Below are 57,671 nucleotides of genomic sequence, written 5' to 3' on the forward strand. Positions count from 1 at the left end.
GCAGGTTGTCTCGGGCATTGGCCGAGCAGATGGGAGTCAGTGCCATCCATTGTGACATGCTGGAGATCGCCGGTTTGTTGCACGATTTGGGCAAGCTCAGGGTGCCGGACGAGATCCTCGACAAGCCTGCCAGCCTGACGAAAGCGGAGCGGGCCATCATCAATACCCACAGCTTCGAGACTTACCAGATCCTGCGCCACATCGAAGGGTTTGAGGAGATTGCCTGCTGGGCGGCCTATCACCATGAGGAGCCTGACGGGGAGGGCTATCCGTTCCATCTGCCGGCATCCGCCATGGCGCTCGAAGCGCGGATCCTGCGAGTTGCCGATATTTTTCAGGCAATGGTGCAGGACAGACCTTATCGGCGCGGTCTGCCTGCCCGTGACGCATTGACCTTTATGCAGCAACTGGCGGATCAGGGGCGGGTCGAGCCCGCTGTAGTGGCGGTGCTGGCCGATCACCTGCCGCAGATGATGATGGCAGCCATTCCGGATCGCGAGCCGGATCATGCCATCAATTGAGGGAGAGGCTGGCCGCTGACTCATACTGCCGCGAGCAAGCTATGATTGGAACAAGCCGAGCATGGTGCCGGTACCGGCGCACAAGACGCCAGCTTGATGGACTACCGTAGGGGAGCAGATATGGAATCGCTAAAAGCCAAGGATTATATGCAGAGCAGACCCATCACCTTCACTGCCGACATGATGGTGCAAGCTGCGGTCGAGAAATTTCTGAACAGTCATCAGCTCGGTGGCCCGGTGGTGGATGGGCAGGGCCATCTGATTGGCTGGATCTCCGAGCAGGATTGCATCGCAGTGCTGCTTAAGGAGGCCTATCACTGCGAACAGGTGGCGCAGGTCAAGGACGTGATGCGCAAGGAGGTGTTGTCGGTGGGACCCGATACCAGCATTTTGAGCCTGGCGGAGATGATGATGGGGCAAAAGCCGAAGATCTATCCGGTAGTGGAGGAGGGGCGTCTGCTCGGTGTCATCAATCGCCACAACGTCATGCAGGCCATTCACGCCCAGCTCACCACCTGTTTTGTCCATCACACCCACGGTTAACCCTGTTTTCCTCTCTCCCAAGGCAAGCTTCGGCTTGCCTTGGCTATTTCAAATGCTGCCATTTATTCATGTTATGCCATCTTACAATGATTGTTTTGTCATGTTTGAGGATCGGCCAATCTCTCAGTCTTCCCATACATAACGCTACGTTAAGGCTTGCACCGCCCCCGCTCGCTCTTTAGGATCGCTCCCAGCTTATCGATATGGCCCCTTTGGGCACCTATTTAAGGAATTCGTACCTTGTCTCTCTCTATCGAGGCGCTGCGCCGCCGTCTCTCTGCCTGCATGAACCTCGACGCCCGCCGCCTTTCCAGCCGTCTGCACGGGGTCAAGAAGCTGCCTGAAGGCAAACAGGCCGCCGTGCTGGAGACCATCGCTGCCGATCTGGATGCCGCGCAAGCGCGTTATCAAACCCGTCTGGCCGGAGTGCCCAAGGTCACCTATCCGGACAATCTGCCGGTCAGTCAGAAACAGGCTGAGATCGCTAAAGCCATTGCAGAGCATCAAGTAGTGATCATCGCCGGGGAAACCGGCTCGGGCAAGACCACCCAGATCCCCAAGATCTGTCTGGCGCTCGGGCGTGGGGTGAAGGGCTTTATCGGCCACACCCAGCCACGCCGTCTGGCGGCCCGCACTGTCGCGGCCCGTATTGCCGAGGAGATGGAGTCCGAACTCGGTCACTACGTGGGTTACAAGGTGCGCTTTACCGATCAGGTGAGCGAGCAGACCCACATCAAGCTGATGACTGACGGTATTCTGCTGGCGGAGATCCAGAACGACCGGATGCTCACCCAGTACGACACCATCATCATCGATGAGGCCCACGAGCGCAGCCTCAATATCGACTTCATTCTGGGTTATCTCAAGCAGCTGTTGCCCAAGCGCCCCGATCTCAAGGTGATCATCACCTCGGCCACTATCGACCCGCAACGTTTCTCCCGCCATTACAACAAGGCGCCGGTGATCGAGGTCTCCGGCCGCACTTATCCGGTGGAGGTGCGCTACCGTCCACTCACGAGTGACAAGAGCGAAGGGCTGGAAGAGCGCGACGAACTGCAGGGGATCTTCGATGCGGTGGAAGAGTTGGCCCGAGAAGGGCTGGGGGACATCCTTATCTTCATGAACGGCGAGCGGGAGATCCGCGATACCGCCGATGCCCTGCGCAAACTCAACCTGCGCGACACCGAGGTGCTGCCGCTCTACGCCCGCCTCTCCAACGCCGAGCAAAACAAGGTGTTCCAGCAGCATGCAGGGCGGCGTATCGTGCTTGCCACCAACGTGGCGGAGACTTCGCTGACGGTGCCGGGCATTCGCTACGTCATCGACCCGGGTACGGCCCGCATCAGCCGCTACTCCTGGCGCACCAAGGTGCAGCGCCTGCCCATCGAGCCGGTCTCCCAGGCCAGTGCTAACCAGCGTAAAGGGCGTTGCGGCCGGGTGGCAGACGGTATCTGTATCCGTCTCTACTCGGAGGAGGATTTCAACAGCCGTCCCACCTTTACCGACCCCGAGATCCTGCGCACCAACCTGGCATCGGTCATCCTGCAGATGCTGGCGCTCGGCCTTGGCAACATGGAGGCGTTCCCGTTCGTCGAGCCGCCTGAGTCACGCCATATCAAGGACGGTCTGACTCTCTTGAAAGAGCTGGAGGCGGTGAGGGAATTGCCCGCCACGGGCGATCGCGAAGCCAAGCTGCAGCTGACCGAAACCGGTCGCCAGCTCTCGCGCATCCCCCTTGATCCGCGTCTGGCGAAGATGGTGATCAGCGCGGCGCAAACTGGCTGCCTGAGCGAGGTGATGGTGATTACCGCGGCCCTCAGCATTCAGGATCCCCGCGAGCGGCCCATGGAGAAGAAGCAGGCCGCCGACGAGCAGCACAGACGCTTTGAAGACAAGGATTCCGACTTCCTCGCTTTTGTTAACCTCTGGAACTATCTGAAAGAGCAGCAGGATGCCCTGGGCAGCAATCCGTTCCGCCGAATGTGCCAGAAGGAGTTTCTCTCCTACCTGCGGGTGCGCGAGTGGCAGGACATCCATTTCCAGCTTCGTCAGACGGTCAAGGAGCTTGGTTTTAAAGCCAACCATGAGCCGGCGGATTTCAAGACGGTGCACTGCGCCCTGCTGACCGGCCTTTTGAGCCATATCGGCAACAAGGATCTGGAAAAGCCCGAGTTCCTTGGCGCCCGCAACGGCCGTTTCCACCTGTTCCCGGCCTCGGGTCTGTTCAAGAAGCCGCCCAAGTGGGTGATGGCCGCAGAATTGGTGGAAACCTCGCGTCTCTACGCTCGCATTAACGCCAAGATTGAACCCGAGTGGGTGGAACCGTTGGCTGGCCACCTCATCAAGCTGCACCACAGCGACCCCCACTGGTCGAAGAAAAATGGCGCTGTGATGGCCAAGGAGAAGGTGACCCTCTATGGTCTGACTCTGGTCAATGAGCGCACCATCAACTTCAGCCGTATCGATCCGGCGCTGTGCCGCGAGTTGTTTATCCGCCGCGCCCTGGTGGAGGGGGATTTCGAGACCCGTCACCGTTTCTTCAGCGACAATCGCAAGCTCCTGGCCGAGGTGGAGGCGCTGGAACACAAATCCCGTCGTCGCGACATTCTGGTGGATGATGAGGACTTGTTCCGCTTCTACGATGCCCGCTTGCCGGAGGAGGTGATCTCCGCTCGCCATTTCGACAAGTGGTGGAAAGAGGCGCAAAAGCGGGATGCCGAGCTGCTCAACTTCGAAAAAGAGATGTTGATGAAGGGGGATGCTGCCCACATCAGCGATCTCGACTACCCCAACTTCTGGCTGCAGGGGCGCCTCAAGCTCAAGCTGACCTATCAGTTCGAGCCAGGGGAAGCCGCCGATGGCGTGACCCTGCATATTCCGCTGCCGCTCTTGAATCAGGTAGAGGTGAAGGGGTTCGAGTGGTTGATCCCGGGGCTACGTCACGAGCTGTTGGTTGCCCTCATCAAGTCGATGCCAAAGCCGATGCGCAAGAACTTTGTGCCAGCGCCGAACTACGCCGATGCGCTGCTCGCCAGTATCAACCCCGAACAGGGGCCGCTACTGGACGAGATGGAGCGCCAGCTGCGGCGGATGACTGGCGTGACCGTGCCCCGTGAATCCTGGGACTGGAATGCGGTACCCGATCACCTGAAACTCACCTTCCGGGTGGTTGACGAGAAGCACAAGAAGGTAGCGGAAGGCAAAGATCTGGAGGCATTGAAAGAGTCGCTGCGTGGCAAGGTGCAGGAGACCCTGTCGCAAGTAGCGGACGATGATATCGAGCAGTCCGGTCTCACCCTGTGGAGCTTTGGCGAGCTGCCGCAAGAGTACAGTCAGAAGCGGGGCGGGTTCGAGGTGAAGGCCTATCCGGCCTTGGTGGATCAGAAGGATTCGGTCGCCATCCAGCTTGTGGAGAGCCCGATGGTGCAGCAGCAGCTGATGTGGGCCGGTCAGCGTCGGCTGGTACTGCTCAACGTACCATCACCCATCAAGTACCTGCAGGAGAAGCTGCCCAACAAGGCCAAGCTGGGGCTCTATTTCAACCCGTTTGGCAAGGTGGCCGAGCTTATCGATGACTGCATTGCCTGCGGCTGTGACAAGCTCATCGAGCAGCACGGCGGCATGGCGTGGGATGAGGCCGGTTTCGAGGCGCTCAAGGAGTATGTCCGTGCCGAGCTCAACGATGCGGTAGTGGAGGTGGCCAAGCAGGTGGAAGCCGTGCTGACCCTCTCCCATGAGATCAAGAAACGGCTCAAGGGCAAGATGCAGCTCGACACCGCTTTTGCCATGTCGGACATCCAGCAGCAGTTGGGTAACCTCATTCACAAGGGCTTTGTCACCGAGACCGGCTGGCAGCGGTTGCCAGACTTGCTGCGCTATCTGCGCGCCATCGAGCGTCGCCTGGAGAAGCTGGCTATCGATCCCAACCGAGATCGGGTCTACATGCTTAAAGTGCACAGCGTGGAGTCGGAGTACAAGGCGCTGCTGGCCAAGATCCCCAAATCCCAGCTTATTCCCACTGAGGTGGCTAATATCCGCTGGATGATTGAGGAGCTGCGGGTGTCGTTCTTCGCTCAGAATCTGGGGACCCCTTATCCGGTCTCCGATAAACGGGTGCTTAACGCCATCGCTCAGTGCTAAGCTGCTATCTAACTGTTTTAACAGCATGATAGCGGGTGATGAGAAGGGGTTGCCGGTCAGGTAGCCCTTTTAAACCGCAAATCAGGGAGGCAAGGATGCTGGGGATCTGGTTGAGTGTGGCGCAGGTGGTGATCAGCGGTTATCAACCCATCGCGGAACAAACCTGGGTGCAGTTGAACCCGGAATATTACCCGCTGGCGCGCACGCCGCCTGCGATGTTTGTGGCCTGGCGTGGCAATCAGTTTCCGCCGCTGGCCCAAAAGCAGAAGCACGGTCGCTGGCAGATCCTCTTTCCAGCCAGGTTGGTGCCCCCCTTCGATCTGTTCGAGGGGGAGGCGCAGCTCTCCAAAACCTATCTGGCAAGGCTGCGGCGCATCGACGAGATGGCTTACGGGGTTGTCCCCGGGCAGGCTGTTGCGGCTGGTGCAATCGTGCAGCAGGGGAGTGGATCCCCTGATTATCAGGCGCAACCTGTCGCGCCCTTTATCGCCGAGTTTCGCACACATCAAGAGGCGTTCGGTGGTGTTGATATGCCCAGCGACCCCGACGAGAGCGAACCTCTGCTCGCTCAGCTGGGGGCGACGTTTCGCACTGCAGGGATGAGTGGTGCCAAAGGAGATGAGGGAGTAGCGAGCGCCGATATGGCGCTCGCCAGCCACACGGCTAGCTTATCCGCAGGCAGTGACGTCATGCTTACCCTCTCGGCTCCTGCAGCCGGCGGTCCACAAACTGTGTGTCATCAGGTCGCCGCAGGGGAGACCCTGTGGCGCATTGCCAACCAGTTATCCAGTGCCCGGGGAGCCGATACCTACAGCTATTTGCTGGCGCTGGTGGCAGAGAATCAGCCGCGGCTTGGCAAGAGCATTCGGGTCAGAACGGGGAGGGACTCTACTGCCCGCGCGCCGAGACCCTGGCGAAGTTTGATGCCCTGAGCCCGGCCCAGCGTCAGCAGCAATTCGCCCGGTTGGAGCAGGGGCGCTAAATGCAGAGTCGGTACCTTGTATCCGAATTTGGCCCGTGGTAGTATTCGCGCTCGTTTTGCGAGGTGCTGACCGGTCGCAGTTAGCACCATAAATTCATCCAAAAGAGATACATACTATGTCTTTCGTATTCCAAGCTGAAGTCCGTTCTGACCTGGGGAAAGGTGCGAGCCGCCGCCTGCGTCAAGCTGACCAAGTTCCTGCCATCGTTTACGGTGCAGGCAAAGAAGCCCTGTCCATCACTGTTGACCACAAGAAAATGATCCTGGCTCAAGAGAAGCCGGAATTCTATGAGTCTGTACTGACTCTGGTTATCAACGGTGAAGAAGTTAACGTAAAAGTGAAAGCTATCCAGCGTCACCCGGTACGTTACAAGCTGATCCACCTGGACTTCGTTCGCGTTTAATAGCGAACCGTCAGGTTGAAAAAAGCCACTCTCAGGAGTGGCTTTTTGCTATCTGGCATCTTGTGAAAGGGCTGCCTGATCAGCCACCGCAAGCCGGTTATCCCAGCTGGCTAAGGGCCTGTTGACAGCGCTGCTCGGCGGCATCCAGCTCCAGCAGCACCATCCTGATATCTTCCATCTGCTGTTGCAGTGTTTCCCGTTTCTCCTCAACCAGTCCCAGCATGGTCTGTAACTGGGTACGGCTGCTCTTGTCGGCATCATAGAGATCAAATAGCTCGCGGATCTCGGCAAGGCTGAAGCCGAGCCGCTTGCCGCGCAGGGTGAGCTTGAGGCGAACCCGATCTTGCTTGCTGTAAATGCGGGTCTGCCCCTCTCTGGCGGGATTGAGCAATCCCTGATCCTCGTAGAAACGGATACTGCGCGTCGTAATATCAAATTCCCGGGCCAGCTCACTGATGCTGAAGCGCCGTCCTTCATCCTTGTTGTTCATACAGACTTCTTGGCGAACTAAATCCTGTCTGCACCTTACCTAAACGTAAACTGCACTGCAACTCTTGTTCCATTGCGTCAGAACCCCTATGTTATGGTCATGTAACAAACAGAGGCAGGCAAATGGATATTGCAATTGTGGCGGCAAAACGGACTCCGATGGGGGCGTTTCAGGGGGCATTGGCTGAGGTAACGGCGCCTGAGTTGGGAGCCTGTGCCATCGAGGCGGCACTGCAGCAAAGCGGGCTGCGTCCGGAGCAGGTCGATGAAGTGTTTATGGGCAATGTGCTGGCGGCGGGCGTAGGGCAAGCGCCCGCCAGGCAGGCGCTGTTGAAAGCGGGGCTGCCAGATAGTGTGCCCGCTACTACGGTCAACAAGGTGTGCGGATCCGGCATGAAAGCAGTGATGCTGGCGGCGGATACCATTCGGCTGGGCGATAACCGGGTGGTGGTCGCGGGGGGGATGGAGAGCATGAGCCGTGCCCCCTATCTGCTGGATAATGCCCGCAACGGCTTTCGGATGGGGCATCAAAAGGTGCTGGACCACCTCTTCCTCGACGGTTTGCAAGATGCCTATGATGGCCAGCTGATGGGGATACATGCCCAGCTCAGCGCCGATCAGGCCGGTTTGACCCGCACTGCCATGGATGAGTTTGCCCTGGCATCGTTGCAGCGTGCCCGGGATGCGCAGCAAGCCGGTGCGTTTGTGTCCGAGCTGACAAGGGTCTATCGCGGTGAGCGCGTGTTGCTGGCCGAGGACGAACAGCCCGGCAAGGGCAGACCGGAGAAGATCCCGACCCTGAAGCCTGCGTTTGGTAAAGATGGCACCATTACGGCGGCCAATTCGAGCTCCATCTCGGACGGTGCGGCGGCGCTGATATTGATGGATGGCGCCACGGCGCAAGCCTGGCAGGTACCTGTGCTGGCACGGATTGTCGGTTATCAGAGCCACGCGGCATTGCCCGCCGAATTTACATCTGCGCCAATTGGCGCCATTTCACGCTTGCTGGCGCGTCTTGCATGGTCGGTGGAAGAGGTGGATCTCTTTGAGATCAACGAGGCCTTTGCCATGGTCACCATGCTGGCCATGAGCGGGGTCGGCATCCCTTATCACAAGGTCAATGTGCATGGAGGGGCTTGTGCACTCGGTCATCCACTGGGGGCGAGTGGCGCACGCATTTTGGTGACGCTGATTGCCGCGCTGCGGCAACGGGGTTTGCGGCGAGGCGTGGCCGCGCTCTGTATCGGGGGCGGGGAGGCGACCGCTATCGCGGTTGAAGTGAATGACGAAACGAATTAATTGGTGGCTTCCATCGCCAGAAGTTGTTCCGTGACCCAGGTGGTGGCGGCCAGATAGAGGTGACTCACCTTATCCTCGCTCAGCCCCAGGCGGGCTGTTCTGGCCGTTACCCGTGACCAGTTGGCGCTTTCGTAATCTTCACAAAACGCGAGGTAGAAACCCAGATTGCCTTTGCGCTCCAGCAGCGCCAGCCGAATATCGTCGATGAGAGGGATGGTGCCGAGCAGCTTGTCCATCGGTTGCTCCATCAGTACATCCAACAGGGAGAAGAGACCGGTGATAAAGGCCTGTTGTGCCTGCTGGCTAGGGGCGTGGGCATGGGCCAGCAGTTCACAGAAGCGGGCACGGATCATCGACATCTGGTAGAGCTCGGCGCTCTTGCCCTTGCCCGCACTGGTCGCGGCCACCAGCGAGACAAAGCGCTTTAGTTGGGTGTTGCCCAGATAGATGGCAGCCTGACGAAATGACGAAATAGGGTTGGTGTGGCCTTTGAGATGGTTGACATAGCGCAGCAGCTTGAGGGAGAGGGAGATATCCTGACCAAGTAGCTGCTCAATCTTGTTGATATCAGGCTCTGCCTCGTTGACCACGTTGAGCAACTGCATCACCACGACTTGCGCCGGCTCCATGGTGGCTTGCTTGACCATCTCGGGTCGACTGAAGAAAAAGCCCTGGAACAGCTGGATCCCCAGCTGTTTGACCCGCTCGAACTCCGCCTTGTCCTCTACTTTTTCCGCCAGATAGGTGAGCCCCAGCGTCTGATGCCGCTGAATAAACACCTTGATCTGCATCAGGGGTGTGGCACGAAGATCAAACTTGATGATGTGGATAAAGGGGAGGAAGCGTTCCCAATCCGGTGACATGGTGAAGTCATCGAGTGCCAGTTGATATCCCAGCTTGTGCAGCTGTTTCACCTTTTCCAGCAGGGCATCATCCGGTGGGGAATCTTCCAGAATTTCAATCACCACTTTTTCGGGCGGCAGGCACTCTGCCAATCCTTCCAGCAGCAGTGAGTGGGGGAAATTGATAAAGCAGGGGCGGCCCCCCAACAGCTGATCGATATTTTGTTGCAGGAACTGTTCTACCACCAGGCGTGACGTCGCCTGTTGGGATGAGATGCTCGGGAAGACATTATTCAGACTATCGCGAAAGAGCAGCTCATAGGCATGAGTTTTGAGGTCTCTGTCGAGGATCGGCTGTCTTGCTACGTAGGAATACATGCCTTGCTCCAGTAAAGGTACTGGGTTGATTTTATGGTGTTGCAGAACACTATGCCAGTGTTCACCTTATTGAGTAAGGCAATAATTGGCATAGCGTTTTTTTTGCAGGGAAGGAATTTAGAAGAGATAGCTCAATTGTGCACCAGCCAGCCAGGCATCCCCTTCGGAAGTGCCCTGGAAGGTGGAGGTCGTCATCGGATTACCCGGTTGCAGCTCCATTTTTTCAGTGACATCCACCTTTTTGCCATCGATCAGGGTCAGCCCCAGATCCACGGTCAGGTTGGGCGTGAACTGATAACCCATCCCCAGGCTATACCAGAGGCGATCGGCATCCGGGATGGAGATGGTACGACGATCGGCTGGCACCGGGCTGGCGTCATAGGCCACACCGGAGCGCAGTTGCCACTTGGGAGTGACCTGATAGGTCATACCGATGGCGTAGCGCCAGCTATCTTCCCAGTGCTCGTCCTTGATGTGCATGTTCTGCAAATTGTTGAGATCAGCTTCCAATTGAACGAATTTGCTCCAGTTGGTCCAGTTCAGGCTGCCGTGGAGAGCCAGCTTGTCAGTCAGCTGATGGAATGCAGCCAGTTCTGCGGTGGCGGGTAATGGCAGATCCAGACTGCCAGTATCTCTGATCTCGGTAACGGAGCCATCTGCATTGGGTCGGCCCACGATAGCATCTCCCGAGAGGGTCAAAGTGACATCGTGACGGTAGGAGAGGCCAATTCGGGTTTGCTCGGACAACTCCAGCAATGTGCCGACATTCCAGCCCCATGCCCAGCCATCCCCTTGCAAATGTTTTGCGATCAGGTTGCGAGAGGGGAAGGTGCCGCCGACTTCGCCTTCGCCCTGAATAGCAGAGAGCCCTGCACCAATTGACCACATCTCATTGATGCGATAGGCGAGTGAGGTACCCAGATCCATGGTCTTGATATCGGAGACATTGCCAAAGTGTCCAGCGCTGTAGTTATCCGGCATCTTGACGCCAAGACCGTAGTAAGAGGTTGCCGAGAAGCCGAGGCGCCACTGCTCATTGAGTGGAATGATGAGATAGGCGTTGGGAACCCAGGCTGCGGCGGCGATATCGTGTGCACTGGCATCGGAGGTGACGATGCCGGCTTTGGTCGGCAAGCGGGTGTTACCTTCAATATTGACGTCAGGACTGACATAGATGACACCGCCAGACAGCGCCATCTGATCGAAGCGGGTCATGGCTGCTGCATTGCGGGAGAGCACACTGGCGTTATCTGCGATGGCGGCCTCACCGGCAAAGGCGCGCCCCAGGCCTGTAGCTGACTGTTCAGCCAGCTGGAACCCGGCGGCATGGGTCTGACCCGCGATCACCAGCAGGGCGATGGCGGACGGTTTGATGATGGGATGCATGACAAAATCCTTGCTGTTACCCGAAGGTTCAATAGGTCATATGAATGGAGGCAGGATTTTATATGGTATGACCAGTAAGGCAACGGTAATGGTCAGTATCTGGATAAAACAAGATTAAATGCTGGGATGATGCACTCTAATAGATTGATTAGAAAAGAAAAATAAACACGTGTGTGCTACATGTGTGCGCTGAGTTGGTTTTTTCGGATAAAAAAAGAGCGCCTGACGGCGCTCTTTCAATTCTATCAATAATCAGAACTTCATGTTGAACTGGGCAGAGGCCAGGAAGGCGTTGCCGTGGGAAGTACCTTTCCAACGCAGGCTGTCGGAGTGGCTACGCAGACCTTCGTTGACGTCAACTTCTTTACCGTCCAGATAAGCCATACCAAAGTCAACACTCATATCGGTGTTGATATGGTAGGTGGCACCAGCGCTGTACCAGATACGGTCTGAGTCGGGAATGCTCAGGCTGCGGTAGTCAGCTTCGATCGGGGTGTTGTCATAGGCAAAGCCCATGCGTGCTTCCCATGCCGGGTTGATATACCAGGTACCGCCGATCGAGTAGCGAGTAGAATCTTTGAACTTCTCATCTTTTTGCAGACATACGCCGCCAGCACATTGACTGCTGGTTGCTTTCAGCTCCTGGAAGGCGCTCCAGTCAGTCCAGTTTACGGAGTAATGAACAGCAAACTGCGGGCTCAGGCGATGGTAACCGGCAAACTCGGCTTGTGCTGGCAGATCCAGCTTCAGGTTGCCATCCACGGTGCGATTCCGAGAGCTCGCGCCTTGGAAGTCACCGTCAAAGCTCATATCGACTTGTGAACGGTAGGTCAGTGCGAAACGATGGTTTTCATTGACTTCATACAGGGTACCAACGTTCCAGCCAAAGCCCCAAGTGTCGCCTTTCAGGTGAGCCAGACGAGTATCTGTCGGCAGCGGGCCACCTTGGCTAGGTGGGTTCAGTGGGCCCAGCAGACCAGCATAGCGGTTGAGTTCGGCGGCACCATAAACGGCGTTGATACCGGCACCGACACTGAAGTGTTCGTTGACACGATAGGCAATGTTCGGGTTGATATTGAAGGTCATCAACTCGGTATTACCTGCGCCAGCACCGGCTGGGAAGGTTTCTGAGTACTCGGTGGAGAGACCGTAGTTGGAGAAGAGGCCAATACCCCAAGCCCACTGGTCATTCAGCGGCTGAATAAAGTAGGAGGCGGGAACGAAGGCTGCCGGAGCAATGCCACTTTCGCTGGCTGGAGCCATTTTGTTCGCGCCAGCGTAAACAGCACCATCCACATCCACATCCGGTTTGATGTAGGTGCCGGAGACAGAAACTGCCATCTTGTCGAAGGTGGTCATGGCAGCCGGGTTACGGGCCAGAACGGAGGCATTGTCGGCGATAGCCGCTTCACCGGCATAGGCGCGACCCAGACCGGAGGCCGAGTGCTCGTTCAACTGGAATGCCGCAGCATGGACTTGACCGGTGGCCAGCGCGATGGTGGCGGCAATCAGGCTCTTCTTGAAAATAGTTGTCGTCATGGTGTTCTCTCTTGTAGGCAGATTTTTTTGCCGATGTTGGCTGCACGTTCAATGCAAACCTCGACAAAATCCGTTTTTATTTCAGCTTCTTCCCAATCAATTCTGGCGTGATTCTATGGATCTGGTAGGAGGTAAGAAATCAGACCAGTGACAGCAGAATACATAAAAGTGATCGATGTGTTAATCATTTGTTTTAACTTGCTGTTTAATTCATCATTTCCAGGGGTTAAAGGTGGATTATTGACCTGGATTGCCGATCTCCGTCACAAAAATAATTTTGTCAATTTTTCGAAATCTTGAGGCAAATGAGCGACAAAGGGGAGTAAACAGGGAGGAAACAGGCAGCGGCTCGTGACCGCCGCCTGCAATTGAGGATGGTTCTGAGGTTGTTAACGGGCGATGTTAAATGTCCCACTGCAGACGTGACTGCAGGGCGTTGGCAACGGGGGCAAGTGGCTCTTTCATCTCGCCAATCAGTACCATATTGGCGCCTTTAAGCTGGACTATCTCTCCTTTGAGGGTGCCATCTTCAAAGGTGGCCTGTTGCAGGGTTAATGGAACATGTTTGGGCACTAAAAAGAGAGTGACTGGCCCCATCTTTCCCTGGATCACCATGTGCAAGGCCGGCCCCTGATAGAACGAGCAGTGATTGACATAGGTCACCTTGAGCCCATCCATCCCGCTTAAAGTTGCGCCATACTTCTCCATCTTGGCATTGATGTTATGCAGATTGACCTGCTCATCGACACCTTCAATAAAGGGTTCTTCGCCATAGACATGAGCCATCGCCACCTGTGCGAGGGAGAGGGCCGCAGGAGCCGTTTCTGGCAGCGTGATCCAGCGGGTGCTCATTCCCAGCAGGAAGGCGACCGATGCAGCGAGGGCGATCTGGCGCCAGGATGTCGATGTCCGGAGCTTGACTGGCGACGTGCCAAGGGGACTGGATGGCGACATCTCATCTTGCGCGTCACTGTCTTGCAGCATGGCTTGCCTGAGCAGGATCCGCTCGGCCAGTCCGGCGGGAACCTCAACCTGCATGGCGTGCTTGAGAGTTCTGTCGAACTGCTTCATCTCGTCGAGGTAGTTCCGATTGGCCTGGCTGGCTTCAGCGGCTTTGAGAAAATCCGGCAGTTGATCGTTGGGCTGGATCATGGCGTTGCGGCGAAATTCGAGTTCATCCATGTCCGTGTCCTCTTGCTTGGTTCTTCCGCTCCATCGCCTCCTTGATCTGGTTGCGGGCGCGAAACAGGCGGGTCATAACGGTGTTCTTGTTGAGGCCGAGCATCTCGGCAATCTCCTCACCACTGAATCCTCCCACGACTTGCAGCAGCAGTGGCTCCTGATACTCCTCGGGCAACCGGGCGATGTGACGGTGCAACCATTCGTTTTCCATCTCCTGTTCACTGTGCAGCGTATCGTGCTGGGGTTGAGGGTGATCGTCGAGATCCACCAGCTCCAGCTGTTTGCGTTCAAAGCGGCGGGCGTTCTCCCGTCTGAGGATGGTGATCAGCCACCCTTTGGCCGCCTTGTCATCCTGCAGGGTGTCGATAGCCTTCCAGGCACGCAGGAAGGTCTCTTGCACCAGATCTTCCGCTACGTTGGGATCCCGGGTCAGCCAGTAGGCATACCGGTAAAGATCGCCGTGCAGCGCATGAACCAGTGCTTCAAATTTGGTTTGTTTGTCAGCCATGGGATCAGAGACCGGCGAACTGGCCGGATCATTTCCACCAATATGCTGCTGAGCACGTTTTTTTCTAAAAAACAGCAGTGCCATAGGGCAATCCTTGTCAGGGGGCGTGGCGGCGGGAGCGGGAACTCCCGTGCGCCAGCAGGTAAATCAGGTGCGCAATACCGGCGGTTTCATCAGCCCTGAGGATACGCGCCAGAGCGCGCCACTCGATGGGCGGGCCAGAATAGGGCAGTGCAAAACAGGCTCGCTCGAGTGCGGCGAGCCCGTTGCCGACTCGATTATGCCCAGCGTCAGGCAACTGGCCTAATTGATAATAGGAGACCTGCCAGCGCATGGTCGCCCACTTGATCAGCGCCTTGCGACTGGCATCCGGCTGGTGTTGGGCAAGGGCACGTTGCAGTTGATAGAAGGCGCGCCAGCGGGGCCAGTGGCGCCATAGTGCACGCAGCGTTATGGCCAGCACGACCCACCAAAGGCTCTCTCGCAGTGCCACCTGCGATGTCTGCTGATCAGATTGCCGATTTGTCGTTGCCTGAAACGTCAGCGTAATGGCGGGCAGGCTGGCCTGTTCAATCCGGCCGCTTTGGGTATTAAACCAGGGCAGATCAATGGGGGGGAGCTGATAGTCGCCGCTCTGATCCGCGACCAGAGTCTGGCGCCACTGTCGCTCAAACAGCAGCTTGCCATCTCGGTAACGCTCCTGCTGTTGCTCGCCATCGGGATGTGCCTGTATGCCGCTTGGCAGTTGATGGGCCATCAGGGGGGCAAGCTGTATCTGGCCGCTGTCACCATTCTCCATGGTCAGGGTGAGGATCCGGATCAGTGGTTCACCCACTTCCCCCGTGGAGGCCGGTTCAAGCCGTTGACTCAGGGTCAGCCGGGTGGCCACCGGTGTGGCGGGGGCTTTGTCGACCCTTACCTCGAGTGGTGTCGCACGGGCCGAGAGTCGTTGCGCTTTTCCCCCTTGCTGCGTGAGCTGCCCCTGCAAGCGGGGTGAGTCGAGGTACCAGAGTCCCGGCGCTTTTGCCTGAATAAGCCAGCTGCGGGTGAGCCGGCCGGGTAGACCAGCCTGAACGGGGGCGATCCACTCGTCGCTACCGAGGCGACGGATGGTGAAGTGGGCAGAGCTGAGCTCGCTCAGCGCCGGGTTTTGCATGCTGGTGGGCAGCCACAGTGTCAGGCGGTAGATCACCGGCTGGCCGGGATAGAGCGGGCCCTGATGATCAAGGCTGGCCTGCATTTCGAGGGGCGAGGGGGCTGCGGGTTGCGGCAGCGCCGCTGTTTTCGCCTCTCTCAATGGCAGGGTGAGCGAGGGGGTGAACTCATTTCCCAGCTTGAGCGGGGCAATAACCACCTTTGTATTAGCGGGTGAGTCGATCTGGTGCAGCGGGATCTGCCAGCGAGTCAGTTGTTGTACCGGGGTCGTGACCCGGCTCATGGTCACTCTGCCCACTGCAAATTGGCGCAGTAGGGGGGAGATCTCCAGCTCGTTGCTCTGGCGCTCGCCATCCGCTTCGATGATCAGCAGCCAATCGCTGGGGTCAGCCCCCGGCAGCAGCTCTGCCCGGGGGGGCAGGGCCCAACCAAGTGGACTCGCCAGTGCGAGCAACAGTCCCCATCCTGCCCGCGTCACCAGGGCTCCTCCACCTTGATAAGGTCCCGGCGCAGCGCCTCTTTACGCAGTCGCTGCTCCAGCAGTAACACCGGGGGAGAGGGGGGCAGGGGCATTGCCGTCGCCTGCTGAGCTGCCGATGGTTCGGGCTGCTTGCTGTTGCTGGTATCGGGTACGGCTGCCGCTGCGCCCTGTAACAGAGAGAGGTTATAGAGTGCATCTTCATGGCCAGGCTCCAGTGCCAGTGCGGCCAGATAGGCCTCCTTGGCTGCGGCAAACTCCCCCAGTTGCAGCAGGGCATTGCCGCGGTTGTAGTGGGCAGTGGCACTTGCAGCTTCCTGATAGGCAGAGATAGCTTGCCGGTAGGCTCCGGCCCGATACCAGGCGTTGCCGCGCCAGACTGGATCGTTGAACGTGCGGGCAGCCCGCTGAAAATCACCCTCTTGATAAGCCTGCATCGCTTGCAGGTCTACCCTCTCTGCCGCTTGCAGATCTTGCGGCGCAAGCAATTGCGCTCCCACCATCAGCGCCATCATCAACCGGGCGCCGACTCTGGCCAGCAAGGCGAGCGGTAACAAGGGGATCAGCAACCAGGGGCCAAGATCCAGTGGCGCCGGGGTGAGGGCCGAGGTCGTGGTGGGGAGGGGGGCAAAGCGGGGTGCGTCGCTGCCAAGCCACTGCAGCTCACCGCCGAGGCGATTGGCCATGGCGGCAATGGCCTGACTATCGGGGGCGGGCAACTGAGCGGGCATGCGGGTGGCAAACCCCAACTCATTGGCCGGAATGGCGGGCATCGGGGCCGGTTGACCGCTGCTGGCAAGCAGAATATCGAGGCGTGCCGACTGGGTGTCGCGGCAGAGAAGGCGTTGCTGGCAGGGCCACAGAGCAGCGATTTGGGTCATCTGATTCTGGGTGAGGTCGTCGGTGATCAGCAGCAGACGCGCTTGTTCTCCAGGGGCCAGCTGCTTCATGGCAAGTTCCACCGCCCGTACCGGGTTGCTGCCTTGCAACGGCATGATATCGGGGCGCAAGTCGGGCAGTAGCAGCGAAAGGGCCTGATGATCCCGGGTGGGCGGCATGGCGAGGTAAGCATCGCCTGCGTAGAGGATCAGCGCAATGCGCGCGTCCTTTGCGCGGCTCAGGAGCTGCTGCAACTGCCATCTGACTCGGGTCGCCCGATCCGGTTTGAGGTCGGTGGCGGTCATCGAGCGTGACAAGTCCAGCAGCCAGATATCGAGCGGTGCCGCAGGCTGCTGTTGCAGCTCACCGCGCAGTGCGGGACCACTCAGGGCCAAAATGACGGGCAGGGTTGCCAGCCAGAGCCAGGGGCGCTGAGGACGGGAGGCTGGCAGCAGATAAGCCTGCATCGCAGGTGCGAGCAGCGGGGGCTGGCGACGACGGTGCCACCATTGCCAGAGCCAGGGGATGAGTGCGATCAGCCACAGGGGGCGGAGCAAGATCAGCTCCATCTGCGCGCGCCTCGTGTCAGCCAGCTACGAACCATGCGAAACTCCAGTCTGCCGTGCCCTGATGGCAGAAGCAGCAAGCCATAAAGCATTGCCAACGGCCAGGGGTAGAGCTCGATCACCGGCTGGTACTGGGCAACCGGCATGGGGGCCGGTTCAAGGGTATTGAGGGTCGCGTTGATGGCATCGAGATCGCTTTGGGTGCGTGCCCGAAAGTAACGCCCCTGGCCTGTCTCGGCCAACTCTTTCAGGAGCGGCTCGTCCAGTTCGCTGCTGGGATCGGCCTGACCGCTGCCCGCCTCATCGTAGGGTTGGATAAAGGTATCGGGATCGGCCCCGACCCCCAGCGTGTAGATCCGTATTCCCTGCGCTGAGGCGAGTTTGGCCTCCTGCAGCGGGTCGGCATTGCCTGCGGTATTGCGGCCATCAGTGACCAGCAGCAGGGCGGTGGGGCGACCCGGATCCCCATGCTGACGTGCAAGCTGGATCGCTTCGCCAAGAGCGGTGGTTCGGCCGACCAGATCAAAATCGAGCTCGTCGCTCAAGGTCAACAGCGCCGGGATCTCCTGAGTGAGGGGAGAGAGCAGATAGGCGTGATCGGCAAAGACGATGAGGCCCACCCTGTCTCCGGCCCGTTTGGCGATCAGCGCCTTGATCTGCTGACGCACCGCCGTCAGCCGCGCTTGTTGTTCGCCGTTATCGAGCATATCCGGGGTGCGCATGCTGTCTGACAGATCTACCGCCAGCAGCAGATCCCGACTCCCTTCATATTGAAGAACCGGTTCTCCCCACCACTGGGGGCGGCAGAGGGCGAGGATAAGGGCGCACCAGAGCAGCATGGCGCGCCAGAGCGGCAATCCGGCCTGAGGACGCAGCAGCGCAAACCCGGGGTGAGCCAGATAACCGCGGCGCAGGGGCGGCAAGCCGAAGCGCACCAGCAAGGGCAGCACCAGCGCCAACGCAAACCAGGGCCAGGCCAGGATCATGGATGCCTCCGCGCGGCTTTGCGTCTTGGGCGGGTGGAGAGCTGCAAGAAGAGGGTTTGACCCCAACGGCGATAATGTTGCCGAAGCTGTTCGCACTGCTCGTGAGTCGGGTTCTGGCTGCCATAGAGCCAACTGCTCCAGTGAGACGAGAACTGGCTGAAATTGCTGCCCCCGTGACGATCGACGAAGGCGAGCCACGCCTCTCCCTGCAGCTGGCGCGCCTCGGGCCAGCGTTGCAGTGCTTCATGACGCAGGGCCTCCTGTATGCGTGCCACCAGCAGTGCCGGATCTCCCTCCAACTGACGACACCAGCGGCGGTAACGTATCACCCTGCGGGCAATCAGGACGATCAGCAGCAGCAATAGACCTGTGATCAATAGCCACAATAGCGCCTGCACTCTGGGGTCAAGACTCTGTTCAATCAGATCCGGCCCCGGGTGGATGTCTCGCATCAGGGCGGCCAGCGGTGGAGTGATGGCCTCGGAGGCGGGACTGGGGCTGTCGAGTTCGGCGGGCGAGCTCATCCCTGATGACATAACCCCTCCTGCCACTGTTGTTGCAGCGTCTGACTGTTATCGAGCAGATAGAGGCGCTGCACCAATGGCAACAGCAACTGCTTGCCGTGAGCCAGCTGCTGCTCGGCGGCATGTCGGTAGCGCTGGGAGAAACCGGCATGGCCCCCATCCAGCCAGCCCTGATAGTGTTGCCCTGGCCGATCGATGGCCACCGGCAGTTGGCCATCAGAGGGAAGGGCTGCCTCGAGGGGGTCACGGATCTGCCAATAGTGAATATCGTGGCGCCGCGAGAGCAGCTGCAACTGCTGACAGAGCGCCGACTCGCAGGGTCTGTGATCGGTGATGAGCGTCAGCTTGGCTCCGTGAGGCAGCTTCACGCCGGACAAGGTGTCGGCCAGTGAGTGAGAAAGCGCCCGGCGGGCCAGCCCTTGCTGATAGTGATGGCAGAGGGATTCGAGCAGGGGCAGCACGCTGCCGCGCTGGCTCTGGTGATTTGGGATAAGCCCGTGGCAGATCAGGGTGTTGTGCTGCTTCTCCCCTTGCCAGATCAGGGCTGCTGCCAGCTCGCATCCCAGACGTGCCTTGATCTGTAGTGTGGAGCCGAAATACATGGCGGGAGAGAGATCGAGCAGCAGCCAGTGCGCCTGATCGAGCTCCTCGCTATAGAGGCGGGTATAGGGGCGACCGAGGCGTGCGGTCACCCGCCAGTCGATATGGCGTACCTCGTCACCCGCCTGATAGGCACGCAGCTCCCGAAACGTGAGCCCGGGGGAGCGGCCCGGTTTGCCGCGTTCGCTGCTGCTTTTGCCTGCTCTTGGTCTGGTCCTCGCGTTGGCCCAGAGTCGGATATTGAGCAGCCGTGGCAGCGACAGGGCGATATCGGGATGAGATCCGGAGTTAGGGACATGGCACCTGATCCAGCAGTTGGGCGATCAGGATATCGTTATCCAGATTGTCAGCCAGTGCCTGATAGCTGGGAATAAGGCGGTGGCGCAGCACCGGATAGGCTTGCAGCTGGATATCTTCCGGCAGCACATAGTCACGCCCGGCAAGCCAGGCACGGGCGCGGGCTGAGCGGGCCAGCCCCAGCGTTGCCCGAGGGCTGGCCCCCACGGCAATCAGCGGCTCAAGGGCAGGGCACAGACCACTGCCCGAGCGGGTGGCACAGACCAGCTCTACCAGATAGTGCTCCAGTCGGCTTTGCATGGTCACCGCCAGCACTTCGCTGCGGGCACGCTGCAAGCTGGTCTGACTCAGAGTCACTGGCGCCGCGCCAAGCTGTTCCCCGCTGGTATTGAGCTGCAAGATGGCGAGCTCCATCGTAGGGCTCGGGTAATCCACCATCAGCTTGAGCAGAAAGCGGTCGAGCTGGGCCTCCGGCAGGGGATAGGTTCCCTCCTGCTCGATGGGGTTCTGGGTGGCGGCGACCATAAAGAGAGGTGGCAGCCGCCAGCTCTTTTTGCCCACGGTGATCTGGTGCTCGGCCATGGCTTCCAGCAGCGCCGATTGCACCTTGGCCGGTGCCCGGTTGATTTCGTCCGCCAGCACCAGATGGTTGAACAGGGGACCGGGCTGGAATACAAAACTGGCATCTTGCGGGTGGAACACCTCGCTGCCGGTGAGATCGGCAGGAAGCAGATCGGGGGTGAACTGGATACGGGCAAAGCGCCCCTCGACGGCGCCAGCGAGCGCCTTGACGGCGCGGGTTTTGGCAAGACCGGGGGCCCCTTCGATTAACACATGTCCTTCACATAACAGGGCAATCAGGAGCCCTTCTATTAGCTCCTCCTGTCCCAGGATCTGACTGCCAAGATAGTCCCTAAGCGCTCTGAACTCGGCCGCTGCCATGCGATAAACCCGTTGTTTTTATGGAAGTTGATCTTTTTATACTCCAGTTGCTCCCCAAGGGCGAGCAAAGGGGCCTTGCCGCGCTTAATTTAGTTTCAATCAGCTGTATGAAACTTGTGATTGGATTGTTAAGATGTGGCGCAATGAGGTCAGACCTCTGCCTTTTAAACCAAGGAGCCAGGATGAAACAGCCATTGAAACTGACGACTCGCCAGGGCGAACGGATTGCCGTCGTGGCGGGGCTGCGTACCCCCTTTGCCAAGCAGGCTACCGCCTTTCATGGTGTGCCTGCAGTCGATCTCGGCAAACTGGTGGTGAGCGAGATGCTTGCCCGTACCGATCTCGACCCCAAGCTTATCGACCAGCTGGTGTTTGGTCAGGTGGTTCAGATGCCGGAAGCCCCCAATATTGCCCGCGAGATCGTGCTCGGTACCGGCATGAGCGTCAATACCGATGCCTATAGCGTCTCCCGCGCCTGCGCCACCAGTTTCCAGGCGGTGGCCAACGTCACCGAATCCATCATGGCCGGTACCGTAGACATCGCCATCGCCGGTGGTGCGGACTCCTCTTCCGTGCTGCCTATCGGAGTGAGCAAGAAGCTGGCCCGCGCCCTGGTGGATCTCAACAAAGCGCGCAATCTGCAGCAGCGCTTCAATATTCTTCGTCAGTTGCGGGTCAAGGATCTGCTGCCGGTGCCGCCTGCAGTGGCGGAATACTCTACGGGACTTTCGATGGGACAGACCGCCGAGCAGATGGCCAAGAGTCACCAGATCAGCCGCGAGGCGCAAGATGCGCTGGCTCATCGCTCCCACACCCTGGCCGCGCAAGCTTGGGCTGATGGCAAGCTGAATGGTGAGGTGTTTACCGCTCATGTACCGCCCTACAAGTCACCGCTCGAGCGGGACAACAATATCCGTGAAAGCTCGGATCTGGCGAGCTACGCCAAGCTCAAACCGGTGTTTGACCGGGTTCATGGCACAGTGACGGCGGCCAATGCCACCCCGCTCACTGACGGCGCCGCTGCCGTGTTGCTGATGCGCGAAGGTCGGGCGAAAGAGCTGGGCCTCGAGCCGCTTGGCTATATCCGCAGCTTCGCCTTCTCGGCCATCGATGTGTGGCAGGACATGCTGATGGGGCCCTCCTACGCGACGCCGCTGGCGCTGGACAGAGCTGGTATCACGCTCAGCGATCTGACCTTGATCGACATGCACGAAGCCTTTGCCGCCCAGACCCTGGCCAACCTCAAGATGTTTGCCAGCCACGAGTTTGCCCGTGACAAGCTGGGCCGTGATCAGGCCATCGGCGAGGTGGACATGGAGAAGTTCAACGTCCTCGGTGGTTCGCTGGCCTATGGCCACCCCTTTGCCGCGACCGGTGCGCGGATGATCACCCAGACCCTGCACGAGCTGCGTCGTCGCGGCGGGGGATTGGGGCTCAACACCGCCTGTGCGGCGGGTGGATTGGGCGTGGCTATGGTGTTGGAGGTTGAATGATGAGCGCTAAGACTTTTTCCTTGGATGTTCGCAAAGATGGCATCGGTATCCTCACCATGGATGTGCCGGGCGAGAGCATGAATACCCTCAAGGCCGCCTTTGTCGAGGAGATCCGCTCCGTGCTGGCGGAGGTGAAACGCAACAAGGATTTGATCGGGCTGGTGATCACCTCCGGCAAGAAGGACTCCTTCATCGCTGGTGCTGATATCACCATGCTGGCCGCCTGCACCAGTGCCAAGGATGCCGAGAACCTGTCACGAGAAGGGCAGGAGATCTTTGCCGAGATCGAGGGGCTGACCATTCCGGTGATCGCCGCCATTCACGGCCCCTGCCTCGGAGGTGGGCTGGAGCTGGCGCTGGCCTGCCATGGCCGTGTGGTGACCGATCACGGCAAATCTGTGCTGGGATTGCCGGAAGTGCAGCTCGGTCTGTTACCGGGCTCTGGCGGTACCCAGCGTTTGCCGCGCCTCATCGGGGTAGCCAAGGCGCTGGATCTGATGCTGACCGGCAAGCAGGTGCGGGCCAAACAGGCCAAGAAATTGGGGCTGGTGGACGATGTGGTGCCGCCTTCCATCCTGCTGGATGCTGCCATCAAGCTGGCCAAGAAGGGCAAACCGCGCCATCAGTTGAAGCGGGATCTGCAGGGCAAGGTGCTGGAGACCAACAAGCTGGGTCGCAAGGTGCTGTTCGATCAGGCTAGCAAGGGGGTGAAAGCCAAGACCCGTGGCAACTACCCTGCGCCGGAGCGGATCCTGGACGTGGTGCGCATCGGTGTGGAGGAGGGGATGCAGGCTGGCCTCGCCGCCGAGTCCCGCCACTTCGGCGAGCTGGTGATGACAGTCGAGTCTGCTGCCCTGCGTTCTATCTTCTTTGCCACCACGGAAATGAAGAAAGAGGTCACCTATCAGGGAGCCGAGCCGCGCAAGGTGGGCCACGCGGCCGTGCTGGGTGGTGGTCTGATGGGGGGCGGCATCGCATTCGTCACTGCCACCAAGGCGGGCGTACCGGTGCGGATCAAGGATGTGGCAAGCGCCGGGATCGGCAATGCCATGCGCTACAGCTACGACATCCTGGCCAAGAAACTCAAGCGCCGTCATATCTTGCGCAGTGAGCTTGAGAAGCAGATGAGCTTGCTGACCGGTACTCTGGACTACTCCGGTTTTCACCGGGTGGACATGGTGGTGGAGGCGGTGTTTGAAGATCTCAATCTCAAACACCAGATGGTGAAGGACGTGGAGCGTGAGTGCGGTGAGCACACAGTGTTTGCCTCCAACACCTCATCCCTGCCCATCAACCAGATTGCGGCAGAGGCGGCGCACCCGGAGCGAGTCGTGGGGCTGCACTACTTCAGCCCGGTGGACAAGATGCCGCTGGCGGAGATCATCCCCCACGCTGGCACCAGTGCCGAGACGGTCGCTACCACCCTGGCTTTTGCCCGTGCCCAGGGCAAAACGCCCATCGTGGTGAAGGACGAAGCCGGTTTCTACGTCAACCGCATCCTGGCGCCCTACATGAATGAGGCGGCGCGACTGGTGCTGGAAGGGGAGCCGGTGGAGGTGCTGGATAGCGCGCTGCTGGACTTTGGCTTCCCGGTTGGCCCCATCACCTTGCTGGACGAGGTGGGGATCGATGTGGGCGCCAAGATCTCCCCCATTCTCGAGAAAGAGCTGGGCGGCGAGCAGTTCCAGGCGCCCAAGGCGTTCGACAAGCTGCTGCAAAATGATCGCAAGGGACGCAAGAACGGCAAGGGCTTCTACCTCTATGGCAAGGCGGCACCGCGCAACAAGCTGACTGGCAAAGAGGGCAAGAAGACGGTGGATGAGAGCGTCTATGGCGTGCTCGGCATCAAGCCTTCTGCCAAGCTGGCCCGTCAGGAGATCGCCGAGCGCTGCGTGCTGCTGATGCTCAACGAAGCGGCCATGGCGCTGGATAGCGGTGTGGTGGCCTCGGCTCGTGATGGCGATATCGGCGCCATCTTCGGCATCGGTTTCCCGCCGTTCCTCGGCGGCCCGTTCCGCTATATGGATACACTCGGGATCGATCATCTGGTTGGTCGTCTGGAGTATTACCAGAAGCGCCATGGCGATCGGTTTGCACCCTGTGCCCGCCTCAAGGCGATGGCCGCAGAGCAGCAGACTTTCTACTGATAACTGCTGCAGATTGACCGCAAGGCAAATAGGCCCGTAGACCATGCGGGCCTTTTTCTATGTTGTGATTTGTACGGCTTGGGCTCAAATGATGTTGGCAGATGTGAAGGCTGATAAAAAAACGGCCCACCGAAGTGGGCCGTCGAGATATAGGGGCACGGGTCAGATCCCCGGTTTGCGCTCCGGGCAGCGACCTATGATATCGGGCGGCAGCTCGCCGTTATCTTGTTCCAGCACCACGTCGAACCCCCATAGCTGATGGAGGTGTTTGAGCACCTCGTGGCGCGAATCGCCAAGGGGGATGCGGTTGTGGGGCACATAACGCAGGGTGAGGGAACGATCTCCCTTCACCGCCACGTTGTAGACCTGAATATTTGGCTCCAGATTGCTGAGATTGTATTGAGCTGACAGGGTGTTGCGTACCTGACGGTAACCCTCGTCATTGTGGATGGCCGAGACCTTGATGTAGTTCTTCAGATCGTCGTCATCAATGGCGAACAGCTTCATATCCCGCATCACTTTGGGACTGAGGAACTGGCTGATAAAGCTCTCATCCTTGAAGTTCTGCATGGCAAAGTGGAGGGTTTCGACCCAGTTGCTGCCGGCATAGTCGGGGAACCAGTATCTATCCTCCTCGGTCGGGTTCTCGCAGATGCGGCGCAGGTCGGTAAACATGGCAAACCCCAGCGCATAGGGGTTGATCCCCGAGTAGTAGCGACTGTTGTAAGCCGGTTGATAGACCACATTGGTGTGGCTGTGCAGCACCTCCATCATGAAGCGATCGCTCAGCTTGCCCTCGTCATAGAGGTGATTGAGGATGGTGTAGTGCCAGAAGGTAGCCCACCCCTCGTTCATCACCTGAGTCTGCTTTTGCGGATAGAAGTACTGGCTGATCTTGCGCACAATGCGCACTATCTCGCGCTGCCAGGGTTCCAGCAGGGGGGCATTCTTCTCGATGAAATAGAGAATGTTCTCCTGGGGCTCTGCGGGGTAGCGTCTGTCCTCCACGCCAGCCGCTTTATGCTGTTTGGGCAGGGTTCGCCACAGCTCGTTGACCTGAGTCTGCAGATAATCTTCCCGCGCCTTCTGACGCCGCTTCTCCTCAGCCATCGAGATCTTCTGGGGACGCTTGTAGCGATCCACCCCGAAGTTCATCAGGGCATGGCAGGAGTCGAGCAGCTGTTCCACCGCCTCGATGCCATGCTTCTCTTCGCACTGGGTGATGTAGTTCTTGGCGAACAGCAGGTAGTCGATGATGGAGGAGGCATCGGTCCACGCCTTGAACAGGTAGTTGTTCTTGAAGAAGGAGTTGTGACCGTAGCAGGCGTGTGCCATCACCAGTGCTTGCATCGGCATTGTGTTCTCCTCCATCAGGTAGGCGATGCAGGGATCGGAATTGATGACGATCTCGTAGGCCAGCCCCATCTGGCCGCGCTTGTAGTTGCGCTCGGTATGGATAAAGCGCTTGCCGAACGACCAGTGCTGATAGCCGATAGGCATGCCGACGCTGGAGTAGGCATCCATCATCTGCTCGGCGGTGATCACCTCGATCTGGTTGGGGTAGGTGTCCAGCTTGTAGAAACGGGCGACCCGGGCGATCTCCTGATGATAGGTCTCCAGCAGATCGAAGTTCCAGTCTGGTCCGTCATCCAGTGGCGCTACACGTTTTTCAGTTTCGATCATGTGACCTCCTCACGCCGCTTGTTTCTTGAACAGCTCGCGGAACACCGGATAGATATCCTCGACTTTACGAATGTGTTCCATCGCAAAGTGGGGGAACTGGCTGGCTACCGACTCATATTCGTGCCACAGAGTCTGGTGGGCACGGGTGGTGATCTCGATGTAGGAGTAGTACCGCACCCTTGGCATGATGTCCCGCACCAGGATCTCCCGGCATTGCGGCGAGTCATCGGCCCAGTTGTCACCATCCGACGCTTGCGCCGCATAGATGTTCCACTGGTTGGCCGGGTAACGCTCGTTGATGATGTCATTCATCATCTTGAGGGCGCTGGAGACAATAGTGCCGCCGGTCTCCTGGGAGTAGAAGAATTCGTGTTCGTCCACCTCCTTGGCCTGGGTGTGGTGGCGGATATAGACCACCTCGACGTTCTTGTAGGTCCGGCTCAGGAACAGATAGAGCAGGATATAGAAACGTTTTGCCATCTCCTTGGTGGCCTGATCCATGGAGCCCGAGACGTCCATCAGACAGAACATCACCGCCTGGCTGGAGGGGACGGGCCGTTTGACGAAGTTGTTGAACTTGAGATCGAAGGTATCGATAAACGGCACCGCGTCGATCCGTCGTTTCAGCTCCCTGATCTCTTTCTCGAGCAGGGCGATTTCGGCAAAGTGTTCGTTGGGATCGGTAGCCAGCAGGGCCAGCCGATCTTCCAGTTCATGCAATTGGCGTTTCTTGCCTGCTTGCAGCGCCATGCGACGTGCCAGCGAATTTTGCAGGGAACGCACCACGTTGATGTTGGCAGGCACCCCGTTGGAGGTGTAGCCCGCACGGTAAGTTTTGACTTCCATCAGCTGATTGAGCTGGGTTTTCTGCAGCCTGGGCAGCTCCAGATCTTCAAACAGCAGATCGAGATACTCATCCTTGGAGATCTGGAACACGAAATCATCGGCCCCTTCACCCTGATTGGATGCTTGTCCCTCGCCGGAACCCTGTCCGCCGCCCCCTCCTTTGGGGCGGTCAATCTTGTCGCCGGAGACGAACTGATCATTGCCGGGATGCACCATCTCCCGTTTACCGCCGTGCCCCTGATGAAAATGGGGCTCGCCGATATCCTTGGTCGGGATGCTGATGCTCTCGCCCTTGTCTACGTCCTGAATGCTGCGCTTGGAGACAGCATCCGAGACCGCTTGTTTTATCTGCTTCTTGTAGCGGCGAATGAAGCGCTGCCGATTGACAGCGCTTTTGTTTTTGCCGTTGAGCCTGCGGTCGATAAAATGCGCCATAACTCCCCCTTGAACAGTCAGGGTCAGGATGACTTGCGTACCCTGAGATACCATTCGGAGAGCAGTCGCACCTGTTTACGGGTGTAGCCTTTCTCCATCATCCGTTCGACAAAGTTATCGTGCTTCTTCTGCTCCTCGGCCGAGGTTTTGCTGTTGAAGGAGATAACCGGCAGCAGCTCTTCCGTGTTGGAGAACATCTTCTTCTCGATCACGGTGCGCAGCTTCTCGTAACTGGTCCAGTTGGGGTTACGGCCTGCATTGTTGGCCCGGGCACGCAGCACGAAGTTGACGATTTCGTTACGGAAATCTTTCGGGTTGCTGATCCCGGCGGGTTTTTCAATTTTCTCCAGCTCGCTGTTGAGCGAAGCCCGATCAAACAGCTGGCCGGTTTCGGGGTCACGGTACTCCTGATCCTGGATCCAGAAGTCGGCGTAGGTGACGTAGCGATCGAAGATGTTCTGACCGTACTCGGAGTAGGACTCGAGATAGGCGGTCTGGATCTCCTTGCCGATGAACTCCACATAGCGCGGTGTCAGATAGCCCTTGATGAACTCAAGGTAGCGATCGTGCAGCTCTTGCGGGAACTGCTCGCGCTCGATCTGCTGCTCCAGCACATAGAAGAGGTGTACTGGGTTGGCGGCCACTTCCGCGTGGTCGAAGTTGAAGACGCGGGAGAGGATCTTGAACGCAAAGCGGGTAGAGAGACCATTCATCCCTTCGTCTACCCCTGCGTAGTCGCGATACTCCTGATAGCTCTTCGCCTTGGGATCGGTGTCTTTCAGGCTTTCGCCATCATAGACCCGCATCTTGGAGTATATGCTGGAGTTCTCCGGCTCTTTCAGCCGTGACAGCACCGAGAACTGGCCCAGCAGCTCGAGGGTACCCGGGGCGCACTTGGCTTCGGTCAATTCACTGTTGATCAGCAGCTTCTCGTAGATCTTCACCTCTTCCGAGACGCGCAGGCAGTAAGGCACCTTGACGATGTAGACCCGGTCGAGGAAGGCCTCGTTGTTTTTGTTGTTGCGGAACTGCTGCCACTCGGATTCGTTGGAGTGGGCCAGCAGAATGCCGTCAAAGGGGAGGGCGGAGAGCCCCTCGGTGCCGTTGTAGTTCCCCTCCTGAGTTGCTGTCAGCAGCGGGTGCAGCACCTTGATGGGTGCCTTGAACATCTCCACAAACTCCATCACACCCTGGTTCGCTTTACACAGCGCACCCGAGTAGGAGTAAGCATCGGCATCATCCTGGGCGAAGTGCTCCAGCATGCGGATGTCGACCTTGCCGACCAGTGAGGAGATATCCTGGTTGTTGTCATCACCCGGTTCCGTTTTGGCGATGGCAATCTGATCGAGGATGGAGGGGTTGACCTTCTCCACCTTGAACTTGGTGATGTCGCCGCCAAACTCGTGCAGGCGTTTTGCCACCCAGGGGGACATGATGGGACGCAGGTAACGGCGCGGGATGCCGTACTCTTTTTCCAGGATCTCCCCATCCTCTTCGATGTCAAACAGACAGAAGGGGTGATCGTTGACCGGTGAGCCCTTGATGCGATAGATAGGCACCTTCTGCATCAGGGATTTGAGTTTTTCTGCCAGCGAGGATTTACCGCCGCCAACAGGGCCCAACAGATAGAGGATCTGTTTCTTCTCCTCCAGCCCCTGGGCGGAGTGTTTGAGGTAGGAGACAATCTGCTCGATCGCCTCTTCCATACCGTAGAAATCTTTGAATGCCGGATAGCGTGCCACGACGCGGTTGGAGAAGAGTCGGCTCAGTCTGGGGTTGGCTGAGGTGTCTACCATCTCCGGCTCACCGATGGCGGTCAGCAGACGTTCGGCTGCGGAGGCGTAGCAGGCTTTATCCTGCTTACACATATCCAGGAACTCCTGGATGGTATATTCCTCTTCTCTCGCTTTTTCATATCGCTGTTGGTAATGCTCGAATATGCCCATAACTTTGCCCTCGTTATAGTCGCTTACCCTGAAAAAAGTGGATGACTGCTTTTGTGTTGTGCGCTTTTAAAGCCTAGTCAACAGACTCCAGTAATCCATCACGGTTGATAGGTTAAATTCTGAAGAAACCTGCCCGATCCTTGTGCGGGGAGGGTCAGTCAACAACACCGCTATGTTACTGACTGTTAAATTATTTTTGCCACGATAGTGAGGTAAATGTCAAAGACATAAAAAATAAATGTTTATGGGAAAGAGGGAACTTATTGCGAAAAGATTAAGGGGTTTGACGAAAGGCAATGGGGCTGCGGGTTGGCGGGGTTATGAATGTAAATATCATTACGTGAACGTCAACGTAAATTGCTTTGTTTGGAGTTTAGACTCTAATTTTTACATTGACGCTACATTTTGAGTGCCCTAGATTGGCGATGTGTGAGCAGCAAGACGCTTTAGCAAGAGAGTTGACTGTTGCCGCACCAAGCTCTGTTTAAGCACGTTTCCGTTGGCTTGACCCTCGCAACCGCGAGGGTCTTCTTTTTTCAGCATCCGCAGACGCGGATCGCAGCAGGTGGATGTAGAGGCCGCGCATGATCACCCGATCATAGCAATCACCGATCAAGGGTAGGCTTGTTGCACAGCTGTCAGGACGCGGGCAAACGGGTGAGCGGCCAGTTGGCCTGCGCCCGCCAGTGATTTGGCCTTGACCCGGCTGGTCAGCGGTGTGGTGATGCCGCACAGGAAACGGGCCAGAACACGTGCATCCACCGAACCTGTCTTGGCAATCAGCGGATCGCACCAGGCGCGGATCCCCGTCTCGTTTGGCATGGCCAGTTGGGGCAGGGGAGGAAGATGTGCCACCTCGCCACGACAAACCGAACAGTGGCCACAATGAACCGGCGCCACCTCATCGGCAAAATAGCGGGCGAGGCGGTGGCTCAGGCACTCACTTGAGGTGAAAAAGTCGAGCATGGCTTGCAGTCTTGCCAGCTCGCTCTGCTCTTTTTGCAGGAACAGGGCGTGCAGGGCTTTTGCTTCCTGCTCGTTGTCCCACCCCTGACGGGTGATCCGGTAGACCTCGGTCATCTGTTTGCTTTCGAGTTCGATCCAGCCTTGCTGCTGCAGGTAGTCGAGCGCCGCAACGGCCCGCTGCCGCTCCCCCTGATAGCCCTGCCAGAGGGCGTCAAAGTCCATGGTGCACCAGCTGCGCGCTTGTGGAGCGCAGGCGAACAGCTGCTCCAGAAACTGGCGACGATCCGGATTGAAGCGACTCACTATCTCGCCTTTATCCAGCACAAACTTGAAGCGGTAGTCGGCGTAGTAGCTGTAGGCCGGGGTGATGATGCCTGCCATCTCCAGATAGACCAGCAGGGTTTTAAGGGGCAACTGGCGGATATTGGTGTCGTTGGAGAGGCGCAGCAGGGTGAATTCCCACTCGCTCCCGCTCTGCTTGATGATGGCAAGAAGTTGGAGAAGGGCACTCAAATCCGGCGTATCGCCGTAGACGAAGTTCTCCAGCACCGGCAGTTGGCTCTGGTTGGCCAGCACGATACAGCGCGATGGCTGGCCATCTCGTCCGGCGCGGCCAATCTCCTGGCTGTAGTTCTCGATGGATTTGGGCAGATCGTAGTGAATGACCCGCCGGATATCCGCTTTGTCGATGCCCATGCCAAAGGCGATGGTGGCGACGATGCAGTCCACCTTGCCTGCCATGAAGTCGTGCTGGATCTGGCTGCGCAGCGCCGAGTCGAGTCCGGCATGATAGGCGCGGGCGTAGATCCCTTTTCTAATGAGTTGCTCGGCACAGGCTTCTGCGGTGTGTTGCAAGGTGACGTAGACGATGGTGGGGGCCGCGGGATCGTTGGCCAACTCCTGCGCGAGCCAGATATCCCGCGCGTCGGGCGACAGGGGAATGACCGCCAGATCAAGATTGGGGCGATAGAAACCGGTGACCACGACCCCCTCTGGTGCGATGCCGAATTTGGTCTGCATATCCTGAATAACCGCCGGTGTGGCGGTGGCCGTCAGCAGCAACACCTGCGGGATCTTCAGGTCATGGCGATAGCTCGGCAGCTTGAGGTAGTCGGGGCGAAAGTTGTGGCCCCACTCCGAGATACAGTGCGCCTCATCGACGACCAGCAGCGAGAGCGGCACTTGCTGGATAAAGCGGCGAAAGCGCTCGTTCTTGAGTCGCTCCACCGAAATCATCAGGATCTTGAGCTGGCCATCCAGCGCCTGCTGCATCACTCGTCGGCTCTCCTCCGGGCTCTGGCTCGAGTCGAGGGTAGCGGCGCTTATTCCCTTGCTTTTAAGGAAGGCGAGTTGATCGTGCATCAGCGCCAGCAGCGGCGAGATCACCAGGGTCAGGTGAGGCAGGGCGAGGGCAGGCAGCTGATAGCAGAGAGACTTGCCGGAGCCGGTGGGAAAGATGGCGGCGGCACTCTGACCTGCAAGCACCCGGCTGATCACCGCCTCCTGACCAGCTCTGAGTGCGGAGAAACCAAAATATCGGTTGAGCAGGGATGGGATCATGGCAAGGCTCCGCGGCAAATGGGGGATGATAGCACAGCGACACCGGTCACGGGTGGCACAGGAATGGTCGTGAGGGCAAGGGTAGAGAGTGTCGATAAAACGTACAAAAATGGGTGGTTGCGCTGTAGTTAAGGTTTTGTTGCGGACTTTTGTGATGAAAACGGGATATTTTTTGGTGAGTCTCTGGAAAAAAAAGATGGCGAATGGGATATTCCGTCATGCAATCCGGTGATTGGCGGATCGGCCCGACAGAAGGCTGGCCACAGACACCACATTCGGGCGACAGGGGTCTCCCGATGGGTGGTTGCAGACAGGACTCATGATTCATGCACTACGGTGCTTAGGGACTTTTTTGATGACACAACAACACCCCCTCCTTCGGCTGGTCAATAGCACCAGCTTGGTCAGCCAGATCCTGGTTGGTCTGGTATTCGGTATCTTGCTGGCACTGTTTGCGCCCGAGTGGGCGAAAACGGCAGGTCTGCTCGGCAGTCTGTTCGTTGGTGCACTGAAAGCGGTAGCCCCGCTGCTGGTATTCGTACTGGTGATGGCGGCCATCATTGGTCACAAGCAGGGTCAGAAGACCAATATTCGCCCGCTGCTGGCGCTCTACCTGTTTGGTACCTTCTCTGCGGCCGTGGTCGCGGTGGTTGCCAGCTTCCTGTTCCCCTCCAACCTCCATCTGGTGGCCAATACTGCCGAGATCACCCCGCCCGGCGGGATCACCGAGGTACTGCAGACCCTGCTGTTCAACGTGGTGACCAACCCGGTCAAGGCGCTGATGGATGCCAACTATATCGGGATCCTGGCGTGGGCCATTGGTCTGGGTATCGCCATGCGCCATGCCAACGAGAGCACCAAGGCGCTGATCACTGACCTGTCTCACGGTGTCTCCGCCATCGTGAAAGCGGTGATCCGCTGTGCCCCGCTCGGGATCCTGGGTCTGGTTGCCTCCACGCTGGCAGAGACCGGCTTTGACGCCCTGTTTGGCTATGCCCAACTGCTGGTGGTGCTGATCGGCTGCATGCTGTTTATCGCCTTCGTGGTCAACCCGTTGATCGTCTTCTGGAAGATCAAGCGCAACCCCTATCCGCTGGTGCTGACTTGCCTCAAAGAGAGCGGCGTGACCGCCTTCTTTACCCGCAGCTCTGCCGCCAACATTCCGGTCAACATGGCGCTGTGTGAAAAACTGCGCCTACCCAAAGATACCTACGCGGTCTCCATCCCGCTGGGTGCCACCATCAACATGGCAGGTGCGGCCATCACCATCACTGTGCTCGCCATGGCGGCGGTACATACCCTGGGGATGGAAGTGGACATGGCAACGGCTGTGCTGCTCTCCGTGGTTGCCACCGTCAGTGCCTGTGGCGCGTCCGGTGTCGCCGGTGGCTCCTTGCTGCTGATCCCGCTGGCGTGCAGCCTGTTTGGTATCAGTAACGACATCGCCATGCAGGTAGTAGCCGTCGGCTTTATCATCGGCGTATTGCAGGATTCTGCCGAGACAGCTCTTAACAGCTCCACCGACGTGTTGTTCACCGCCGCAGCTTGCATGGCCGAAGATGAAACCTTGCTGGATGTGGCTCCGATACCGAGCCGCGAAGCCTGATCTCGTAACGCTCAGTTTCGCAACACACTTGCGCCCTCTTCGGAGGGCGCTTTTTATTGTCGGCTTTGCTCTGTATTCCTCTTTGATCAATCTCATTTGATCAATCTCATTGGCTGATGTGCCGGACATTCTGTCGCCCTTGTCCAGGGCGCTGCCTTATCTTTATCCCTTCGAGTTGTGCTTACTCCCTCTGTTTTGCGTTACACATCTTTATCTGCTCTGCTAACAGCCGATTGCTATGGCTTACCCCAGATCTTCAGGACTATCACAGCATCACAGAAGAACGAAGATGGCTGGCTGCGGCAGATGAACCCAACCCGTCCTATCAGACACGCCATCATGGTTTGGTGAGGGGGAGTAAACGTGTTGGCGATATTGAGCTGCGGGCAGGGGGGTCATGTTGATACCCGATGTGCTCTGCCATGGCGCTGGTGAGCATACAGATATCCAACAAAGGGAGTAATAAGGAGAGAGCAGGGGAATCGCGGAGGCACAGATTGCAGAGATAAAAAAGCCAGCCGAGTGTTCGGCTGGCTTTTTGCTATCAGTGGCAGGTAGGGGGTTAACCGACCAGCTGATAGAGGATGGCGGAGATGGCGATCATCCCCATGGTTGCAACGAAGACGTTGCTGATATGGCCCTGATATTTCGCCATGGCCGGTACGCGCTTGATGGCGTACATCGGCATGATGAACAGGATGGTAGCGATGATCGGGCCGCCCAGAGATTCAATCATGCCCAGGATGGAGGGGTTGGCAATGGCAGTGCCCCACAGGGTCAGGATGAAGAAGGCGATGATGAACATCTCGACTTTCTTGGCGTTCGGCTCTTTGCCGGACTTGCGCATGTTCTGCACGATCATCCCTTTCAGACCTTCACGGGCGCCCAGATAGTGACCGAAGAAGGAGGAGACGATGGCCACGAATGCAACCAGCGGACCAAAGTAGGAGATGATGGGGCTGGCATGTTGGTTGGCCAGATAGGAGAGTACGGCGATGTTCTGGGCCTTGGCTTCTGCCAGCTGGGCCGGTGTCAGGCTCATGACGCAGGAGAAGACGAAGAACATCACGAAGCCCAGCAGCACCATTGCGGTACGCTTGAGGATGGCATCGGCTTTCTCGACAGCCTGATCACCGTGGTCGCGGCGCTGGGCCAGGGAGAAGCTGGAGATAGCCGGGCTGTGGTTGAAGGAGAAGACCAGTACCGGGATGGTCAGCCACAGGGTAGTGGCGAAATCCTTGGCAGAGGGCACTTGCTCCAGCGCGGCACCGGTCCAGTCCGGGATCAGGTACAAAGAGATACCGGCCAGAATGGCAATCAGCGGATAAACCAGCAGCTCGGTCACTTTCAGCATCAGCTTCTCACCGGCCAGCATCACCGACATCATGCCCATGATCAGCACGATGGAGAGGATCCAGCGCGGCGGAGCACTCATCTGCAGCTGGTTGACCATGAAGCTTTCCACGGTGTTGGTGATACCCACGCCGTAGATCAGCACGATGGGGTAGATGGCGAAGAAGTAGAGCAGGGTGATTAATTTACCGGCACCCACGCCAAAGTGCTCTTCCACCACTTCGGTGATGTCTGCGTTTGGCTTTTTGGAGGAGAGCACGAAGCGGGCCAGACCACGGTGGGCCAAATAGGTCATGGGACCTACCAGCAGCGCCATGACGACCAGCGGCCAGAAACCGCCCATACCCGCGTTGATCGGCAGGAACAGGATCCCCGCACCAACCGCGGTCCCGAACAGACTGATGACCCAGGTAGAGTCGCGTTTTTCCCAACGAGTGGTTTGAGTAGAGCGGATCCCTTGCTCTGTTGACGCCGCAACTCCCTGCGTGCCAGTGACTGTGTTTGACATCTATCTCACCCCGAATGTGTGGTTCTTATTAAGTCGGCGCAAGGATACGGTTTTTCTAATCAAAAATGTTGATCAAATTCATCTTTACGGCACGAAAAACCGCACTTTCTTATGGAAATGTGATCAAAACAAGAAAAATTCAATTATTGTTTATCAATTGGCACGTTATTTTAGTGTTAATGATTAAATCTCGCCCAGCCAAATGTAGGTAAATTGTTATTTTGCGAGATGCTGGGCAAGCTGGTTGATCATGCTGGCGGTAGCCCCCCAGATAAAGTGTTGTTGCCAGGGGATCCAGTAGATGGTGTGTGCTTTCCCCCCTCTGGAAAGGGTCAGGGAGATGTGGTTGCGCCGATCCAGCAGATGGGTCAGCGGCACTTCAAAGGCGTGATCCACCTCATCCGGACTCAGAATGAGGGGATAGTTGCCATCGAGCAGCCCCAGCACCGGCAGTACCTCGAATCGTGACACCGTATTGAGCGGGTTGAGGGTGCCGATCACTTCAATCAATCGGGCCGGAATGCCGAGCTCCTCTTCGGTCTCCCGCAGCGCCGTGGCAATGAGGTTTTCGTCGCCGGGATCCTGTCGCCCGCCGGGAAAGCTGATCTGCCCCCCATGATGACGCAGCCGTGGGCTGCGCCGGGTCAATAACACGCTGAGCCCCTCGTCGCGCATCACCACCGGGATCAACACCGCCGCCGGACTGAGCCCGCCAATGGCGAGGCGATGGGCCGGGGCGGGTCGCTGCAGCTGGAAGCGGGTCAGCAGTTCGTGGCGATCCATGGCGGGGAGCTCTCCTGTGTGTTGCCTTGACGGTGGGGAGGGTTACAGCGCCGACAGCGGCGGCAGGATGCGGGCAACCTTGTCATAGGTCTCCTGATATTCGCTGTCGGCATCGGAGTCGGCGATGATGCCGCCACCGGCCCAGCAGTGCAGGCGACCCGCTTCGGCGATCAGGGTACGAATGCAGATGCTGGTATCCATCCGGCCATGCTGGCTGAGATAGCCGATGCTGCCGCAATAGGCGTTGCGGCGCTGGGGCTCCAGCTCTTCGATGATCTCCATGGCGCGGATCTTGGGGGCGCCGGTGATGGAACCACCCGGGAAACAGGCCCGCAGCAGATCGACTCCTTTCCAGCGTGCATCCAGCTCACCGTGGATGGTGGAGACCAGATGATGTACCGCCGGAAACGACTCCACCGCAAAGAGATGAGGCACGCTGACCGAGCCCGGCCGGCTGACCCGACCGATGTCGTTGCGCAGCAGATCAACGATCATCAGATTCTCTGATCTGTCCTTGTCCGCCTGCGCCAGCTCCCGCGCGACTTGTCGATCGATGGCCGGATCGGGGTGGCGAGGGCGAGTGCCTTTGATGGGTTTGGTTTCGATATGACGGCCATCAAGCAGCAGGAACCGCTCGGGAGAGAGGCTCAGCAGCGCGCTCTCCGGCAGGCGGATAAAGGCAGAGAAGGGGGCCTTGTTGGCGGTTGCCAGCAGGCAATAGGCCTGCCACTCATCCCCCTGATAGGGGGCGCTGAAACGCTGGGTCAGGTTGATCTGGTAGCAATCCCCCGCAGCGAGGTATTCCTGAATGCGGGCAAACTTCTCGCCATACTCGGCACGGCTCATATTGCTCTGCCACGACCCCTGCAAGGCAAAAGTGGGGGCCGGTTTGGCCTGCTGCTGTTCAAGCCAGGCCAGCCGCTTGGCAAGGCCTGCTTCATTCCCCCAGTGCACCAGTTGCCAGTCGCCGGTCGCCACATTGCGCAGCAGCGCCCAGTCGTAGATGCCCACCGCCATGTCCGGCACCGCGATATCGGCGGCGGCCTGCACTGGCAGTCGCTCGAAGCGGCGGCCGAGATCATAGCCAAACAGGCCGAGGGCGCCACCAATAAAGGGCAGGTGAGTGGCGCACAGTTCCAGCTCCCCCAGCAGCTGTTGCTGGGTATGGGCCAGCAGAGCGAGGGGATCTTCGTGGTGTTCGCTGATATTCACCCCGACATGCAGAGTGGTCACCTCGCCGCGGGTTTCGAGGGTCGCCAGCGGATCGGCAGTGATGATATCAAAGCCGTTATCAGCGCCGAGTGGCCCCGCCGATTCCAGCAACATGGCCCACGGCTGATGTTGCAGGCGGGCAAAAAGCTGATGGAGTTCAGCACTGTGGTCTAGATGATGGATATGAAGTGTTGGCGTCATTTTATGTTACACAGGCAACAGTTTGGTTCCCGAACCCTAGTCGGTGCTGGTGGGCAAGCGTATCATAGGTGTCGGTGACTTAAGAAAAAACTGCCGTGTCGTTCGTTTTTTGCTGGTTGATAGTTTTTAGCCAGCACGTCAGCACGGCCCATCATATGGAAGCCCTTGCCCTGCTCCGTGGCAGAGACAAGGACCAGTGAGGATGATATGAGCATTATAAAAAAACAGGATTTCATCGATTCTATCGCAGATGCCCTCCAGTACATCTCCTATTACCACCCGTTGGATTTTGTTCAGGCTGCCAAAGCGGCGTATGACCGTGAGGCCAACCCGGCCGCCAAAGATGCGCTGGCCCAGATCCTGATCAACTCCCGCATGTCCGCCGAAGGTCATCGTCCGCTCTGCCAGGACACAGGCATCGTGACCTGTTTCGTCAAAATTGGCATGCAAGTCCAGTGGGACAGCGACATGACGGTGCAGGAGATGGTGGACGAAGGGACCCGTCGTGCCTACACCAATCCTGACAACCCGCTGCGCGCCTCCGTGCTGGCCGATCCGGCTGGCAGTCGCAAGAATACCAAAGACAACGCCCCTGCCGTGGTCCATATCGACATGATCCCCGGCAACAAGGTGGAAGTGAGCATCGCGGCCAAAGGCGGCGGCTCCGAGAACAAATCCAAGATGGTGATGCTCAACCCCTCTGACGATATCGTCGAGTGGGTGCTGAAAACCGTGCCGACCATGGGCGCAGGCTGGTGCCCGCCCGGCATGCTGGGCATCGGCATCGGCGGTACCGCCGAGAAAGCCGCGGTACTGGCCAAAGAGGCCCTGATGGAGCACATCGACATTCAGGAGCTGATCGCCCGTGGCCCGCAAACCACCGAAGAGAAGCTGCGGGTCGAGCTCTACGACAAGGTCAACAAGCTGGGGATCGGTGCCCAGGGGTTGGGCGGCCTCACTACCGTGTTGGATGTGAAGGTTAAATCTGCGCCGACTCACGCCGCCTCCAAGCCGGTGGTGATGATCCCCAACTGCGCCGCCACCCGTCACGTTCACTTCGAGCTGGATGGTTCAGGCCCCGCCGAGCTGACGCCGCCGAAACTGAGCGACTGGCCGGAGATCACCCGTGAAGCGGGTGGCAACGTGCGCCGCGTCAACGTTGATGGCATCACCAAGGCCGAGCTGGCCAGCTGGAAGAGCGGTGATACCGTACTGCTCTCCGGCAAGATCCTCACCGGTCGCGACGCCGCCCACAAGCGCATCGCCGACATGTTGAAAAATGGTGAAGGGCTGCCGGAAGGGGTCGATTTCACCAACCGCTTTATCTATTACGTTGGCCCGGTCGATGCGGTGCGTGACGAAGTGGTTGGCCCGGCGGGCCCCACCACCTCCACCCGTATGGACAAGTTCACCGACATGATGCTGGGTGAAACTGGCCTTATCGGCATGATCGGCAAGTCCGAGCGTGGTTCGAAAACCGTCGAGAGCATCAAGCAGCACAAGGCCGTCTATCTGATGGCCGTCGGCGGCGCCGCCTATCTGGTGGCCAAGGCTATCAAGAAGGCCCGCGTGGTAGCTTTTGCCGATCTCGGCATGGAAGCGATCTACGAGTTTGAAGTGGAAGATATGCCGGTGACCGTTGCGGTCGACTCCGAAGGCAACAATATCCACGAAACCGGCCCTGCCTACTGGTCTGCGAAAATTGCAGAGCTGGACGGCAAGCTCTCCTCCTGAGTGACCGTTTCCGCTGCCGGTTAACGGCATCGGCCATGTAAACAAGGCGCGTCCATCCGGATGCGCCTTTTAGCTTTGGCTCGTCTGTTATGGGCTCAAGTTGGCCGTTTGCGGCAAGCGGGCATAAAAAAGGATGGCGCCACGCCATCCTTTTTCGTTGTGCTTGTGCTCTGGCAGCAGACAGCAGAGCAATCGCCCTTGGCTTAGGCCTTTTTCAGGTAGGCCGCAACCAGCACGATCTGCACGCCGTTGACCTTGCCTTCGATATGGAGCGGGTTGTTGGTCAGACGGATGCCCTTGACCAGGGTGCCGCGCTTGGCGGTGAAACCGGCGCCTTTCACGTCCAGATCCTTGATCAGGGTGACGGAGTCGCCCTCTTGCAGCACGGCGCCGTTGGAGTCAACGGTCGGTACGCTGTCGTCATCTTCGTCAGCAATACCAGCTTCAGCCCAGGCCTTGGCTTCGTCTTCCATGTACATCATATCCAGCAGATCCTGAGCCCACACCTCACCCTTGCCGGAGAGTGCTTTCAGCTGGCGCCATGCCATCACCTGCACCGCAGGCACCTGGCTCCACATGCTGTCACTCAGGCAACGCCAGTGGTTCACCACCAGGGTATCCGGTTGTTCCAGCTGACCACGGCAGGTGTCACAGATAGCAACGCTGTGATCATCGTCGCTGGCGGGGGAGTGAGGCACCACGAAGGCGGTCAGCGCCTGCTCGGCGCTGCACAGTTCACACTTGGCGCCCGCGCGCGCTTGCAGAATGGCGTTGATGGTCATGTTGTTGGTCCCATAGCTAGTGTAAAGCGACCCGCGTTGGGCGGGGCGCGTGAAAGAGGGGGCGGATTATAGCATAAAACCCCGCACTTTGTCAGGTCTGCCCTGGGTTACAGGGTGGGTGGTGGTGTTGCGCGGCGCTGATCGTCAGGTATTGAGAGTGCAATTTGAAGCGGGATCGCTAGAATGAGCCTCCTTTTTGACTGCAAGGCAGGGGCATTCGTGCTGGCTCAACGTTTTCAACAACTGGATCGACTGCTCACCCGCTACCGATGCTGGTGGCAATATCAGCCATATCATCATTTGACCATGGCCTTTGCCGATGAGGCGCCCGAACTGGCGGCGTTGCTCAATGGGCTGACGCTGACCCAGTTGGCGGAGCTCGATGCGGATATGGATGCCCTCAGCAGTCTGCTTGCCCCCTGGATTGCCGAGGGAGCCGAGCTGCAGCAACTCAGCCAGCTTGCTCCGTTTACCCCTGAGCCCATCACTTGCAGCAAGGAGATGGCGCTGCATATGCCGGGGCGCAAGCAGGCCCAGATCGAGTCGTTCACCGCCTGTTTGCCGGCCCATCAGGGCCCCTATCTGGAGTGGTGTGCCGGCAAGGGGCATCTTGGTCGGCTGGTGTCACTTCATCGACAGGCTCCGATCCTCAGTCTGGAGTTGCAAGAGCAGCTTTGTGACGAAGGTCGGCTGCTGGCCGAGCGGGATGGTGCCAATATGACCTTTACCTGCGCCGATGCCTTTGCCCCCGAATCGGCGGCGCTGATCGCCCCCGAACACCATGCCATGGCACTCCATGCCTGCGGTGAGCTTCACACCCATCTGCTGGAACGGGTAGCCGAGCGCAGTGCCAGCGGAGTGACTATCTCTCCCTGCTGTTATCACCTGATCCGCACCAGCCACTATCGCCCGCTGTCGGCCGCGGCCAATGCCAGCGAGCTGGTGTTGAGCAAAGCGGATCTGAAGTTGCCGCTACAGGAGACGGTGACCGGCGGTGCGCGGATCGCCCGCCTGCGCGAGCAGGAAGTGGTGTGGCGGCTCGGGTTTGACTGTCTGCAGCGTCAAGTGCGCGGGGTGGATGAGTATCTGCCGGTGCCCAATATGCAAAAGAGCCTGCTGACCGGCACGTTTGAGGCATTCTGCGTTTGGGCTTCCGAGCGCAAAGGGATAGTGCTGCCCGCCGGGCTCGACTACTCCGCCTGGTTGGAACACGGGGAGCGCCGCTTTGGTGATGTCGCCCGCATGGAGCTGGTGCGCCACCTGTTTCGCCGTCCCCTCGAGATCTGGCTGGCGCTGGATCGCGCGCTCTTTTTGCAAGAGCAGGGCTATCGGGTCGAAGTGGGGGAGTTTTGTGCCAAACCCATGACCCCGCGCAATATCCTGATCCGCGCCGTGCGTGCCTGACATCCGGCTATTTTGAGCATTTTTCTTGAACATTGATGATGGCTGACAGGTTGAGCCTGTCAGCCATTTTTTCCATCACGAATAATGAATAGATAGCAGATCACCTGGCCGTCTCAATCGACCCAAAAATGGGCGACAGATCACGCTTTGGTGTGTTCGTTTGGGTTCTTTTTCTTTGTTTCAGTTGCACTGAGTATCACAAGGTGAAATGGCTCACAAATTCCGTTTATTCCTTAATTCTCATCGTGAAATTAGTCATTAAAACACCTACTCTTGGAGCGCATTAATTGAAACAAGGACGATAAACATGTTCAAACCCAAGCGTTGTGCCTGGTTGATTGCGGCTGTCTGTGCATTGCCAAGTTATAGTGCAATGAGCGCAACCATGAATATTCAACCCGATTCGCAAAATGCGGGAGGATATGTGATTGCGGCACCGGATCTGGCTGCCGTGGAAAAGGCCAAGACGGCCAATCCCATGTATGCAATTTGGGCCAAGGCGTTGGCGACCCGCTCCAATAAAATTGTCGATGCGATTGAACCGGGGCAGGCAAGCAACCCTGACAACGTAAAACGGGTTGAACGGGTATTTCCCCAGTCGGAATGGAATTATTTAACCCAAATGGCAGCGCCGGAATACACCTATGTCCGGTTCTTGCGTGCAATCGGTAAATTCCCGGCATTTTGTGGCGAATATACTGACGGGCGCGATTCCGATGCGATCTGTAAAAAATCCATCGTGACCGCCTTTGCCCACTTCTCTCAGGAGACGGGGGGCCATATTGCCAAGGAGAACGTCTCCGATAACCCGCTGGGGTTGGAGGAGTGGCAGCAAGCGCTGGTGCATGTGCGGGAGATGGGCTGGTCAGAGGGACAGACCGGTTATACCACCGGCTGTGGCCAGAACGACTGGCAGAACAAGAAGTGGTCCTGCAGTACCGGACAAGGTTACTTTGGCCGCGGTGCCAAGCAGCTCTCCTACCACTTCAACTACGGCGCCTTCTCCGAGGCGATGTTCGATGGCGATGCCTCAGTGCTGCTCAACAACCCGGGGCTGGTGGCGGACTCCTGGCTCAACCTTGCCTCGGCCATCTGGTTCTTCCTGACCCCGCAGGCCCCGAAGCCCGCCATGCTGCACGTAATTGATCGCACTTGGGTACCTTCCAAACGGGAAGTGGATGCCGGTATCGGCTATGGCTTTGGTACCACCATCAACGTCATCAACGGGGGTATCGAGTGTGGTGAACAGAACAAGGACAAGGGGCAGCCGGTCAATCGAATTCGCTACTGGGAAGGGCTGGCCAACCACTACCAGATCCCGATCAAGGCGGATGAGAAGAACACCTGCTGGCAGCAGACCCCCTATGGCAGCCTCAATCTCAACGGCGCCACCGACGTGCTCTACACCAACTGGGATGGCAACTGGAAATACTACCCGGATCGCCCGGGCGGTTACTCCTTCGAGTGCGAGCTGGTAGGCTTCCAGACCGCTTATTCCGCGCTGGTTCCGGGTGATTACGAGAAGTGTGTGACCAACTTCTACGGCTCCCACGCCAACTGGCCGAAAGTGCGGATCGTCGCCAAGCTCGATCCCGCCCCAGTCGATCCGGTTGACCCGCCGGTTGATGGTCAGCCTGCCTGGGAGGCCAGCAAGGTCTATACCGCTGGCAACAAGGTGAGCTACAAGGGCGCCGTCTATCAGGCCAAATGGTGGACGCAGGGGGATGATCCCGCCAAAGGTGGCCCCTGGGTTGTAGTTCCTGACAAATAAGATGGCGTAATTTAACTCCCAAAGAGGAGAGGGGGATAACTCCTTCTCCTCGTTAATTATCAACAGTGCATCACTGAATATTATCTTGTATTTTCAATGGTGCTTATGTTCTAACTGATAAGGTGAGTTTTTATCTGAAAATTGAAATAAAATAGTGTTGAATCAACGTTGAGAATGAAATTTATATTCAGGTTCGTTAGACCCCATAAACTAGCGTCTTCTGATGATCGTAGCGCGCTACTTGCTAATTCATTTTCCACCATAAAATGAAACCTCTCATTGCGAATATGAGGAGTATCTTCTCTATTGGTAAACTGTCATTTATCACCTGAAATGGTGAGGTATTGCTATATCACTCAGCTTTATCTCGGTACATTGTCGCTTATTCCCTTGAGAAAATAGATGTAAACGGCCGGTTTATATTGGTAATCTCTTTGGCTTGTACAAAATTGCAACGAGGGGGCAAGATGAAGGGGGGTTGTCATTGCGGAGCGATCCGTTATGAGGTGCTGACTGCACCTTTTTCGGCCGATTTTTGTCACTGTCGGGATTGCCAGCGCACCACGGGTGCACCGGTCGGGGCCTGGATGGACTTTCACGCCGAACAGGTGCAGTGGTTATGCGGCAAACCGACCGAGTATGCGTCTTCAGATTTTATCCGACGGGGATTTTGCGCCGAGTGTGGCTCCACCCTCACGTATCACAGCACCCAGTACCCTGAGTACCTCACGTTGGCTATCGCCTCTCTCGATAATCCAGAGGCCGTTGCGCCAACCTACCACATCCATACCGACAGCCAACTGCCCTGGTTGCCGATCCAGGACGAGCATCCCCGTTATCGCAAAGGGAAGTAAAACCAGGTAGCCCCAGCAAAGGATGTCGGCATGGAGCTGGTAGTTATCCGCCATGGCGAGACGCAGGCCAATGCGGAAGGGCGTTATCAGGGCGCGCTGGATATCGGGCTCAATAACGATGGCGTGCTCCAGATATCTTGTCTGGCTGAGAAGGTAGCTGTGACAGCGCCGCCGTTCGAGCGGCTGCTGGCATCTCCCCTGCTGCGAACAAGGGAGAGCGCTGCCATCTTGTCTCGTCAGCTGGGATTGCCTGTGGAGCTTGTACCAGCCTTTCGTGAGCGGGATGTCGGCCTGTTTGAAGGGCTGACACAGGTAGAGGCGAGAACACGCTATCCCGAACTGTGGGCGCGCAATATCACCCGGCGCTGGGCTGACGCTCCTCCCGGTGGTGAGACCATTGATGAGGTGATTGCCCGGGTCTCGCAGGGACTCACGGAACTTGCTTCGACCATGCAAGGGGAGCGGATACTGCTGGTGGCGCATGGAGTGGTCGCCAAGGTGATCCGCGCCGTAATGATTGCCGGATTTGATGACATCTTCGAGTGGCAATTGCCCAACAGTGGCATGCTGTCGGTGAGGCTCTCTCAGGCTGATGGTGGCCCACTGCGCTTTAGCCGTCCCCTTGATGGTTGTGATTGAAAAGTGCACCAAAAGCAGGACGAAAAAAGCGCTACCGAAGAGAGTAGCGCTGTCTTTTGTATTCGTTGCGGTTGGTTATCTCTGCAGGCACAGGTTAGCAGTGTCACCAGAGGGCAGGGAGGGCCATCAGGTCGGCTCCGGCTCCTCTTTGCGGCAGCAGTTGCGCCCCTGCTTTTTGGCCAGATAGAGGGCGGTGTCGGCCCGTCTAACCATCTTCTCTACAGTGTCATGGCTGCCCTTGCTGGCGCTGATCCCGATACTGATGGTGAGGGAGATCTCAAGAGCCCCCTCCAGTGCATGGTGCTGGGATTCGATGGCGAGCCTGATCCGCTCGGCACTGGCCCAGGCGAGTTCGAGGGAGGTTTCCGGCAGCAGCACGATAAACTCCTCGCCACCCCAGCGCCCCAGCATGTCCACCTCCCGCAACTGTTTGCTGATCCGTTTCACCAGACTCAGGATCGCCTGATCCCCCTGCTGGTGGCCAAAGGTATCGTTGACTTCCTTGAAGTGGTCGATATCGATCAGCAGCAGGCTCATGGTATGGCCAAAACGCTGGCAGCGTTGCATCTCGGCGTTGACCAGCTCGTTGAAGCGGCGCCGGTTGGCAATGCCGGTCAGGGGATCCGTGGTGGCGGCGACCTTCAACTCCTCCACCAGTCGGGCTCGCTCAGAGATATCCCGCAAGATGGCGGTCATCTCGGTGGTCGGGCCCAGATTGATCTTGGCAATGGTCACCTCCAGCGGAAATTCGCTGCCGTCCCGGCGCAGCCCCATCACCGAGGCGCGGGCATGCATCGGGCGCGAATTGATGGGGGAGCTGCTGAAGGCTTTGAAATAGGTCTCGTGATTGGCGCGAAAACGCTGTGGCAGCAGGGTTTCCAGCCGCTTGCCGAGATAGCTCTCGTCGATGCCGAACATCTCGCAGGCAGCGGTATTGATAAGCTCGATGCGTGACTCGCTGCTGACACTGATGATGCCGTCATAGGCGGAGTTGACCACTGCCTCGAAGCGGCGGCGACTGGTGGTGAGCGCCTCTTCCAGCTGCATCCTGGCGGTGATGTCGATGGCGGTGACGATGATCCGGGTGATCCGTGCCTGCTCGGGGATGATGGGGGAGAGAATAAAGCGCCACCAACTGGTGCGCGACAGGCTGTCGATGGGCAGCTCGCTCTCGAGCCCGGTCTGCATGCGCACACATTCGTGCATTGGCGGCTCGATGGTATTGGTGATGTAGCGGGGAAACATCTCGCTCAGCTGCTTGCCAATGCTGCCAAGGACATCCAGCTCGAACGCCTTGGCAAAGGTATCGTTGGCAGAGACCAGCACAAAGTGATCATCCTTGTCGAGGCTGAACACCGCCACGGCAGCGCCGATGGCGTCGAGGGATGACTTTATGTCGGCATGGGAACCCTGTGTAAACATGCGACCTCCACGGCGAATAACACATTGATATTCAGTATAGTGTGGTCGTTTGGCTAACTACTCTTCGATATCCAGCAACACCAGAATGGCGCTGTCGCCGCCCCATTCGCGGGGGGCCTGATGGAAGGCGCGCACATTGGGGTGCTGGGCCAGCCAGCTGGGAATGCGCTGCTTGAGAATATGTTTACCGATGCCGTGCATCACCGACGCGACGTGAATGTTCTCTTTCTGGCAGAGGGTGAGCAGAGCGGCCAGTTCCTGTTTTGCCTGCTGCTGGTTCATACCGTGCAGATCCAGGTAGATCTCCGGCGGATAAATGCCCCGCTTGAGCTTTTTCAGCTCAAATTTTGACACATCTTCCCGCACGTAACGGGTCGGCCCATCGTCGTCGAGATGGGGCTGATACTCATCGCTGAAATAGTGGTCAACCCCATGCTTTTCGCGGGTTTCGCGCAATTCGCGTTTCTGCTTGACCGGGCGTAACTCGGCCCTTATGGTATCTTGCTTGATTTTCCGGGTACCTTTTATCGCATCGCGGAACAGCAGGGTTTCCTCGTCTGTCGGTGAGGGCGTTTTTTTCATCAGATGCTCATGTATTAGGTATGCGTCTTGCCCGCAACGTAAACGGGGCTCGGGCCGGATATTACTCGACTTGGAGGTGGATTTGGACAAGATATTTATCGATGAGGTGGTTGCCGAGATGCACACCATCCAGGACATGTTGCGTTGGGCCATGAGTCGTTTCAACGACGCCGGGATTTTTTACGGTCATGGAACCGACAACGCCTGGGATGAAGCTGTGCAGCTGGTACTGCCCGCGTTACATCTGCCACCGGATGTAGACCCGGCCATGCGCCACTCCCGTCTCACCAGCAGCGAGCGTCACCGCATCGCAGAGCTGATTATCCGCCGCGTACAGGAGCGGGTTCCGGCCGCCTATCTGACCAACAAGGCCTGGTATGCCGGTTGGGAGTTCTACGTGGACGAGCGGGTGCTCATTCCCCGTTCCCCCATTGCCGAGATGGTGGCCAACCGTTTCGCGCCCTTCCTCAAACATGAACCGACCCGGATCATGGACCTGTGCACTGGCTCCGGCTGTATCGCCATCATCATGGCTCACGAGTTCCCGGAAGCGGAAGTGGATGCCATCGATATCAGCGTCGATGCGCTGAACGTGGCTGAGCGCAACATCAACGATCACGGGCTGGAGCAGCAGGTCATTCCGATCCGCTCCGATCTGTTCCGCGATCTGCCAGCGGGCGACAAGTACGATCTCATCGTCTCCAATCCGCCCTATGTGGACTCCGAAGATATGTCGGATCTGCCGGACGAGTTCCGTCACGAGCCCGAGCTGGCGCTGGCGTCCGGCTCCGATGGTCTCAAGCTGACCAAGCGTCTGCTGGCCCATGCGGCAGATTTCCTCAAGGATAACGGCGTGCTGGTGGTCGAAGTGGGCAACAGCATGATCCATCTGGAAGCCCAGTTCCCAGAGATCCCCTTTACCTGGGTTGAATTCGAAAACGGCGGTCACGGCGTCTTTGTAATGACCCGTGACGAGCTGGTGCAGTATCAGGATCATTTCGCCATCTACAAGAACTAAGCAGGAGCGCGCATGGCAGGGAACAGTTTTGGTCAACTCTTTCGGGTCACCACCTTTGGCGAGAGTCACGGCCTGGCGCTGGGCGCCGTGGTCGATGGTTGCCCGCCGGGGCTGGAGATAAGCGAAGCGGATCTGCAGGGGGATCTGGATCGGCGCAAGCCGGGCACTTCCCGCTACACCACGCCGCGCCGTGAGCCGGACGAGGTGAAGATCCTCTCCGGAGTGTTCGAGGGCAAGACCACCGGTACCTCCATCGGGCTGCTCATCGAGAACACCGATCAGCGCTCTAAGGATTACTCCGATATCAAGGATCTGTTCCGGCCGGGTCACGCTGACTACACCTACCACCAAAAGTATGGTCAGCGGGACTATCGCGGCGGTGGTCGCTCCTCCGCCCGCGAAACCGCGATGCGGGTAGCGGCGGGTGCGATCGCCAAGAAGTACCTGAAACAGGTGCATGACATCGAGATCACCGGTTTTCTCTCCCAGCTCGGCCCCATCAAGGCTGAGGCGTTTGACGCGGCGCAGATCGAGCAGAATCCCTTCTTCTTCCCCGATGCGGGCAAGCTGGAAGAACTGGATCAATACATGCGTGACTTGAAAAAAGAGGGCAACAGTATCGGTGCCAAGGTGCAGGTCATTGCGCGCAATGTGCCGGTGGGCCTGGGTGAGCCGGTGTTTGATCGCCTCGACGCCGACATTGCCCACGCCATGATGGGCATCAATGCGGTGAAAGGGGTGGAGATCGGCGATGGCTTTGCGGTGGTGGAGCAAAAAGGCTCCGAGCATCGTGACGAGATGACCCCGGCAGGCTTTGCCAGCAACCATGCGGGTGGCATTCTGGGCGGCATCTCATCTGGGCAGGATATCGTGGTGAGCATGGCGCTCAAACCGACGTCCAGCATCACTGTGCCGGGCAAGACCATCAATACTGAAGGCGAGGCTATCGAGATGATCACCAAGGGTCGTCACGATCCTTGTGTCGGCATCCGCGCCGTGCCCATCGCCGAAGCCATGCTGGCGCTGGTGTTGATGGATCACCTGCTGCGTCATCGTGCCCAGAATCAGGGGGTGTTGACTCATACCCCGCTGCTGCGCTGATCGCTGTTGCTGCTCATCGACTGATCGCTCCCTGTTTGGGGAACAAGTTCGACAATACCAAAAAGGCGACCTTCGGGTCGCCTTTGCTATTTCAGGTGACGGCTTATCCCGTCAATGCTTGCGGAGGGTGCGGGTCAGCAGATCCGCAGCGCCAGGATCGGCATTGAGGCGACAGCTGGGGGGCGAGAACTTGCCATAGGTTTTGGGCATGGCGTGGATCACCTCGTTGATCTTGAGGAGCTGCGCGTCGTTCACGCTGTTTTTGGCAAACATCAGGCTGACCGGCTGGTGGTGCAGCAATAACTGGCAGCTGATAAACCCTTCGGCCCCCAGTTGGGCCAGCCGGTAGCGGGCATATTGCCACTCCATGATGATGCCATCGAGGCGGCGGGCCAGCAGCAGATCGATCATCCGCTCATCGGCGTTGTATTCGGTCGCCATTTTAAGCGCTGGGCAGCTATCCATCTGATGCATGGGGCGAGTACCGCGCAACTTGCCTATCTTGAGCCCTTTCTCGTTGCACAACGCGGGCAGATCATCGAGCTGTGCCCAGCGATCCTGATGGCCGGGGATAGGGTCATTGCTCAGCAGCACATAGGCGCTCTGGCGGTAGGGGGTCGAGAAGCGGGCATAGCTCTGGCGCTCCGGCAGGGGGAGGGCGGCCATCGCGACATCCAGCTGATCGTGTTCTACCAGATGGAGCGCCCGCGCCCAGGGAAGCTCGCGAAACTTGGGGGCAAAGCCCGCTTGGGTGAGGATCTGGCGGGTCAGGCTGACATCCAGCCCATCCAGCTCACCCCGGTTATTGATTTGGCTGAAGGGGGGCCAGTGACTCCAGGCCACGGTCAGGGTCTGACTGGCCTGCAGCACAGGGCTTAGCAGCAGAAGCAGCAGGCCAATCCTTGCCTGCCAGCTGCCGCGGGGACGATATGGCGTGGTCATAGCTAAACCTCGTTATTGTGTTCTTCTATCCCGTGCGTTTGCCTCGCGAGCCATGCCTGCGAGGGCTGATATTGTGTTGCCAGTTAATAGTGTGGTGCGTGCTACATCAATCAACGGGATTATTCGGGGGGCAGGAGGGGGATTTTCTGTTCGTGCTGGGAGGAGCATCACATTTTTCTCGTTTATCCCGGACAACTCCGTTAGACTGCGCCTCTATTCTTTCCCCTTTGCTCTGCTCCCCGGGGAAATCGTTGTTTTCTCAATAGGCCCAGATCTTGTGAGATGGCATCGGCTCAGCAGAGGAGCCCCACCACAAATCCCCGGCGCCCCTATCTCTAGCAGGTAATTATGAGTTTTACTTCCCTCGGTTTGGCCGAACCCTTGTTGCGTGCCGTTGCCGAACAAGGCTACGACACCCCGTCTCCCATTCAGCAACAAGCGATCCCCGCCGTTCTGGCTGGCCGCGATCTGATGGCGGCGGCCCAAACAGGGACCGGCAAGACCGCAGGCTTTACCCTGCCGATGCTGCAACGTCTGATGGAGAGCAAGCGCAAGGTTTCTCCGAACCGCATTCGTGCGCTGGTGCTGACCCCGACTCGCGAGCTGGCCGCCCAGGTGGGCGAGAGCGTGCGTAACTACGGCAAACACCTACCAATGCGCAGCCACGTCGTCTTCGGCGGCGTCAGCATCAATCCGCAGATGATGGCGACTCGCCGTGGTCTGGACGTGCTGGTGGCCTGTCCCGGCCGCCTGATGGATCTTTACAACCAGAACGCCGTCAAGTTCGACGAGGTGGAGATCCTGGTACTGGACGAAGCGGACCGCATGCTCGACATGGGCTTTATCCGCGACATCCGCCGTATCCTGGCTCTGATGCCGAAGAAGCGTCAGAACCTGCTCTTCTCCGCGACTTTCGCCGACGAGATCCGCGAACTGGCCACTGGTCTGCTGGATAACCCGGCGGTGATCGAAGTCGCCCCGCGCAACAGCACTGCCGAGCGTATCGAGCAGCTGGTGCACCCGTGCGACAAGGCCAACAAGATCGCGCTGCTGAGTCATCTGGTCACCAGCAACAACTGGCAGCAGGTACTGGTGTTCACCCGTACCAAGCACATGGCTAACCGCGTTGCCGAGACCCTCGACAAGAACGGCGTCAGTGCTGCCGCCATCCACGGCAACAAGAGCCAGGGTGCCCGTACTCGCGCGCTGGCCGGTTTCAAGGATGGTAGCGTCAAGGTGCTGGTGGCGACCGACATCGCCGCCCGTGGTCTGGACATCGACAAGTTGCCGCAAGTGGTCAACTTCGAGTTGCCCAACGTGGCGGAAGATTACGTTCACCGTATCGGTCGTACCGGCCGTGCTGGCGCTGCCGGTCACGCCATCTCCCTGGTCGCGGCCGATGAAGGCAAGCTTATCAAGGCGATCGAGCGTCTGACCAAGCAGAACATTCCGTGCGAGCAGGTGGCCGGTTTTGAAGCCTCCCGCGAGACACTCGATAACATCAGCCGTGGTATCGGCGCGCCGCTGCGCAAAGAGCCCCGTGATCCGAGCGAGCAGCGCCGTGCGCCGCGTCCGCAAGGTCAAGGCCAGCGTCAAGGGGCCGGTCGTTCCGCCGCCAATGGCAATGCGGGTGGTGCCCGTACCGGTAACGGTGGCAAGCCCAAGCCGCAAGGTGGTCAGCGTCCGGCTGATGGCGCTGGCAAACCGGCTCAGGCCCGTCGTCCACGTCGCTCTACCCACAACCAGTAAGCGCCTCGGGAGCTTGACTCCCCAGCTATGCGGTTGACTGAAAAAGCCCTGACAATCTGGCAGGGCTTTTTGTTTTTTAAGCCATGTAATCGGCACTGTGTGGTACTGCGAGAACCGCACTAGATGGCCGAAAAATACTGCTTTTGCATCGCCAGCCAGCGGCCGTTATTGATAAAAGCCAGCTGTACCTTGAGCAGGGCCGCAATTTCCGCGCGGTGCTTTTTATCGAGGTAGAGAAAGACCTGCTCTTTGGTGATCTTCTGCCAAGGGGACGCCAGTGCAGGTTGAGAGGCGGCGCGCATCTGATGACCCAGTCCACTTTTCCTCTGTGCAGTTGGGCAAGCCCCTGCTTCTCATCGTTCAACCAGATGACCTGATAGTTGCCGAGGAAGCGTTCGCACCACTGGATGCCACGCAGGCAGCCAATCACGGTACCCCTGGCGGGGGGCCAGCTCGGGTTATCCCTTGGCTGACCATAAATCGCTGCCTCCGAGATGGGGGCACCGATCTGAAGCAAGTGGGGATAGGTCTGATCAAAGCCCTTGAGCCGGGCTATATCGCCATCGACGGCATGGTCTGCTTCAATCAACTTTTCGCAGCGGGCATAGGTGCAGGGGATCAACTGAAAGTCGATGCCGGCCCGGCCAAACCAGTCATGAATAAAAGGGCGCAATATCGCAGTGTGCTCGACCGCTGCCGCCAGCTTTAGCGGGGTTGCGTGGGCAACGTGAGTCAGCCCGACAAGCAGTAACCAGCCAATCCACTTCATATCGCACTCCTGAATCGGGCTTGTTTAAGCAGCACTGTTGCGACTATCTGTGCAGTGAAGAATAGCCGATAGGGATGGCTGCCAGACCGCTTCGCCAGCTATTCGTGACGGCCGGGTCAGGGGAGCAGCGCCGTGATCAGGATATGGGCCGCGCTCACCAGGATCACCGTGAAGGTCAGCCCCATTCCCACAACCCGATAACGGAAGTTCTCCGGCGTGCGGCTCATGCCAAATGCATGGCAGAGGCGGCCAAGCAGCAAGGCGCTCCCCAGCAGATGGATAAGCCAGGGGGTCTGGTTGCCGGTTTCGACGAAATAGATGAGCAGCAGGGCGAGGGGGACATACTCGGCAAAGTTGGCGTGTACCCGCATGGCGCGCAACATGGCGGGGTCATCCCCATGCCCCAGCGCCACCTTGCGGCTATGTCGGGTGCGAATGGTTCGAATGCTCAGCAACACAAACAGCAGGGCGAGCAGGGCCGCGTAAACAGGCAGTATGGTCATGGTATCTGGCTCCTTGTGTGATGATAACGAGGGGCTGGAGTTGAGAGACGCGATATTGCTCGGTATCTCAATGGCTTGCCTTGAGGGTAGCAGCAAACTGCCTTAGCACGACCGTCATCCACTCACTCGCCATCTGCCAAGCGCAGGCGCAAAACAAACAGCCCTGCCGAGGTGGCAGGGCTGTATTTTGACCGTGTTGATGGTGGGCTGCGCCCCGCCATTACCCCTCGTAAGGGAGGGAGGAGTGGTGTAGCACGATACGCACCTTGCCATCATCCCCCTTCTTGAAACCCCAGGTCTTGTCGACTGTAGTCTCCTTGTTGTCGCGATCCACCAGATGCACCTTGCCCATGGTCAGCGCCATGTCGCCGTTGATATAGACGGCGGCATTGTCATAGCGATAGCTCTGCCAGTTTTTCAGGGCGAACCCTTTGTCGGTGGGGTAGGCGCTGTTGTTGCCGACAAAGTAGGCCAGCGCCCCCTCGCGGTTGGTGCGAAAGGTCTGCTCGCCACCGGCGAGGGTGGGTTTGAACAGCACCGGCCCCTGCTGGTAGCCATAGGCGCTGTCGAGCACCGACTCGGCAGTCGCCTTGGCGCGCTCAATCCCACCGGCGCGATAGTCATCGCTGATCTTGATGAGCGCCGCGCCCCAACCATCCTGCGCGGCCTTGATCTCCGCCTCGGTAATATTGTTGTTGGTGATTTCGGCTGCGCTGAGTGCGCCGCTGGCGGCAAGCAGGACGAGGGCAAGGGTGCTCTTCTTGAGGTGCAACATCATTGTTTTCTAACTCCTGATAGCGATAAACGAGCGGGCAGTGTAGCGAAGAGGCATGAACGGTTTTTGAACTGATTATTCAGGGTTGGGTAGTAAAAAGGGCGGTATATAGCTGAAGGTTTGGGTGTTTGTTTGGTAAGGAGCGCTGTCTTAATTAATGGCGGATGCCTGTATCCAACTTGATTTCTTTTCCAACAAAAAGCCCCGCCAATCTGATTGGCGGGGCTTTTGCTATTTGGAGTGGAGCATTGAATCGCGGCAAGGGTTAGAGCGCAGGCAGCATTCCAAGGCTGACGCTGACCTGTACGCCGACAATCAGCACGCCCATGGCGGCGGCCAGCCCCAGTGCCACTACGCCACCCGGGGCGCGGTAGTGGTGGGCGGGGGCCTGTTTGCGGCTCTGCCACACCAGCGCCACCGGCAGCAGTACCGCGAGGATCGCCAGCGCAATGGCGGCGTAGCCCAGCGCCATGATAAAGCCCTGCGGGAAGTAGAGGGCAAACAGCAATGGCGGCACGAAGGTGATAAGGCCAGTCTGGGTGCGGCCCTGCCAGTTGTCCTTGCGGCGGGTTACCTTGGCCATAAAGTCGAACAGCCCCAGCGTTACCCCGAGGAAGGAGGTGGCGAGCGCCAGATCGGCAAACAGGTGCATCGCCTGATTAAACGCAGGCCAGCTCACCAGCTTGCCGACGTTGGCCAGCAGGCTGTCCAGCGCGCCGCCGGTTTGCAGCAGGGCTTGCTGGCCGAGCAGACCGAGGATCGCCACCTGCCACAGCACGTAGAGGATCAGCGGCAGGGCAGAGCCCCAGACAAATACCCGGCGCAACTGTTTTGGGCAGTCACCGAGGTAGAGCATCACGCTCGGAATGGAGCCGTGAAAGCCGAACGAGGTGAAGATCACCGGCAGGCCCGCCAGCAACAGGCCCTGACCCAGCGGCATCGAGAGCAGATGTTGCCCCTCGGCGCGCGGCAGCAGCAACGCCAGCACTACCACCATGATCACCAGTTTGACAGTGAACATCAGCCGGTTGAGGTAATCCACCGAGCGGGTGCCGACACAGACCATGCCGCCAAACAGCAGGGTAAAGGCCCATGCCGCCTGCTCCTGGCTGAGGGTCATGCCCGCATCGGCCAGCGCCTGTGCCAGCAGGCTGCTGCCGCCGCTGATGTAGGCGGAGGCGAGCGAGTAGAACAGCATCAGGATACAGAAGGAGGCGATGCGCTTGCCCCAGGGGCCGAGCAGATGATCCGCCAGCTGGTGCAGGTACCACTTGCCGGTGTTGAGGCTCGCTTCCACTTGCAGCATGGCGGTGAAGGCCATCAGGGCCCACAGACCGACCATCAGCATCAGGGTGGCGGGGCCGCCGAGGGAGGAGGAGGCCAGCGGCAGGGCCAGCATGCCGGCACCTATGGTGGTGCCGGCAATCAACAGGGTACAACCCAGGGTTTTGGTATTCATGTTATCCATCCGAACGTAGCGGTGTCAGTGCAAACAGGCGATGTCAGCAGTGACGTCAACAAGAGGGGGCCGATTGGCGTTATCAGAAGGTGCCTCCGGTGATAGGGCCGGAGGCTAGCAATATCGGAACGGGAACATCTGTACCTAAAACCTGTCACTTGTAAAAGATGGTTGCCACGTTAGCGGATCAAAATAGCGGAAACAACCCCTTTCATACGGATCTTGTGCTGGCTTGTGGCAATAAGTGGAAATAAATGATGACAGTGGTGGCTAATTGCAGAAAAAAGCACCGAAAAAACGACTGGCAAGGGGGCTAATAGATACAGACAAGCCAAGTAGCAGCAGCACAGATAGGGGAGCGGGGAGGGGCTTGTATTGACGTTGGTGTGGCGTTGAGGGGCAAAAGGGGTTTGGAGACCGGCTGTTTAGTCGGTCAGACGGGTAGAGAAAGCAGAGCGAGCGGGCAGGGTTGTGGGGAGAAGCAATAAGGCTGCCGATGCTGGCAGCCTTATTGTCATCTGTTCTTTTTGCCCACCCATTGCCAGCAAACCGGGTCTGCTGCTGAGCGGGTTAGCGGCGGCGCTTGAGGGTGCGGCTTACATAGTGCAGCCCGCTCTGGTATTCGCCATTGACCGCCTTGAGCGCCAACTCCAGCGCCTGGCTCGCCAGCGCATCGTGCTGTTGGGGCAGGGAGTTGATGCCAAAGGGGAGGAAGTCGAGCAGCCGATCGTCGCCGAAGGTGGCCATGGCAAGCTGGCTCATATCGATCTCTTGTTCCAACAGGTAGTCGAGTACCCCTTCCATCAGGATATAGGAGGTAGTGATCAGCGCCTCGGGCAGCTGACCCAACTGCTGGTGCAGATCCTTGATCAGGCGATACCCCTCAAGGCGGGAGAAGTGGCCCCCCTCGCACAGGTGGCGAGCCGCACTGTGACTGGCGACCGCCTGTTCGAAACCGGCTTTGCGCTCCTGGCTGATCGTGAGTGCTGGCAGCGCGGTGATCAAGGCGATATGGCGCAAGGTAGGGGTGAGCAGGGAACTGGTGAGATCGAAGCTCGCCTTCTCGTTTTCACTGGCGACGGTGACGAACTTGTCGGCGGCCATCGCGCGGTCGATGGCGAGGATCTGGCTGCCTTGCGCCTGCAATTTGCCGTAGAAGGGGTCGTCCGGTGGCAGGCAGCTGGCCACCAGCAGGGCGTCCACATGGCGGCTCACCAGCATCTGGGCCAGCTCTTTTTCGGTAGCGGGCTCATCCTCCGAGCAGACGATCAGCAGCTGATATCCTTGCGCCCGAGCCCCCTGTTCCAGCCGTTTGGCCAGCTTGGCGTAACTGGCGTTCTCAAGGTCGGGCAGGATAAAGCCGAGGGTTTTGGTCTGGCCGCCGCGCAGGGAGGCAGCGCGGCTGTCTGGCTGGTAGTTGTGGGCGGTGACGACGGCCATCACCTTGTCGCGGGTCGCCTGACTGATGCGGTATTGGTCGGCCTTGCCATTGATCACATAGCTTGCCGTGGTGCGCGAGACACCGGCGAGGGCGGCGATTTCATCCAGTTTCATCATATTGGCTCTGTTTGAGTTGCAAGGCCCACGGTCACTGCCGGGTGAGGGCACCGAAAAGTGTGCGCGGGATCATATCATTGAAAAGCACTCTTTGTGGGTACTTGATCAATTCGCTGAAACGATTCAGTCTGAGTGTAAGTGAAACGATTCAGCCTGTCAGCAACGAAGAGACCCAGTGGCCTGAAAATCGGGCCCCGATCACAGTGAACCGTGTTCGGGTCTATTGTCAGCTGGCGAGTTATCCGAATGTTCAATTGTGACGTACCGGCGCGGCCGGAACCTGATGGAGAGTCTCTATGTTGAAGTTGGCGCGAGAGCAGATCTTGCTGGGACAGTCGGTGGCGACCAAGTCGGACGCCATTGCCCTGCTGGCAGGTAAACTGACCGAAGCCGGTCTGGTGGAAGCGGGCTATGTGGATGGCATGCTGGCCCGCGAGGCGCAGCATGCCACCTATCTTGGCAGCGGCATCGCCATTCCCCACGGCACCACCGATTCCCGTCATCTGGTTAAGTGCACCGGCGTCATGGTGGCCCAGTTCCCCAATGGTATCGAGTGGGATGAGGGGCAGATCGCCTATGTCGCCATCGGCATTGCCGCCAAGTCGGACGAGCATCTGGGCATTTTGCGCCAGCTCACCCATGTGCTGGGTGACGAGCAGGCGGCAGCCCAGCTCAGAGAGGCCACCGATGCCGACACCATCATCAATATCCTGACCGGCACCACTGCCGCCAAAGAGGTGCAATACCTGAGCCTGGCTGACTTCCCGGCCGATGATCGCGACCAACTGCTGCTGGGCGCGGCCGCCCGCGCCAAATCGGCGGGCTGGGGCGATGCCGCCATGGTGAGCGCGCTGCTGGCAAGCGATCCCGCCTATCTGGGCGAGGGCGTCTGGCTTGCCCGCGCGCAAGCGGCCCAGACCGGTTGGGTGCTGGCCACCCCGAGTAGCGCCCTTACGGCAGGGGAGCTGCCGGTCAGCGCCCTGCTGCTGCTGTGCGCCGCAGATAGCAGCCATCTGCCGCAACTGGAGAATCTGGCCAAACTGGCGGCTGCCGGTCTGCTGGCGACGCTGGCAGGCGGCGAGGGGCTGGCCATGTTGCAGGCGGGGCCCGCGAGCGGTCTTTCCGAAACCTTCACCATCATCAACCCTCACGGGTTGCATGCCCGTCCCGGTGCCATGCTGGTCAAGGTGGCCAAAGAGTTTGAATCAGATATCCGGGTTGCCAATCTGGA

At 58.5% G+C, this 57,671-nt stretch carries 46 protein-coding genes and 1 pseudogene (2 of these 47 cut by a window edge); 19 read left to right on the top strand and 28 right to left on the bottom strand.

Annotated features, from left to right (window positions below; all coding sequences use genetic code 11):
* From ACTG1P_RS02055 to rplY, 5 genes and pseudogenes are all read left to right on the top strand, one after another.
* Nucleotides 1-521: the 3' portion of an HD domain-containing phosphohydrolase gene (locus ACTG1P_RS02055; RefSeq protein WP_440000348.1), read on the top strand. The gene continues 757 nt to the left of window position 1, outside the view; the window shows 521 of its 1,278 coding nt (coding positions 758-1,278); its start codon lies off the left edge, out of view; it ends in the stop codon at nucleotides 519-521.
* Between the two features lie 120 nt (nucleotides 522-641).
* Entirely contained in the window at nucleotides 642-1,064 is a 423-nt protein-coding gene (locus ACTG1P_RS02060; RefSeq protein ID WP_005333273.1) for a CBS domain-containing protein, read from the top strand.
* A 240-nt stretch (nucleotides 1,065-1,304) separates the two neighbouring features.
* A complete protein-coding gene (gene hrpA, locus ACTG1P_RS02065) occupies nucleotides 1,305-5,204 on the top strand; it encodes an ATP-dependent RNA helicase HrpA (protein WP_440000349.1) in 3,900 nt (1,299 codons plus the stop codon).
* A 95-nt stretch (nucleotides 5,205-5,299) separates the two neighbouring features.
* Nucleotides 5,300-6,186 (top strand): annotated as a pseudogene (locus tag ACTG1P_RS02070) (hypothetical protein).
* A 116-nt stretch (nucleotides 6,187-6,302) separates the two neighbouring features.
* The gene (gene rplY / locus ACTG1P_RS02075) at nucleotides 6,303-6,590 is read left to right on the top strand and encodes a 50S ribosomal protein L25 (RefSeq protein WP_005333252.1); all 288 of its coding nucleotides are present in this window, start codon (nucleotides 6,303-6,305) and stop codon (nucleotides 6,588-6,590) included.
* Nucleotides 6,591-6,687: 97 nt separating this feature from the next.
* On the opposite strand, the gene ACTG1P_RS02080 is transcribed toward rplY, so the two are convergent.
* Entirely contained in the window at nucleotides 6,688-7,080 is a 393-nt protein-coding gene (locus tag ACTG1P_RS02080) for a MerR family transcriptional regulator (RefSeq protein WP_005360322.1), read from the bottom strand.
* A 122-nt stretch (nucleotides 7,081-7,202) separates the two neighbouring features.
* Here ACTG1P_RS02080 and ACTG1P_RS02085 point away from each other — a divergent pair, with 122 nt between their 5' ends.
* The gene (locus ACTG1P_RS02085) at nucleotides 7,203-8,378 is read left to right on the top strand and encodes a thiolase family protein (protein WP_440000350.1); all 1,176 of its coding nucleotides are present in this window, start codon (nucleotides 7,203-7,205) and stop codon (nucleotides 8,376-8,378) included.
* Here ACTG1P_RS02085 and ACTG1P_RS02090 read toward each other — a convergent pair.
* The 11 genes from ACTG1P_RS02090 to ACTG1P_RS02140 all read right to left on the bottom strand — a co-directional run bounded on the left by ACTG1P_RS02090 (nucleotide 8,375) and on the right by ACTG1P_RS02140 (nucleotide 20,640).
* Nucleotides 8,375-9,598 carry an EAL and HDOD domain-containing protein gene (locus ACTG1P_RS02090; RefSeq protein ID WP_005333249.1) on the bottom strand — a complete coding sequence of 408 codons (1,224 nt, stop codon included), beginning with the start codon at nucleotides 9,596-9,598 and terminating at the stop codon, nucleotides 8,375-8,377. The two genes, ACTG1P_RS02085 and ACTG1P_RS02090, sit on opposite strands and share 4 nt — an antisense overlap.
* Before the next feature lie 117 nt (nucleotides 9,599-9,715).
* Nucleotides 9,716-10,984 carry an OmpP1/FadL family transporter gene (locus ACTG1P_RS02095; RefSeq protein ID WP_440000351.1) on the bottom strand — a complete coding sequence of 423 codons (1,269 nt, stop codon included), beginning with the start codon at nucleotides 10,982-10,984 and terminating at the stop codon, nucleotides 9,716-9,718.
* Between the two features lie 252 nt (nucleotides 10,985-11,236).
* The gene (locus ACTG1P_RS02100; protein ID WP_278166516.1) at nucleotides 11,237-12,523 is read right to left on the bottom strand and encodes an outer membrane protein transport protein; all 1,287 of its coding nucleotides are present in this window, start codon (nucleotides 12,521-12,523) and stop codon (nucleotides 11,237-11,239) included.
* 402 nt (nucleotides 12,524-12,925) lie between these two features.
* On the bottom strand, nucleotides 12,926-13,705 hold the full coding sequence (locus ACTG1P_RS02105; RefSeq protein ID WP_440000352.1) for a DUF3379 domain-containing protein: 780 nt from the start codon (nucleotides 13,703-13,705) through the stop codon (nucleotides 12,926-12,928).
* Nucleotides 13,698-14,297 (bottom strand): sigma-70 family RNA polymerase sigma factor, encoded by a 600-nt coding sequence (locus ACTG1P_RS02110; RefSeq protein WP_440000353.1) that lies wholly within the window; start codon nucleotides 14,295-14,297, stop codon nucleotides 13,698-13,700. Before ACTG1P_RS02110 ends, ACTG1P_RS02105 begins: the two co-directional genes overlap by 8 nt.
* A 13-nt stretch (nucleotides 14,298-14,310) precedes the next feature.
* Nucleotides 14,311-15,822: a hypothetical protein gene (locus tag ACTG1P_RS02115; RefSeq protein ID WP_440002270.1), complete on the bottom strand. Its 1,512-nt coding sequence runs from the start codon at nucleotides 15,820-15,822 to the stop codon at nucleotides 14,311-14,313.
* Nucleotides 15,823-15,842: 20 nt separating this feature from the next.
* Nucleotides 15,843-17,294 carry a VWA domain-containing protein gene (locus tag ACTG1P_RS02120; protein WP_440000354.1) on the bottom strand — a complete coding sequence of 484 codons (1,452 nt, stop codon included), beginning with the start codon at nucleotides 17,292-17,294 and terminating at the stop codon, nucleotides 15,843-15,845.
* Complete coding sequence (locus tag ACTG1P_RS02125) at nucleotides 17,285-18,277, bottom strand: VWA domain-containing protein (protein WP_440000355.1); 993 nt, start codon at nucleotides 18,275-18,277, stop codon at nucleotides 17,285-17,287. Before ACTG1P_RS02125 ends, ACTG1P_RS02120 begins: the two co-directional genes overlap by 10 nt.
* Entirely contained in the window at nucleotides 18,274-18,813 is a 540-nt protein-coding gene (locus ACTG1P_RS02130; RefSeq protein WP_440000356.1) for a DUF4381 domain-containing protein, read from the bottom strand. The genes ACTG1P_RS02125 and ACTG1P_RS02130 overlap by 4 nt, the downstream gene beginning before the upstream one ends.
* Nucleotides 18,798-19,709 (bottom strand): DUF58 domain-containing protein, encoded by a 912-nt coding sequence (locus tag ACTG1P_RS02135; protein ID WP_440002271.1) that lies wholly within the window; start codon nucleotides 19,707-19,709, stop codon nucleotides 18,798-18,800. Before ACTG1P_RS02135 ends, ACTG1P_RS02130 begins: the two co-directional genes overlap by 16 nt.
* Nucleotides 19,690-20,640 (bottom strand): AAA family ATPase, encoded by a 951-nt coding sequence (locus tag ACTG1P_RS02140; RefSeq protein WP_440000357.1) that lies wholly within the window; start codon nucleotides 20,638-20,640, stop codon nucleotides 19,690-19,692. The genes ACTG1P_RS02135 and ACTG1P_RS02140 overlap by 20 nt, the downstream gene beginning before the upstream one ends.
* 182 nt (nucleotides 20,641-20,822) lie before the next feature.
* Here ACTG1P_RS02140 and fadI point away from each other — a divergent pair, with 182 nt between their 5' ends.
* Together fadI and fadJ are read left to right on the top strand one after the other, a co-directional pair.
* Complete coding sequence (gene fadI / locus ACTG1P_RS02145; protein ID WP_440000358.1) at nucleotides 20,823-22,133, top strand: acetyl-CoA C-acyltransferase FadI; 1,311 nt, start codon at nucleotides 20,823-20,825, stop codon at nucleotides 22,131-22,133.
* On the top strand, nucleotides 22,133-24,280 hold the full coding sequence (gene fadJ, locus ACTG1P_RS02150) for a fatty acid oxidation complex subunit alpha FadJ (protein ID WP_440000359.1): 2,148 nt from the start codon (nucleotides 22,133-22,135) through the stop codon (nucleotides 24,278-24,280). The genes fadI and fadJ overlap by 1 nt, the downstream gene beginning before the upstream one ends.
* Nucleotides 24,281-24,442: 162 nt before the next feature.
* Here fadJ and ACTG1P_RS02155 read toward each other — a convergent pair whose 3' ends face one another.
* The 4 genes from ACTG1P_RS02155 to ACTG1P_RS02170 all read right to left on the bottom strand — a co-directional run bounded on the left by ACTG1P_RS02155 (nucleotide 24,443) and on the right by ACTG1P_RS02170 (nucleotide 31,716).
* Nucleotides 24,443-25,963, bottom strand: coding sequence for a SpoVR family protein (locus tag ACTG1P_RS02155; protein WP_440000360.1), 1,521 nt, complete (start codon nucleotides 25,961-25,963; stop codon nucleotides 24,443-24,445).
* 9 nt (nucleotides 25,964-25,972) lie between these two features.
* The gene (locus ACTG1P_RS02160) at nucleotides 25,973-27,244 is read right to left on the bottom strand and encodes a YeaH/YhbH family protein (RefSeq protein ID WP_182963796.1); all 1,272 of its coding nucleotides are present in this window, start codon (nucleotides 27,242-27,244) and stop codon (nucleotides 25,973-25,975) included.
* Nucleotides 27,245-27,267: 23 nt separating this feature from the next.
* Nucleotides 27,268-29,190 carry a PrkA family serine protein kinase gene (locus tag ACTG1P_RS02165; RefSeq protein WP_005333223.1) on the bottom strand — a complete coding sequence of 641 codons (1,923 nt, stop codon included), beginning with the start codon at nucleotides 29,188-29,190 and terminating at the stop codon, nucleotides 27,268-27,270.
* Nucleotides 29,191-29,802: 612 nt separating this feature from the next.
* Nucleotides 29,803-31,716 (bottom strand): RecQ family ATP-dependent DNA helicase, encoded by a 1,914-nt coding sequence (locus ACTG1P_RS02170; RefSeq protein WP_440000361.1) that lies wholly within the window; start codon nucleotides 31,714-31,716, stop codon nucleotides 29,803-29,805.
* Nucleotides 31,717-32,071: 355 nt separating this feature from the next.
* Between ACTG1P_RS02170 and sstT the strand changes: the two genes are divergently transcribed.
* A complete protein-coding gene (sstT, locus tag ACTG1P_RS02175) occupies nucleotides 32,072-33,322 on the top strand; it encodes a serine/threonine transporter SstT (RefSeq protein ID WP_440000362.1) in 1,251 nt (416 codons plus the stop codon).
* A gap of 562 nt (nucleotides 33,323-33,884) precedes the next feature.
* On the opposite strand, the gene ACTG1P_RS02180 is transcribed toward sstT, so the two are convergent.
* The 3 genes from ACTG1P_RS02180 to pabB form a co-directional block, all read right to left on the bottom strand.
* Nucleotides 33,885-35,183, bottom strand: a complete 1,299-nt coding sequence (locus ACTG1P_RS02180) for a serine/threonine transporter (protein ID WP_106843342.1) — start codon at nucleotides 35,181-35,183, stop codon at nucleotides 33,885-33,887.
* 216 nt (nucleotides 35,184-35,399) lie between these two features.
* Complete coding sequence (locus ACTG1P_RS02185) at nucleotides 35,400-35,966, bottom strand: CoA pyrophosphatase (protein ID WP_440000363.1); 567 nt, start codon at nucleotides 35,964-35,966, stop codon at nucleotides 35,400-35,402.
* 42 nt (nucleotides 35,967-36,008) lie between these two features.
* Nucleotides 36,009-37,292, bottom strand: a complete 1,284-nt coding sequence (pabB, locus tag ACTG1P_RS02190) for an aminodeoxychorismate synthase component I (RefSeq protein WP_440002272.1) — start codon at nucleotides 37,290-37,292, stop codon at nucleotides 36,009-36,011.
* A gap of 294 nt (nucleotides 37,293-37,586) precedes the next feature.
* Here pabB and ACTG1P_RS02195 point away from each other — a divergent pair, with 294 nt between their 5' ends.
* On the top strand, nucleotides 37,587-39,113 hold the full coding sequence (locus tag ACTG1P_RS02195) for a fumarate hydratase (protein ID WP_440000364.1): 1,527 nt from the start codon (nucleotides 37,587-37,589) through the stop codon (nucleotides 39,111-39,113).
* 203 nt (nucleotides 39,114-39,316) lie between these two features.
* On the opposite strand, the gene ACTG1P_RS02200 is transcribed toward ACTG1P_RS02195, so the two are convergent.
* Nucleotides 39,317-39,895 (bottom strand): PhnA domain-containing protein, encoded by a 579-nt coding sequence (locus tag ACTG1P_RS02200; protein WP_005333203.1) that lies wholly within the window; start codon nucleotides 39,893-39,895, stop codon nucleotides 39,317-39,319.
* Between the two features lie 183 nt (nucleotides 39,896-40,078).
* Here ACTG1P_RS02200 and ACTG1P_RS02205 point away from each other — a divergent pair, with 183 nt between their 5' ends.
* From ACTG1P_RS02205 to ACTG1P_RS02220, 4 genes are all read left to right on the top strand, one after another.
* The gene (locus ACTG1P_RS02205; RefSeq protein WP_278166502.1) at nucleotides 40,079-41,299 is read left to right on the top strand and encodes a methyltransferase; all 1,221 of its coding nucleotides are present in this window, start codon (nucleotides 40,079-40,081) and stop codon (nucleotides 41,297-41,299) included.
* A 307-nt stretch (nucleotides 41,300-41,606) separates the two neighbouring features.
* Entirely contained in the window at nucleotides 41,607-43,070 is a 1,464-nt protein-coding gene (locus tag ACTG1P_RS02210; RefSeq protein ID WP_440000365.1) for a chitinase, read from the top strand.
* A 467-nt stretch (nucleotides 43,071-43,537) separates the two neighbouring features.
* Complete coding sequence (locus ACTG1P_RS02215) at nucleotides 43,538-43,924, top strand: GFA family protein (protein WP_440000366.1); 387 nt, start codon at nucleotides 43,538-43,540, stop codon at nucleotides 43,922-43,924.
* Between the two features lie 30 nt (nucleotides 43,925-43,954).
* Nucleotides 43,955-44,563 (top strand): histidine phosphatase family protein, encoded by a 609-nt coding sequence (locus ACTG1P_RS02220; protein WP_440000367.1) that lies wholly within the window; start codon nucleotides 43,955-43,957, stop codon nucleotides 44,561-44,563.
* Between the two features lie 126 nt (nucleotides 44,564-44,689).
* Here the strand turns inward: ACTG1P_RS02220 and ACTG1P_RS02225 are convergent, their stop codons facing one another.
* Nucleotides 44,690-45,985 (bottom strand): sensor domain-containing diguanylate cyclase, encoded by a 1,296-nt coding sequence (locus ACTG1P_RS02225; protein WP_108541404.1) that lies wholly within the window; start codon nucleotides 45,983-45,985, stop codon nucleotides 44,690-44,692.
* A gap of 57 nt (nucleotides 45,986-46,042) precedes the next feature.
* Nucleotides 46,043-46,567 (bottom strand): endonuclease SmrB, encoded by a 525-nt coding sequence (gene smrB / locus ACTG1P_RS02230; protein ID WP_440000368.1) that lies wholly within the window; start codon nucleotides 46,565-46,567, stop codon nucleotides 46,043-46,045.
* Nucleotides 46,568-46,649: 82 nt separating this feature from the next.
* Between smrB and prmB the strand changes: the two genes are divergently transcribed.
* Complete coding sequence (gene prmB, locus ACTG1P_RS02235) at nucleotides 46,650-47,585, top strand: 50S ribosomal protein L3 N(5)-glutamine methyltransferase (protein ID WP_058051987.1); 936 nt, start codon at nucleotides 46,650-46,652, stop codon at nucleotides 47,583-47,585.
* A gap of 12 nt (nucleotides 47,586-47,597) precedes the next feature.
* Nucleotides 47,598-48,686 (top strand): chorismate synthase, encoded by a 1,089-nt coding sequence (gene aroC / locus ACTG1P_RS02240; RefSeq protein WP_440000369.1) that lies wholly within the window; start codon nucleotides 47,598-47,600, stop codon nucleotides 48,684-48,686.
* Between the two features lie 111 nt (nucleotides 48,687-48,797).
* On the opposite strand, the gene ACTG1P_RS02245 is transcribed toward aroC, so the two are convergent.
* On the bottom strand, nucleotides 48,798-49,628 hold the full coding sequence (locus ACTG1P_RS02245) for a substrate-binding periplasmic protein (protein ID WP_440000370.1): 831 nt from the start codon (nucleotides 49,626-49,628) through the stop codon (nucleotides 48,798-48,800).
* Nucleotides 49,629-49,976: 348 nt separating this feature from the next.
* On the opposite strand from ACTG1P_RS02245, the gene ACTG1P_RS02250 reads away from it, so the two are divergent.
* Complete coding sequence (locus tag ACTG1P_RS02250) at nucleotides 49,977-51,377, top strand: DEAD/DEAH box helicase (protein WP_440000371.1); 1,401 nt, start codon at nucleotides 49,977-49,979, stop codon at nucleotides 51,375-51,377.
* A gap of 119 nt (nucleotides 51,378-51,496) precedes the next feature.
* On the opposite strand, the gene ACTG1P_RS02255 is transcribed toward ACTG1P_RS02250, so the two are convergent.
* Entirely contained in the window at nucleotides 51,497-51,679 is a 183-nt protein-coding gene (locus ACTG1P_RS02255; protein ID WP_440000372.1) for a hypothetical protein, read from the bottom strand.
* Nucleotides 51,680-51,711: 32 nt separating this feature from the next.
* Here ACTG1P_RS02255 and ACTG1P_RS02260 point away from each other — a divergent pair, with 32 nt between their 5' ends.
* On the top strand, nucleotides 51,712-52,086 hold the full coding sequence (locus tag ACTG1P_RS02260; RefSeq protein WP_440000373.1) for a hypothetical protein: 375 nt from the start codon (nucleotides 51,712-51,714) through the stop codon (nucleotides 52,084-52,086).
* Nucleotides 52,087-52,262: 176 nt separating this feature from the next.
* On the opposite strand, the gene ACTG1P_RS02265 is transcribed toward ACTG1P_RS02260, so the two are convergent.
* The 4 genes from ACTG1P_RS02265 to cra form a co-directional block, all read right to left on the bottom strand.
* A complete protein-coding gene (locus ACTG1P_RS02265; RefSeq protein WP_005333192.1) occupies nucleotides 52,263-52,649 on the bottom strand; it encodes an MAPEG family protein in 387 nt (128 codons plus the stop codon).
* 220 nt (nucleotides 52,650-52,869) lie between these two features.
* Nucleotides 52,870-53,427 carry a hypothetical protein gene (locus ACTG1P_RS02270; RefSeq protein WP_139459267.1) on the bottom strand — a complete coding sequence of 186 codons (558 nt, stop codon included), beginning with the start codon at nucleotides 53,425-53,427 and terminating at the stop codon, nucleotides 52,870-52,872.
* Nucleotides 53,428-53,689: 262 nt separating this feature from the next.
* A complete protein-coding gene (locus ACTG1P_RS02275; RefSeq protein WP_440000374.1) occupies nucleotides 53,690-54,883 on the bottom strand; it encodes an aromatic amino acid transport family protein in 1,194 nt (397 codons plus the stop codon).
* Between the two features lie 570 nt (nucleotides 54,884-55,453).
* On the bottom strand, nucleotides 55,454-56,440 hold the full coding sequence (cra, locus tag ACTG1P_RS02280; RefSeq protein WP_440000375.1) for a catabolite repressor/activator: 987 nt from the start codon (nucleotides 56,438-56,440) through the stop codon (nucleotides 55,454-55,456).
* A 296-nt stretch (nucleotides 56,441-56,736) separates the two neighbouring features.
* Between cra and fruB the strand changes: the two genes are divergently transcribed.
* Nucleotides 56,737-57,671 carry the 5' portion of a fused PTS fructose transporter subunit IIA/HPr protein gene (gene fruB, locus ACTG1P_RS02285; RefSeq protein WP_440000376.1) on the top strand. 166 nt of this gene lie beyond the right edge of the window, so only the first 935 of its 1,101 coding nucleotides appear in the window; its start codon is at nucleotides 56,737-56,739; the stop codon falls past the right edge of the window.

Origin of the sequence: Aeromonas sp. 11P (assembly GCF_051920165.1) — a bacterium.
GTDB classification, from domain to species: Bacteria; Pseudomonadota; Gammaproteobacteria; order Enterobacterales; family Aeromonadaceae; genus Aeromonas; species Aeromonas veronii.

Coding starts and splice junctions, on each gene's coding strand:
- rplY (WP_005333252.1), top strand. CDS start 6,303: ATGTCTTTCGTATTCCAAGCTGAAGTCCGTTCTGACCTGGGGAAAGGT.
- ACTG1P_RS02090 (WP_005333249.1), bottom strand. CDS start 9,598: ATGTATTCCTACGTAGCAAGACAGCCGATCCTCGACAGAGACCTCAAA.
- ACTG1P_RS02265 (WP_005333192.1), bottom strand. CDS start 52,649: ATGACCATACTGCCTGTTTACGCGGCCCTGCTCGCCCTGCTGTTTGTG.
- fadJ (WP_440000359.1), top strand. CDS start 22,133: ATGAGCGCTAAGACTTTTTCCTTGGATGTTCGCAAAGATGGCATCGGT.
- ACTG1P_RS02105 (WP_440000352.1), bottom strand. CDS start 13,705: ATGGATGAACTCGAATTTCGCCGCAACGCCATGATCCAGCCCAACGAT.
- ACTG1P_RS02210 (WP_440000365.1), top strand. CDS start 41,607: ATGTTCAAACCCAAGCGTTGTGCCTGGTTGATTGCGGCTGTCTGTGCA.
- ACTG1P_RS02255 (WP_440000372.1), bottom strand. CDS start 51,679: ATGCGCGCCGCCTCTCAACCTGCACTGGCGTCCCCTTGGCAGAAGATC.
- ACTG1P_RS02270 (WP_139459267.1), bottom strand. CDS start 53,427: ATGATGTTGCACCTCAAGAAGAGCACCCTTGCCCTCGTCCTGCTTGCC.
- ACTG1P_RS02200 (WP_005333203.1), bottom strand. CDS start 39,895: ATGACCATCAACGCCATTCTGCAAGCGCGCGCGGGCGCCAAGTGTGAA.
- ACTG1P_RS02215 (WP_440000366.1), top strand. CDS start 43,538: ATGAAGGGGGGTTGTCATTGCGGAGCGATCCGTTATGAGGTGCTGACT.
- ACTG1P_RS02245 (WP_440000370.1), bottom strand. CDS start 49,628: ATGACCACGCCATATCGTCCCCGCGGCAGCTGGCAGGCAAGGATTGGC.
- ACTG1P_RS02195 (WP_440000364.1), top strand. CDS start 37,587: ATGAGCATTATAAAAAAACAGGATTTCATCGATTCTATCGCAGATGCC.
- ACTG1P_RS02185 (WP_440000363.1), bottom strand. CDS start 35,966: ATGGATCGCCACGAACTGCTGACCCGCTTCCAGCTGCAGCGACCCGCC.
- pabB (WP_440002272.1), bottom strand. CDS start 37,292: ATGTTGCTGGAATCGGCGGGGCCACTCGGCGCTGATAACGGCTTTGAT.
- ACTG1P_RS02180 (WP_106843342.1), bottom strand. CDS start 35,183: ATGTCAAACACAGTCACTGGCACGCAGGGAGTTGCGGCGTCAACAGAG.
- aroC (WP_440000369.1), top strand. CDS start 47,598: ATGGCAGGGAACAGTTTTGGTCAACTCTTTCGGGTCACCACCTTTGGC.
- ACTG1P_RS02250 (WP_440000371.1), top strand. CDS start 49,977: ATGAGTTTTACTTCCCTCGGTTTGGCCGAACCCTTGTTGCGTGCCGTT.
- smrB (WP_440000368.1), bottom strand. CDS start 46,567: ATGAAAAAAACGCCCTCACCGACAGACGAGGAAACCCTGCTGTTCCGC.
- ACTG1P_RS02095 (WP_440000351.1), bottom strand. CDS start 10,984: ATGCATCCCATCATCAAACCGTCCGCCATCGCCCTGCTGGTGATCGCG.
- ACTG1P_RS02220 (WP_440000367.1), top strand. CDS start 43,955: ATGGAGCTGGTAGTTATCCGCCATGGCGAGACGCAGGCCAATGCGGAA.
- cra (WP_440000375.1), bottom strand. CDS start 56,440: ATGATGAAACTGGATGAAATCGCCGCCCTCGCCGGTGTCTCGCGCACC.
- sstT (WP_440000362.1), top strand. CDS start 32,072: ATGACACAACAACACCCCCTCCTTCGGCTGGTCAATAGCACCAGCTTG.
- ACTG1P_RS02130 (WP_440000356.1), bottom strand. CDS start 18,813: ATGTCATCAGGGATGAGCTCGCCCGCCGAACTCGACAGCCCCAGTCCC.
- ACTG1P_RS02205 (WP_278166502.1), top strand. CDS start 40,079: ATGAGCCTCCTTTTTGACTGCAAGGCAGGGGCATTCGTGCTGGCTCAA.
- ACTG1P_RS02100 (WP_278166516.1), bottom strand. CDS start 12,523: ATGACGACAACTATTTTCAAGAAGAGCCTGATTGCCGCCACCATCGCG.
- ACTG1P_RS02155 (WP_440000360.1), bottom strand. CDS start 25,963: ATGATCGAAACTGAAAAACGTGTAGCGCCACTGGATGACGGACCAGAC.
- ACTG1P_RS02165 (WP_005333223.1), bottom strand. CDS start 29,190: ATGGGCATATTCGAGCATTACCAACAGCGATATGAAAAAGCGAGAGAA.
- ACTG1P_RS02120 (WP_440000354.1), bottom strand. CDS start 17,294: ATGGAGCTGATCTTGCTCCGCCCCCTGTGGCTGATCGCACTCATCCCC.
- ACTG1P_RS02085 (WP_440000350.1), top strand. CDS start 7,203: ATGGATATTGCAATTGTGGCGGCAAAACGGACTCCGATGGGGGCGTTT.
- ACTG1P_RS02080 (WP_005360322.1), bottom strand. CDS start 7,080: ATGAACAACAAGGATGAAGGACGGCGCTTCAGCATCAGTGAGCTGGCC.
- fadI (WP_440000358.1), top strand. CDS start 20,823: ATGAAACAGCCATTGAAACTGACGACTCGCCAGGGCGAACGGATTGCC.
- ACTG1P_RS02170 (WP_440000361.1), bottom strand. CDS start 31,716: ATGATCCCATCCCTGCTCAACCGATATTTTGGTTTCTCCGCACTCAGA.
- ACTG1P_RS02060 (WP_005333273.1), top strand. CDS start 642: ATGGAATCGCTAAAAGCCAAGGATTATATGCAGAGCAGACCCATCACC.
- ACTG1P_RS02125 (WP_440000355.1), bottom strand. CDS start 18,277: ATGATCCTGGCCTGGCCCTGGTTTGCGTTGGCGCTGGTGCTGCCCTTG.
- ACTG1P_RS02140 (WP_440000357.1), bottom strand. CDS start 20,640: ATGGCAGCGGCCGAGTTCAGAGCGCTTAGGGACTATCTTGGCAGTCAG.
- ACTG1P_RS02160 (WP_182963796.1), bottom strand. CDS start 27,244: ATGGCGCATTTTATCGACCGCAGGCTCAACGGCAAAAACAAAAGCGCT.
- ACTG1P_RS02275 (WP_440000374.1), bottom strand. CDS start 54,883: ATGAATACCAAAACCCTGGGTTGTACCCTGTTGATTGCCGGCACCACC.
- ACTG1P_RS02225 (WP_108541404.1), bottom strand. CDS start 45,985: ATGTTTACACAGGGTTCCCATGCCGACATAAAGTCATCCCTCGACGCC.
- ACTG1P_RS02110 (WP_440000353.1), bottom strand. CDS start 14,297: ATGGCACTGCTGTTTTTTAGAAAAAAACGTGCTCAGCAGCATATTGGT.